We start from the raw sequence: 54978 nt of genomic DNA on the forward strand, positions 1-54978 counted from the left end.
GGCGCCGACTGGCCGAGCGACTCCGCCAGGCTCTCGAAGAGCGGCAGGCCGTCGGTGCCGTCGATCTCCGGATCCACCTGGTTCTCCGGATGCGGCATCAGGCCGAGGACGCGCAGGTTGGGGGAGAGGATGCCGGCGATGTTCCGCGCGCTGCCGTTGCGGTTGGCGGCCTCGGTCACCTCGCCCGCCGGCGTCGCGTAGCGCAGCGCCACCAGCCCCTCGCCTTCGAGTTGGTCGAGCGTGGCGTCGTCGGCGAAGTAGTTGCCGTCGCCATGCGCCATGGTGGCGCGGAAGACCTGGCCGCGCTGGAAGCGGTGGGTATAGGGCGTGTCCGCCCGCTCCACCCGCATGTGGCAGTCCATGGACAGGAAGCGCAGCGTCGCGTTGCGCAGCAGGGCGCCGGGCAGCAGCCCCGCCTCGGTCAGCATCTGGAAGCCGTTGCAGACGCCGAGCACATGCCCGCCCTTGGCAGCGAATTCCTTGATCGCCCGCATGATCGGGCTCTGCGCCGCCATGGCGCCGCAGCGGAGGTAGTCGCCATAGGAGAAGCCGCCCGGCAGCACCACGAGGTCCATGCCCGCGGGCAGCTCCGTGTCGCGGTGCCACAGCATGGCGGGCCGGCGGCCGCTCACCCGCTGCAGGGCCAGCGCCATGTCCCGCTCGCGGTTGGTGCCGGGAAAGAGGACGATACCAGCTCGCATCACACCATCACCCCCGCCCTGTCACCCCTGCAGCACCCGCAGCCAGTGCAGGCCGCCGAGCACCAGCATCGTCACCACCGTCGCCAGCGTCGCCGCCGTCAGCCAGCGGTTCAGTTTGCGCTTCTGCGCCGCCACCCAGCCGCCGCGCAGCAGCGGCGCCGGCTGCGTGGCCGTGATCCGCTCCTCCCGCCAGCGCAGGCCGATGGCGAAGAGCACCGTCAGCCCCGCGAGGATGAGGAGGGAGAGCTTGACCATCCGGTCAGAGGACCTCGACCCGGAAGCTCTCGATGACCGTATTGGCCAGCAGCCGCCGCGCCATCTCCTCGGCCGCCTGCCGCGCCCTGGCCGGGTCCGTCTCGGCGAGCTCGAGCTCGATCACCTTGCCCGCGCGCACCTCGCCCAGGCCGCCGAAGCCGAGGCCGGCGAGCGCATGGCCGATCGCCTTGCCCTGCGGGTCCAGCACGCCAGCCTTCGGCATCACCGTCACCAGCACCTTCATCGCACGTCACCGCCCAGCAGACGCCGCCCGTAGCGGCCATAGAGGTAGCAGCCATAGCTGCCGATCACCGCGAAGAGCAGCGTCCAGGTCTCGGCCGCGAAGAGGCCGATGACCGAGAGCAGGGCGAAGAAGCCGACGACGGCGCAGAGCACCACCACGGCCTCGAGGATCCGACCCAGCATGCCGCGGCCCCCGCTACTGCATGATCTCGGGACCCTTGAGGTCCCGCACGCCCGCCTCCGGCAGGATGCCGAGGCGCCGTGCCACTTCCTGATAGCCTTCCTCGACCTTGCCGAGGTCGCGGCGGAAGCGGTCCTTGTCCATCTTCTCGCCGGTCTTGCTGTCCCAGAGCCGGCAATTGTCCGGGCTGATCTCGTCGGCGAGGACGATGCGCATCTCCTCGTTCTCGTACAGCCGCCCGAACTCGATCTTGAAGTCCACCAGCGTGATGCCGACGCCGAGGAAGAGGCCGGTCAGGAAGTCGTTGATGCGCAGCGTCAGCGCGACGATGTCGTCGAGGTCCTGCGTGCTCGCCCAGCCGAAGGCGGTGATATGCTCCTCGCACACCATCGGGTTGTTGAGCGAGGCGTTCTTGTAATAGTATTCGATGATCGAGCGCGGCAGCCGGGTGCCTTCCTGGATGCCGAGACGTGTCGAGAGGCTGCCGGCCGCGACGTTGCGCACCACGACCTCGAGCGGGATGATCTCCACCTCGCGGATCAATTGCTCGCGCATGTTCAGCCGGCGGATGAAATGCGTGGGGACGCCGATATCCATCAGCCGCATCATCAGGTATTCGCTGATGCGGTTGTTCAGCACGCCCTTGCCGGTGATGGTGCCCTTCTTCTGGCTGTTGAACGCCGTGGCGTCGTCCTTGAAGTACTGCACCAGGGTGCCGGGCTCCGGCCCCTCGAACAGGATCTTGGCCTTGCCCTCATAGAGCTGACGGCGTCGCGCCATGGTCTCGTCAATCCTTCCTCTGGCCGCGCGCGCACTGCCCGGCGCCTGGCGCCCCGGCGGGCCGGGCGCGCCGGCGCGGTTCCTATAGCAAGGGGGCGGCCCCGCCGCCACGGGCGGGGGGCGATGGGCGGCCTGCGCCGGACGCGGGCATGGCCCGGCCCTCCTGCGCTCAACGCGCGAGGGCCCCGGCGAGCAGGCTGGTCACCGTCCTGTCGGCCGTCGCCACCAGCACGATGTCCGGGCCGACCGCGACATAGCGGTAGCCGGGGAAATAGGGGAGGGTGGCGGCCAGCCCGGGCGGCAGCGGCTGCGCCGCGATCCCCGAGGGCAGCGGCCGGCCCGGCGCCGGGCGCCGCCGCTCGCCCGGTGGCAGGCCAGGCGGCGCCCAGTCCGGATTCGCCGCGAGCCAGGCGCTCACCTGCTCCCGATCGACGGGATGCAGCGCCGGAAGATCCTCGCCCGGGTGCCCTCCGGCCGGCGGGTGGCGGCGCGCGGCGGCCCGGTCCGGCTTGCCCGCCGTCGCGGCCTTCGGCCTGGCGCCCCCGGCGCCGCGGTCCTTCTCCTTGCCTCGACCCTTGCCCTGGTCCCTGCCCTGGGCGAGGGCAGCGCCGGGGACGAGCAGCAGCCCCAGCAGCACACGCCGACGCACCGTCATCGCGCTTCTCCGACAGGGCAACCCGGCGCTGGCCCCGCGGCGCCGCCATGCCCCGGACCGGGCGGAGGCCGCCCGGGTGGACCCATGCGGGCGTCATCATCCGCCCGATCGAACGGGGGCCGGATGCTTCGGCGCGCACCGAGGCATCCGGAACGGCGGCGCCACCTCAGGGCGGACCGCGATCCCGGCGGCATGGCGGCCGGCGCCAGGGATGCCGGAGGGACCTCACGCCCCGCCACCCGTCGCCCGGTCGATGGGCACGCGGCGGAAGGGGGCGCTCCCGGCCGGCCGGGGCGCGAAATTCCATTCGACCGTGCCATCCGCGGAGATGCCGAGCAGGCTGGCGCAGACCGTGCCGAATCCGCCGGTCGGCGGCACGCACAGCGTGTCGGCGCGGCTCTCGCCCTCGCTGTCATCGGCGAGCAGCGCCTCCCAGGCCGCCCAGTCCCCGCGGTCCGGGTCGGGCGCCGGGGCGGCGCGGAAGCGCGGCAGGTGGCGGGCGGTGCGGGGGCTCGCCAGGTCGTTCGGGTCATGCGCCGTGACCATGGAGAGGCCCGCGGGCAGGGGCATCGCCTCCGGCCGGCCGCGGCCCTCGCCGCGCAGGAAGATGCCGCCATGGCGGTCGGCGAGGACCATGTTGAAGGGCCGCCATTCCTCCGCCGGCAGTGCCGCGACGAGGCCAGCGGCCTCCTCGGCGCTGTCGGCCGCGAGCGCCAGCAGCGGCAACTCGCCGCGGCTGCGCTTGCCGGCGGCGGGGCCCAGGCTGCCCGGGCGGTTCAGCACGGTGGCGACCACGCCCGCGCGGTTGGCCGCCATCCAGGTGCCGCCGCCGGTCCGGTCCCGGCCGCCCACCACGTCCGGCCGGTCCGGCCACCAGGTCCAGGGCGGGTCCCAGGGGCGGTCCAGCATCTCGTCGCGGTTGGCGGCGATCAGCACCGGCCAGGCATGGCCCGGCCGATGCAGCAGGATCACGGTGCACATGCGCGGGATTCCCGGCGGAAGGGCAGGCACCGCGTCATTGCCGCAACCGGCCAGGATGACCCGCCCCGCGGTCGCACCCCTCCTAGCGCGGGTAGAAGCCGAAACCCGGTGGCGGCGGGGGCGGCGGCGCGTAGTAGCGTGGCGGCGGCGGGAAATAGGCCGGCGGCGGGCCGTAATAGGCCGGCGGCGGTGGCCGGTAGTACACCGGCGGCGGCAGCGGCCGGTAGTAGTAGCGGGGCGGCGGCGGCCGGTAGTAGCCCGGCCCCGGCCCGTACCAGTAGCCATGGGCCTCGGCGGCCGGTGCCGTCGCCAGCCCGGCCAGGCCGGCCGCGGCGGCCAGAAGCAGCATTCGCAGGCGGCGCATCGCACCCAACCTCCACATGAATATCGGATATAGTCTCGCCCTGGGGCGGAAAGGCGGCGGCGCGGCGGCCGGCCGGGGGCAGGGCCATCACGCCGCGGCGAAGACCCGGGCGAAGATGGTGTCCACGTGCCGGAAGTCCCGCTGCGGGTCCATCGCCGCTGCCAGCGCCGCCGCATCCAGCCGGCCGGCGACGGCCGGGTTCTCCAACAGATTCGCGGCGAAGCCCTTCGCGTCCGCCTTGCCCAGCCGCGTCCAGGTCGCCATCGCCGCCTGCTGCACGGCGGCATAGGCCTCCTCGCGTGAGAGGCCGGCCTGGGTCAGCGCCAGCAGCACTTTCTGCGAGTGCACCACGCCGCCGAGGCTCTCCAGGTTCTCGGCCATGCGTTCCGGATAGACCGTCAGCTTCTCCATCATCCCCGTGGTGCGGGCGAGGGCGAAGTCGAGCGCGATGGTCGCATCCGGCGCGATCACCCGCTCGACGCTGGAATGGCTGATGTCCCGCTCGTGCCAGAGGGCGACGTTCTCGAGCGCCGGGACGATATGGCTCCGCACCAGGCGGGCGAGGCCGGTCAGGTTCTCGCTCAGCACCGGGTTCCGCTTGTGCGGCATGGCGGAGGAGCCCTTCTGTCCCGCGTGGAAGAACTCCTCGGCCTCGCGCACCTCGCTGCGCTGGAGGTGCCGGACCTCGGTCGCCAAGCGCTCGATCGAGGACGCCACGATGGCGAGCGCCGAGAAAAAGGCGGCATGCCGGTCGCGCGGGATCACCTGGGTCGAGACCGGCTCCACCGCCAGGCCGAGCCTCTCCGCCACATAGGCCTCCACCCGCGGATCGACGCTCGCGAAGGTGCCGACCGGGCCGCTGATGGCGCAGGTGGCGACCTCGGCCCGCGCCGCGACCAGCCGGGCGCGGTTCCGCCTGAACTCCGCGTAATGTCCCGCCAGCTTCAGGCCGAAGGTCGTCGGCTCGGCATGGATGCCGTGGCTGCGGCCGATGGTCGGCGTGTACTTGTGCTCCTCCGCCCGCGCCTGCAGCGCCGCCAGCAGCGCGTCCACGTCCTGGGTCAGCAGGTCGCAGGCCCGCGTCATCTGCACCGCGAGCGCGGTGTCGAGCACGTCCGAGGAGGTCATGCCCTGGTGCATGAAGCGCGCCTCGGGCCCGATGCCCTCCCCCATCCAGGTGAGGAAGGCGATGACGTCGTGCCGCGTCACCCGCTCGATGGCGTCGATCGCCTCGACCTCGGCCGGGCCGATGGAGGCGGCGCGCGGCGCGCCCTTCTCCCGGATCACCCGCGCCGCCTCGGCCGGGATGGTGCCGAGCCGCGCCATCGCCTCGGCGGCCAGCGCCTCGATCTCGAACCAGATCCGGAAGCGCTCCTCCGGCGACCAGATCGCGGCCATCTGCGGGCGGGTATAGCGGGGGACCATCCGGGCCTCTGGCGTTCGGCGGCCGCGCGGGTGGCGCGGCGGCAAGGCTTCGTCACCTGCGCGGTTAGACCCTGCGGCCCGGCGCTGGCAAGGCCCGGTGCGCCTCAGTCGGGGTTGCGGAAACATTGCAGGATATTTATCTAGCCCCCGCCCGACCGAGGAACCCCGCCATGGACTGGCTTGTCCCGCTCGCCCAGGTGCTCTTCATCGATATCGTCCTCGCGGGCGACAACGCCATCGTCGTCGGCATGGCCGCCGCCGGCCTGCCGCCCGGGCAGCGCCGCCAGGCCATCCTCTGGGGCATCGGCGCTGCGACGCTGATGCGCATCGGCTTCGCCGCCGTGACCGCCCAGTTGCTGGCCGTCGTCGGCATCACCCTCGCGGGCGGGGTGCTGCTGCTCTGGGTCTGCTGGAAGATGTTCCGCGAACTGCGGGCGGGCGGGCATGACGCGCCGCAGGCGGACGCCGCCGCCGAGGCTGCGGCGCCGCGCAAGACCCTGCCCCAGGCCGTCGCGCAGATCCTCGTCGCCGACCTGTCGATGAGCCTCGACAACGTCCTCGCCGTCGCCGGCGCCGCCAAGGACCATGGCTGGGTGCTGGTCGCTGGCCTCGCCATTTCCGTGGTTCTCATGGGCGTGGCGGCGACGCTGATCGCCAACCTGTTGAACCGGCACCGCTGGATCGCCTGGCTCGGCCTACTGGTCATCCTCTACGTCGCGGCCGACATGATCCGGGAGGGCACGCACCAGGTCGCCGACCAGGTGCCGGGCGCCTATGCCTACCTGATGCTGCCGCTCGGCTACCTCGCCCTGCCCGGCGTCTTCCCCGCCTGGCTCTGGGCGGCGGCGACGGCGGCGCAGGTGGTGGTGATCGCCGCGCTCGCCGCCGGGACGGTCGGCCTGGTCCGCCGCCTGGCGGCCGGGGAGGCGGCGCCCGCCCCGCAGGGCCATGCCGCCGTGCCGCGGCCCGGGCCGTCCGGCCCGCTCCGCCCGGGGCTGAGCGCGGCCGAATAGCAGGCAGGCTTTCGCGGTCCGGGCCACGGGTCGCGCGGCCTGCCCGGGCCGTGTTGCAGCACGAACCCCTCAGGGCTTGCTCAGGGGCGGCCCGGCGCCGCCCTGCGGGGGTGGGCGCCTTCACAGCCCCGCGCGGCTCCCCTAGGTTGCCGGCCGCCGGAGTCCCGGCCAATCCCTCCACCTTTCGACCGGCCGGAGACGTCGCCGCAATGGACATGTCCTCGCTGACAGCGAGCTGGGACTGGGTGATCCTCACCCAGATCCTCGGGGTCAATATCGTTCTGTCCGGCGACAACGCCGTCCTCATCGCCCTCGCCGCCGCCGGCCTGCCGGCGGAGCAGCGTTCCCGCGCCATCATGTACGGCATGGTGCTGGCGGTGGTGCTGCGCGTCGTCCTCAGCGTCGCGGCGGTGCAGCTCCTCGCCATCCCCGGCCTGCTGCTGGTCGGCGGCGCGCTGCTGCTCTGGATCGCCTGGGGCTTCTTCAAGGAACTCCGGTCGGAGGACAAGGACGAGGCGGCCGGCGAGCACCACCACGAGACCAAGACCATGGCGACGGCGCTGCGCCAGATCGTCATCGCCGACGTCTCGATGAGCCTCGACAACGTTCTCGCCGTCGCGGGCGCGGCCGGCGGCAACATGCCGATGCTGGTCCTCGGCCTCGTCATCTCCATCCTGCTGATGGGCGTGGCGGCGACGTTGATCTCCAAGCTGCTCGAGCGCTACCGCTGGATCGCCTATCTCGGCGTCGCGCTGATCGTCTGGATCGGCGTGAAGATGATCTACGAGGACGTGCACCGCCTCTGGGGCCTCTATGGCGGCGGGCATGCCGCGCTGCAGCAGCGCCCGGCCCTGGTCGTCGGCGCCACCGCCCCGGCCGGCCTGCCCGGCTGATGCCGTCCCGGGCGGCGGCGGCCGGCCTCCTGGCCGCCGCCCTCGCGCTGGCCGCCTGCGCGGCGCCCGGCCCGGCGCCGGAGCCCGCGCCGGTCCCGCCCGCCGACCTCGCCGCCCGCCTGCCGGAGGACGCCGCCGGCTTCCGCCGCGGCGCCGTCCTGCCGCTGCCGCAGCGGCCCGAGGGACGGGAGGCGGCCTATGCCACCCGTGGCCGGCACGCCGCCGGGGCGCTCGTCGCGCTGGACCGGGCGGAGGGCGGGCCGGTGCCGACCGGTGCCGCCGCGTCGGCCGTGGCGGCGGCGCTCGAGGCGATGCTGGCCGAGGCGCTGCAGGCCCCGGGCCATCGCCAGCAACGCGAGAGCGGGCGGCTCACCCTGCCCGAGGGCGGCGCCCCCGGCCTCGCCTGCGCCGAGACCACCGGCCTCTACGGGCGGGAGCGGGTGCAGGGGCTGCTCTGCGCCGGCGGGGTCGGCGGGGGTCTGCTGCGGCTGCGCGTGACCATGCCGCGGACGGCGCCGCCGCCGGCCGACCCGCGGGCCTTCGCCGCGGCGATCCTGGCCGCGCTGCGCGGGTCCTGACATCCGCCCGGCGCCATACCACGTCAGGCGCGCCGATGACCGAAGGGCCGAGGGGCCCGGTGGTCCGCTTCGCCCCGCCCAACAGACAAGGCGCGCATGACCCAGTCCCCGACCGACCCGATGCGGGTCTTCGACCGCCGCCTGGTGCGGCTCCGCCGCGACCGCGCCGCCGCCACCGTCGGGCAGGTGGCCCCGGTGCTGGAGGCGGCGGCGGACCTCCTGCTCGACCGGCTGGACGACACCACGCGGCGCTTCACCCGGGCGCTCGATATCGGCGGGCGCGGCGTGGTGGCACCCCTCCTGCGGGCGCGCGGCATCCCCTTCGTCGTCTCCATGGACCTCTCGGCCCGGATGGCCGCGCGGGAGCGGGAGCCTGCCGGCGGCCTGGCGGTGGCGGGCGACGAGGAATGGCTGCCCTTCGCGCCGGAGAGCTTCGACCTGGTGGTGGCGAGCCTCTCGCTGCACTGGGTGAACGACCTGCCCGGGGCGCTGGTGCAGATCCGCCGCGTCCTGACGCCGGACGGGCTGTTCCTTGCCTCGCTGCCCGGCCTCGGCACGCTGCAGGAGCTGCGGGAGGCGCTGGCCGGGGCGGAGAGCGAGCTGCGCGGCGGCCTCTCGCCGCGGGTTTCGCCCTTCCCGGAGCTGCGCGACCTGGCCGGGCTGCTGCAGCGCGCCGGCTTCGCCCTGCCGGTCGCCGATGCCGCGCGGCTGCCGGTCGCCTATCGCAACCCGATGGCGCTGTTCCGCGACCTGCGGGCGGCCGGCGAGACCAATGCCGTGCTCGCGCGCGACCCGCGCATCCCGCCGCGGGCGCTGCTGCCGCTGGCGGCGAGCCGGCTGCCGGAGGGGGCGGAGGGCATCCCGGCGAGCCTCCGGCTGCTGGTCATGACCGGCTGGTCGCCGCATGAGAGCCAGTCCCAGCCGGCGCGGCCGGGCAGCGCGACGGTGCGCTTGGCGGAGGCGCTTGGGGTGGAGGAGCAGGGCGCGGGCGAGACGGCCGGGCGCGGGCCGCTGCATTGATGTAGATCGCCGCGGGGCGGAAACGCCCGGCGGCCAGCGTGGGAATGCTCCAGGGCGGGACAGGGGGTGTCGCCTGTCGGCCGCGGGGGATCCGATTGCCGACAGGCTGACCGGAGGCGGCGCCGGTGCGATGCCGCCGATTCCTGCCGAAGCCTGCATCGGCGGAGCCGGACCATGCGGCGCCCGCCACCGGGCGCGCGCCGCGTCAGGACTCAGGCTGCCCGCGGCCCCTCGACCTTGGCGACGCTCGAGAGGAAATCGCCGACCTCCTGGTCGAGGGTCTTGGCCTGCCGCCCGAGTTCCTCGGAGGCGGTGGCGACCTGGCCGGCGGTGGTGCGGGCCTCGCCGGCGGCGCGGCTGACCGCACCGATCGCGCCCGAGACGCTCTGCGTGCCGGCGGCCGCCTGCTGCACGCTGCGGGCGATCTCCGAGGTCGCCGAGCCCTGCTCCTCGACGGCAGCGGCGATGGTGGCGGCGATCTCGCTCACCTCGCCGATGCGTGCCCCGATCGCCTGGATCGCGCCGACCGCGTCGCCGGTCGCCGACTGCATGGCGCCGACCTGCGCCGCGATCTCCTCGGTGGCCTTGGCGGTCTGTGCCGCGAGGTTCTTGACCTCGGAGGCGACCACCGCGAAGCCCTTGCCGGCCTCGCCGGCGCGGGCGGCCTCGATGGTGGCGTTGAGCGCGAGCAGGTTGGTCTGGCCGGCGATGGTGGTGATCAGGCGCATGACCTCGCCGATGCGCTGGGCGCCCTCGGCGAGGCCGCGGACGACCTCGTCGGTGCGCCGCGCCTCGGCGACGGCCTGGCCGGCGACCTTGGAACTCTGGGAGACTTGGCGGGTGATCTCGGCGATGGAGGCGGAGAGTTCCTCGGCGGCGGCGGCCACGGTCTGGACATTGGCGCTGGTCTGCTCGGCGGCGGCGGCGACCGCGCCGGCGCGCTCGAGGGTGCCCTCGGCGCTGCCGGCCATGGCGCGCGCGGTGCCCTGCAACTGCGACACCGCCGTCGAGAGTACCTCCACGGTGCGGCGCACCTTGGCCTCGAAGCCGCGCAGCAGTACGGCCAGCCGGTCGGCTCGCACGGCGCGTGCCGCCTGCTCGGTCGCCTGTGCCGAGGCCAGCCGGTCTGCCTCGCGCAGGCCATCGCGGCAGGCCTCGACCGCCCGGGTCATCTCGCCCACCTCGTCGGCGCTCGCCGCCGGCAGGTCGAAGCCGTAATCGCGCTGGACCAGCCGCCGCATGGCGGCCGAGACGGCGATGATCCGCGCCACGACGTTGCGGTTGAGCCAGGTGGCCGAAGCCATGGACAGGGCGGCCGCGAAGAGCGTGACCAGGCCGATGATCCAGACCGCGGTCTCGAAGGTCCGCTTCGCGGACAGGACCGCATCCTTGCCGGCCGTGATGGAGAAGGCCAGGACCTCCTGCGAGACCTTGCGCAACTGGGCGCTCAGACGCGAGAACTCGCCGTCATACAGGATCGTGGCCGCATCGAGGTCGCCGGCGCGGATCAGGGCACTGAAACGCTCGTCCTGCGCCTGGTAGGCCTGCCAGGCGTCGCGCAGCGACTTCGCCAGGGCAAGCTCCACCCGGTTCGTCGTCAACGCCTGGTATGTTTCGAGGCGGTTGGTGATCAGCGACGCATCGGCAAGCTTGCGTTGCGCGAGATTGGCCTTCCGTTCCGGCGAATGGGCCAGGATTTCCGCAGCCTGGACCTGCCTGTATTCGATGGCGACCTGCACGGTCTCGGCGAGGGCGTTCGCTGCCGAGAGCCTGTGTTCGCCCAGTTCCTGCACGGCGCCCGCGAGATGGGAAAGCTGCTGGATGGCGACGCCGCCCATGCCGGCCAGGACGAGGAAGAGCACGCCGAAGGCGGCCACCACCTTGGCGCGGATGCTGAGCCCTTTGCTCTCGGCGAGCGGCTGCGACGTGGCTGCGGCAAGGGCCGATGAGGCGTCCGCCATGCTGGGGTGTCCGATCGAGGTGCAAAGAACTCACGAAATCGCGATCATCTAAATCGGCGCCGCCCTGGATTGTCCACCGCAATCCCAGGCGGGACGTGCCTGCCACTGCGAGGCCGGCGGGACGGTCAGCGCCGGACGGATGCGGCACCTGGCACCTCGATCGGCACGGCCGGGCATGCCCTGTCCCGGTTGGACCGACGCCCCTCGACACCGCCCATGCCCCGCCGGCCGCGGCGCCGACCTTCCCGCCCCGTGCGCCTGCGCACAGCCCCGCGTGGGGCGCAGGGCCGCGTCGCAACCCGGACCACGGGCCCGGCGCTTGCTTCCCGCGCACCCCGCGCGCATCTTAGCCTATCAAGCGCCCCGCCCAGAGACAGCCAGCACCATGGATCAACAGGGCGGCGATTCCCGCCGCATCACCCTCCACGCCCCCGAGGATTTCGCCGGCATGCGCCGCGCCGGCCAGCTCGCGGCCGCGACGCTCGACATGATCGCCCCGCATGTGCGGCCCGGCGTCACCACCGGCGAGCTCGACCGGCTCTGCCATGATTACATCCTCGCGCATGGCGCGACGCCGGCGCCGCTCGGCTATCGCGGCTACCCCAAGTCGATCTGCACCTCGATCAACCACGTCGTCTGCCACGGCATCCCCGGCGAGCGTGTGCTGGCCGAGGGCGACGTCCTCAACATCGACGTCACCGTCATCCTCGAAGGCTGGCACGGCGATACCAGCCGCATGTACGTGGCGGGCCAGCCCTCGACCAAGGCGCGGCTGCTGCTCGACGTCACCTATGAATCGCTGATGCTCGGCGTCGCGGCGGTGAAGCCGGGCGCGACCCTCGGCGATATCGGGCACGCCATCCAGCGCTTCGTCGAGCGCCACCGCTTCTCCGTGGTGCGCGACTTCTGCGGCCACGGCATCGGCCGCCGCTTCCACGAGCCGCCGAACGTGCTGCATTTCGGCCGACCGGGGGAGGGCCCGGTGCTCAAGCCCGGCATGTTCTTCACCATCGAGCCGATGGTGAATGCCGGCCGGCCCGAGGTGAAGATCCTCGACGATGGCTGGACCGCCGTCACGCGCGACCGCAGCCTCTCCGCCCAGTTCGAGCATATGGTCGGCGTGACCGAGACGGGCTGCGAGGTCTTCACCTACTCGCCCGCCGGGCTGCACCGGCCGCCCTACGCGGCCTGAGCCGCCGTGGCCGCCAGACCGGCCCTGCAGCTTGCCTCCGCCATCGTGACGGCGCATGTGAAGTGAACGCTGCTCACATGCAGCCCCGCCGATGCAGGTCGCACCCTTCCTGGCCGCCCCGCCGCTCGTGCAAATCCACGCGAGCGCGGCGCTCGCCGCCTTCGCGCTCGGTGCCTGACAGCTCGCCGCGCCGAAGGGCGCGCGGCCGCATCGCCGCCTGGGAGATCTGGGTCGGGCTCATGCTCGCCGTCCTGCTGACCTCCTTCGGCATCACCGGCCTTCGCGGTCCCGGCTGCTTCTCCTGAATCCACGGGATTTCGCTGTTCACGCTGGCCATGCTGCCAGTCGCGGTGCTGCATGCCAGGCAGGGGCGCGTCGCCGCCCATCGCTGGGCCATGCCGGGCCTCTTCCTCGGGGCGCTGGTGATCACCGGCGCCTTCACCCTGCTGCCCCAGCGGCTCATGGGCCGGATCGTCTGGTCGTAGACGATTCTGTTGAACGGCAGAGCCTCCGCGGGATATGCCTACCCAAGGTTGGGGGTGGGCATGCGAAAGCTGGATGTCGGGAAGGGCCTGTCGGATGCGGGGCTGCTGCAGCCCTTCACGCTGCGGGATCCCCTGCGGGTTCCACCGCCTGCCGCCCGGCCGCGGCGCCGGGCGCCCGCCGACCCGCGCCTGCCCGGCCTGCTGCCCGAAGCCGGGGCGGAGCCGGAGCCCGGCCATCTCGGCCATCGCGCCCGCATGCGCCGCCGCCTGCTGACCGCGGGCGGGGAGGGGCTGCTGGACCATGAGATGCTGGAGATGGTCCTCTTCCTCGCCCTGCCGCGGCGGGACACCAAGCCGATTGCCCGCGCCCTGCTCGACCGCTTCGGCAGCTATGCCAATGCCATCGCGGCCCCGATCACCGAGCTGCTGGCGGTGGAGGGCCTGGGCGAGGCCGGCGCCGCCGCGCTCAAGACCGTCCACGCCGCCGCCCTGCGTCTGGCGCGGCAGGAGGCGAAGCAGCTCGAGCTGCTCAACAACTGGGACCGGCTGATCGACTACCTCACCGTCCAGCTCGCGCGGGAGCGGGTGGAGCATGTCCGCGTCCTCTACCTCGACACCCGCAACCGCCTGATCGCCGACGAGCTGCAGGGCCGCGGCACGGTGAACCACACGCCGCTCTACCCGCGGGAGGTGGTCAAGCGCGCGCTCGAGCTGCAGGCGACCGCCATGATCCTGGTCCACAACCACCCGAGCGGCGACCCGACCCCGTCCCGCGCCGATATCGAGATGACCGGGGAGGTGAAGGCCGCCGCCCAGGTCTTCGGCATCGTGCTGCACGACCACATCATCATCGGCAACGGCATGCACGTCTCGCTGCGGCGGGAAGGGCTGCTGTGACCCCCGGCATCTGACCGGCGCCACCCCGACAGGCTGTCCCACATGCGCCTGCTCCCGAACCTGTTGCTGGCGGCCGGCCTCGGCCTCGCCGGCGCGGCCTCCGCCCAGGCGCAGGAGGCGCCCTGGCCGACCGTGCAGCGCCCGACGCCGCTGCCCGGCACGCGCGCCGCCCCGATCCTGCCCACCACCAAGCCGCCGCCGCTGCCGCCGGGGACCGGCACCCCCGCGCCGGGCGCGCGGCGCGCGGCCTCCACGGGCACCGGCTTCGTCGTCGCGCCCGGGCGGCTGCTGACCAACTGGCATGTGGCGGAGGGCTGCACCGAGCTCCGCGCCCGCGGCCCGCGCGGCGCGGAGCTGCCGGCGAGCCTCGCGGCGCGCGATGCCGAGCGCGACCTGGCGCTGCTCGCCCTGCCCGCGGAACTCGGCCCGCCGCTCGCCTTCCGCGCGGGGCCGGAGGTGCGGCGCGGGGAGGGGGTGGTGACCTACGGCTTCCCCTTCGCCGGCATGCTGAGCTCCGGCGCCACGCTGACCACGGGCGACATCTCCGCGCTCTCGGGGCTGCGCGACAACCCGCGGCATTTCCAGATCAGCGCACCGGTGCAGGCGGGGAATTCCGGCGGCCCGCTGCTCGACATGGGCGGGCGGGTGATCGGCGTCGTCGTCTCCAAGCTCAATGCCCAGCGCATCGCCCAGGTCACCGGCGACCTGCCGCAGAACGTCAACTTCGCGGTCAAGGGGTCCGAGGCGGTGGACTTCCTGCTGCGCAACGGCATCCGCCCGGCGACCGCCGCCGGCCTCCGGGCGGGCCTGACCCCGGCCGATGTGGGGGAGCTGGCGGAGCCCTCCACCGTGTTGCTCCGCTGCCTCCGGTAGTAGGCTCGGCGCGACACGGGGGAGCCGCCATGCGGAGCATCGACGCGCCGACGCTGAAGGCCTGGATCAACGACGGGCAGGAACTCGCCATCCTCGATGCGCGGGAGGACGGGGAGTTCGGCAAGTCCCACCTGTTCTGGGCCAACCCTTGTGCCCTGTCGCGCGCCGAGCTGCGGGCCCGCGCGATCCTGCCCCGCCGCGGCGTGCGGATCTGCTGCGTGGATGGCGGGGAAGGGGAGCTGGCGGCGCGGCTGGCCGCCTATCTCGAGGGCATCGGCTGCACCGATGTCGCGGTCCTGGCCGGCGGCACCCCGGCCTGGGAGACGGCCGGCTACGTGCTCTTCTCCGGCATGAACGTCCCCTCCAAGGCCTTCGGCGAATGGGTGGAGCACCACTACCACACGCCCTCGGTGGATCCGGGGGAGCTGCGCGCGATGATGGAGGCCGGCCAGGACATGGTGGTGCTGGACAGCCGCCCCATGGACGAGTTCCGCCGCATGTCCATCCCCGGCGCCATCGACGTGCCGGGCGGCGAGCTGGTCTACCGCATCGGCGAGATCGCGCCGCGGCCGGAGACGACCATCGTGGTGAACTGCGCCGGCCGCACCCGCAGCATCATGGGCGCCGAGAGCCTGCGCAGTGCCGGCGTGCCGAACAAGGTCGTCGCGCTGCGCAACGGCACCATGGGCTGGGAGCTGGCCGGCTTCTCCTGCGACCGCGGCAAGGCCGCGAGCTTCCCGCGCGGCACGCCGGCGAGCCTGCCGACGGCGCTCGAGCGCGCCAGGGCCTTCGCGGAGCGCTGGGGCGTCCGGAGCATCGACCGCGCCGGCCTCGCCGCGCTGCAGGCGGACGGGTCGCGGACCACCTACCTGCTCGACGTGCGCGACCCGGAGGAATACCTGGCCGGCCACCTGCCGGGCAGCCGCATGGCGCCGGGCGGGCAGCTCGTGCAGGGGACCGACAATTGGGTCGCGGTGCGCGGCGCGCGCATCGTCCTGGTGGATGATACCGGGGTGCGGGCCCGCATGACCGGCGGCTGGCTGCGCCAGCTCGGAGGCTGGGAGGTCCATGTCCTGGAGGGCGGGCTGGATGGGCCGCTCGAGACCGGCCCCTGGCGGCAGGATTGCCCGGAGGCCGCCGCCCTCTCCCCCACCAGCCTCGCCCCCGCCGAACTGGCCGCGGCGCTCGAGGCCGGGGCGGCGCAGGTGGTGCAGCTCTCCCGCTCGCTCGACTTCCGCGAAGGCGCGCTGCCCGGCGCGCTCTGGGGCGTGCGGACGCGGCTGGCGGCGCTGCGGGGGCGGCTGGCGCCGGGTAAGCGCATCGTGGTCGCGGCGGCGGAGGCGGCGGTGGCGAGGCTCGCCGTGCCGGAGCTGGAGGGCCTCGGCATCGCGCCGGTCGCGGTGCTCGCCGGCGGCGTCGCGGCCTGGAAGGCGGCGGGTCTGCCGCTCTCGGCAGACCGCCGCAACCCGGAGGATGCCGACTGCATCGACGTCTATCTCCGTCCCTATGACCGCAACGACGGGGTCGAGGCGGCGATGCGCGAATACCTCTCCTGGGAGATCGACCTGGTGCACGAGGTCGCCCGCGACGGCGATGCGCGGTTCGGGCAGGTCTAGGCGGCGCCGCCTGCCGCCTGCCGCCGGGGAAGCGCGCCGGGTGCGGGCGCCGTCGCCCCCGCACGCCGCGGGGCGCCGGCTTGGCGGGGCAGGGCGGGGCTGATGCTGCGCCGGCTCGGGCTGCTCGCCCTCGATGCCCTGCTGCCGCCGCATTGCCTGACCTGCGAGGCCGCGGTGGAGGCCCAGGGCAGCCTCTGCGCCGGCTGCTTCGCTAGCCTCTCCTTCGTCACCGCGCCGCATTGCGCCCGCTGCGGCGTGCCCTTCCCGCATGCCGGCGTCGGGCCGCTCTGCCCGGGCTGCGAGGCGCGGCCGCCGGCCTTCGAGGCCGCCCGCGCCGCGCTGCGCTACGATGCCGGGGCGCAGCGGCTGGTGCTGCCCTTCAAGCATGCCGACCGGACGGAGCTTGCCGGCCCGCTGGCGCGGCACATGGCGCGGGCCGGCGCGGCGCTGCTGGCACGGGCCGACCTGGTCGCGCCGGTGCCGCTGCATTGGCGGCGGCTGCTCGCCCGCCGCTACAACCAGGCGGCGCTGCTCGCCGCGCGCCTGGCGCGCCAGGCCGGGCGGCCTTACCTCCCGGACCTGCTGCGCCGGACCCGCCCGACCCCGGCGCTCGGCGACCGCGGCGCGGCGGAGCGGGCGGCGCTGCTGGCCGGCGCCTTCGCCGTCGCACCCCGCGCCCGGCCGCGGCTCCTCGGGCGGCGGGTCCTGCTGGTGGACGACGTCATGACCTCCGGCGCCACGGCCGATGCCTGCGCCCGTGTGCTGCTCGAGGCCGGGGCGGCGGCGGTCGACGTGCTGGCCGCGGCGCGGGTGCCGGACCCGCGGCTGGAGGGCGCGCCGCGCCCCTGATCGCCGGGGCGGCATCGGCCATCCGTGCGATTGCCGCGCCGCGGCAAACCGGGCCGGCCTGGCCGTCCGGACCCCATTGCCGATCTCTCGCGCAGGAGGCGACAATCGCCGTGTCGCGACCGCGCTCATGGCTTGGCAACTTTCGGGTCATTGATGCGTGCGAGCTTTCGGTCGGGTCCGGGGCTGCTAACCCCCACTTCACCGGGCCCGGTCCACCCTGTCTTTCCTTCGACAGGCAGCAGGAGGCCGCATGTCCCCCAGTGCGCATGGTGCCGTTTCCCCCGGCGGCGCCGCTCCGTCCTTCACCCTGCCGGCGCCGCGCCGGCGCATCGGCACCAGCCATGGTGCGGAGGAATCGCCCAGCCGGCTCCTGGTCATGCTGGCGGTCGCCTTCCTCCTCGCCAGCCCCGTCATCACGCTCGTGCTGTCCTTTCCCTGACGGATCCTTGACCCGGCGGGGTGCCGGGCCAAACTGCGGTGCATGACCAAGGTCGAGATCTACACCACGCCCTTCTGCCCCTATTGCGACCGCGCCAAGGCGCTGCTCGCCCGGAAGGGGATCGCCTTCGAGGAGCTGGACGCGCCGCACGGCTCCCAGGCCCGCAAGGATGCCATCGCCCGCTCCGGCGGGCGGACCACCGTGCCGCAGATCTTCATCGACGGGCAGGCGATCGGCGGCTCGGACGACCTGATGGCGTTGGAGCGCGCCGGCAAGCTCGACGCGCTCCTCGCTGCCTAAGACCCTTCTCGTCCTTTCGTCCAGGAAAGGGCTTGGCACTCGCAATCGAGGAGTGCCACGCTATAGGGGACGAGTGGGCGCGGCACGGCCGCGCGCCCGGGGAAAGCAGGGATGATCCACTACGATCTGCGCTGCGGCGCAGGACATGAATTCGACGGCTGGTTCAAGGACAGCGCGGCCTACGAGAAGCAGGCCAAGGCCGGCTTCGTGGAATGCCCGGTCTGCGGCGGGACCGAGGTCTCGAAGCGGCTGATGGCGCCGGCCATCCCGAAGAAGGGCCGCAGCCGGGTGAAGGAGGCGCCGCCGCCGGCGCCGCCCGCACCCGCTCCCGTGCCGCCGCCGGGTGCGACCCAGGCCGCGGCCGGGCCGGTGCCGGCCCAGGTCATCGCGCTGCTGCAGCGCATGCGCTCCGAGATCGAGAAGAACTGCGACTATGTCGGCCGCGACTTCGCCGAGGAGGCGCGGAAGATGCACCGCGGCGAGAGCGACAAGCGCGGCATCTATGGCGAGGCCTCGGATTCGGACGCCGCCGCGCTGCAGGAGGAGGGGATCGAGGTCGCGCGCCTCCCCTGGGTGCCGCGCGCCGACGGGTGAGGGCGGCGCTCCTGCTGCTGACGCTGGCCGCGGGGCCCGCGGCAGCGCAGACCCTGCGGGACTACGACCCCGCGGGCCGGGCGCTCGGCCGGGAGGAGACCCGGGACGGCACCACCCGCTTCTATGACAGCGCCGGCCGCGCGACCGGCCGGGCGGAGACGCGGGACGGGACGACGCGCTTCTACGACAGCGCCGGGCGGGCCCTGGGCCGGGCCGAGACCCGGGACGGCACGACGCGCCTCTATGACAACGCGGGCCGCGCCACCGGCCGGGCGGAGACGCGGGACGGGACCACGCGCTTCTACGACAGCGCCGGCCGCGCGACGGGGCGGGCCGAGACCAGCGGCGACGTGACCCGCTTCTATGACCGGGCCGGCCGCCGCACCGGCGAGGCGCGGCGCTGACGCGCGCCCCTCAGGCCGCCGCCATGACGAGGTAGTTGATCCCGACATCGCGGCTGGTCCCCCAGCGCCCGGTCAGCGGGTCCATCGTCAGCCCGGCGATGTCGGTGACGCGCAGCCCCGCCCGCCGCAGCTCCGCCCCCAGTTCCGCCGGGCGGACGAACATCCGCCAGTCATGCGTGCCGACCGGCAGCAGCCGCAACAGGTATTCCGCGCCGAGCTTGGCGAAGGCGAAGCTGCGCGCCGTCCGGTTCAGGGTGGAGACGAAGACCGGCCCGTCCGGCCGGACCAGGCCAGCGAGGCAGCGGCAGAAGGCCTCCCGGTCCGCCACGTGCTCGATGACCTCGAGGGCGATGACGGCGTCGAAGCCCGCCTCGCCGGCGGCCAGCAGCTCCTCCGGCCGCCCCTCGCGGTAGTCGATCGGTAGCCCTCCGGCCGCGGCATGCGCCCGCGCCGCCGAGAGCGCCGCCCCGGCCGCATCCAGCCCGGTCACCGCCGCCCCCGCCCGGGCCAGCGCCTCGCTGGCCAGGCCCGCGCCGCAGCCGACATCGAGCACCCGGAGCCCTTCCAGCGGCCGCGCCGCCGCCGGGTCCCGCCCTTGCGCCCGCCCCTGGGCCCGGGCGATGCGCGGGACGATCCAGCCCATCCGCGCCGGGTTCATGGCGTGCAGCGGCCGCATCGGGCCCTTCGGGTCCCACCAATCGGCGGCCAGCCGGTCGAATTTGGCGATCTCCGCGCCGAGTGCCGTGCCCTGTCCGGCCGCCGCCATGCCTGCCTTCCCTTTCCTGCCGGCCAGCATGGATGCTGACCGGTATGGCCTTACGGCCGGCGCGCAACCGCCACATCGGGCTCCCATCGCAGCCAAGCTGCGATGGGGACCCGGCAACCCTGCGCGCGATAGCGGCCCGCAGACGTCTGGACGTCTGCGGGCCGCTATCGAATCCCTCGCGAATGTTGCAGCGCGGGGGCCGGGTGGGTATCTGTGCCGGCCTTCGCGCGGGCGCAACCGCGTGATCCGCCTGCGTATGATCCACCACTCCCCGAGAAGCGCCCCGTATGGCCCGCATCGTGATGAAGTTCGGCGGCACCTCCGTCGCCGATCTCGACCGTATCCGCAACGTGGCGAACCGTGTGAAGCGGGAGGTCGATGCGGGCAACGAGGTCGCCGTCGTCGTCTCCGCCATGTCCGGCGTCACCAACCAGCTCGTCAGATGGTGCCAGGAGCTCTCGCCCCTGCACGATGCGCGGGAATACGACACCGTGGTCGCGACCGGCGAGCAGGTGACGATTGGGCTGCTCGCCATCGCGCTGCAGACCATCGGCGTCGATGCCCGGTCCTGGCAGGGCTGGCAGGTGCCGATCGTCACCGACGGCGCGCATGGCAAGGCCCGGGTCGAGCGGATCGAGGGCGCGACCCTGATCGAGCGCATGCGGCAGGGCCAGGTGCCGGTCGTCGCCGGCTTCCAGGGCGTCGAGCCGGTCCGCAACCGCGTCACCACGCTCGGCCGCGGCGGCTCCGACCTCTCGGCGGTGGCGCTGGCGGCGGCGGTGAAGGCCGACCGCTGCGACATCTACACCGATGTGGACGGCATCTATACCACCGACCCGCGCATCGTGCCGCGGGCCCGCAAGCTCGAGAAGATCTCCTACGAGGAGATGCTGGAACTCGCCTCGGTGGGTGCCAAGGTGCTGCAGACCCGCTCGGTCGAGCTCGCCATGAAGCAGCGGGTGCGGGTGCAGGTGCTCTCCAGCTTCGAGGACAAGCCAGGTTCCCTGGTGGTTGATGAGGACGAGATCGTGGAACAGCCCATCGTCAGCGGCATTGCCTATTCGCGGGACGACGCCAAGGTGACGCTGCGCCGCGTCCCGGACCGGCCCGGCATCGCCGCCGGCGTCTTCGGCGCGCTGGCCGCAGCCAATTGCAACGTGGACATGATCGTCCAGAACATCGGCGCCGACGGCACCACGGACATGACCTTCACGGTGGGGAAGGCGGACCTGGCCCGCGCGCAGGACGTGCTGGAGAAGGCCCGCGGCGAGCTCGGCTTCGAGGCGCTGGTGGCCGATCCCGACGTCGCCAAGATCAGCGTGGTCGGCGTCGGCATGCGCAGCCATGCGGGTGTGGCGAACACCATGTTCCGGGCGTTGTCGGAGAAGGGCATCAACATCCAGGTCATCTCGACCAGCGAGATCAAGGTGAGCGTCCTGATCGGCGCCGAGTATACCGAGCTCGCGGTGCGCGCCCTGCACACCGCCTATGGCCTCGACGGGCCGGCGGCCTGACCGCGATGGACGCGCTCGCCCCCCGCGCCCCCGCCGCGCTGGCGCTCGACCGGCTGATGGCGCGCGGCGCCGCCTTCTTCGGCTCCCGCTATGCCATCATGGGCGGGGCGATGAGCTGGGTGAGCGAGCGCAACCTGGTCGCGGCCCTCTCCAATGCCGGCGCCTTCGGCGTCATCGCCTGCGGCGCCATGGAGCCGCCGCGGCTGGCCGAGGAGATCGTCGCCACCCAGGCGCTGACCGACCGGCCCTTCGGCGTGAACCTCATCACCATGCATCCGCGGCTCGATCAGCTCGTCGATGCCTGCCTCGCGGCCCGGGTCGGGCATATCGTCTTCGCCGGCGGCATTCCGCCCACCGCCGCCATCAGGAAGGCCAAGGAGGGCGGCGCCAAGGTGGTCTGCTTCGCCCCGGCGCTGGCGCTGGCGAAGAAGCTGGTCCGCTCCGGCGCCGATGCCCTGGTGATCGAGGGCTCCGAGGCCGGCGGCCATATCGGCCCCGTCTCGCTCAACGTGCTGGCACAGGAGATCCTGCCCGTCATGGCGAAGGAGGTCCCGGTCTTCGTCGCCGGCGGCATCGGCCGCGGCGAGGCGATCCTCTCCTATCTCGAGATGGGAGCGGCCGGCGCCCAGCTCGGCACCCGCTTCGTCTGCGCCGAGGAGAGCATCGCGCATCCGAAGTTCAAGCAGGCCTTTCTCCGCGGCGCGGCGCGCGATGCCATGCCGACGCTGCAGCTCGACGAGCGCTTCCCGGTCATCCCGGTCCGCGCCCTGCAGAACGAGGGCACCAAGCGCTTCATGGAGCACCAGGCCAAGGTCCTGGCGCGCTTCCAGGCCGGCGAGGTCGGCAAGGAGGAGGCGCAGCTCGAGATCGAGCATTTCTGGGCCGGCGCGCTGCGCCGCGCCGTCATCGACGGCGATGTCGAGCAGGGCAGCCTGATGGCCGGCCAGAGCGTCGGCATGGTGACCGCGGTGCAGCCCGCGGCGGCGATCATCGCCGAGCTGATCGGCCAGGCGGAGGCGGCGCTGGCGGCCCGGCGGCCGGACGCCGCCGGATGAGGCCGGCGGCATTGCGGCTCGGGGTCCGGGGCGTGACAGTTCGTCGCGGCTTCGTGAATTCGATTTGCCGCAATGCCGCGAGGACGTTACACCTTCGGGCGTGCCTGACGACATGAAGCGCCTGTCCCCTTCCGAGACCGCCGGTGGCGAGCCGGTGCGGCTCGGCGCGGAATTGCGGGATGCGCGCCTGGCCCTTGGGCTCTCGATCGAGGACCTGGCGCAGTCGCTGCGCATCCGGCGGGTCTACCTGGCGGCGCTGGAGGATGGGCGGGCGCGCGACCTGCCCGCCCCGGCCTATGCCGTGGGCTTCGTCCGGAGCTATGCGCGCGCCCTCGGCCTCGACGAGAACGAGGTGGTGCGCCGCTTCCGCGAGGCGAGCGGCCAGATCACGGCGCGCAAGACCGACCTCATCTTCCCCGAGCCGGTGCCGGATCGCGGGGTGCCCGCCGGCGCGGTGATCCTGGTCGGCGCGGTGCTGGCGATCGGCGCCTATGTCGGCTGGTACCAGTGGTCGGCCAGCGGCCCCCGCACGGTGGATGCCGTCCCGCCGCCGCCGCCCGCCATCGAGCAGGCGCTGCGCGAGGGCAGCCCACCCGAGGCCCCGCCCGAACCGCCGCCCCCCGCCTTCGCCCCGCCGCCGCCGAGCCCGACCTCCGCCAGTGCCGCCCAGCCCGTGCCGGCGCGGCCGCAGGGCGCGGGGCCCGCGGTGGCGCCGGCCCTGGTCCTCGCGCCGCCGGCCGTGGCCCCGCCCGCCTCCCCGCCGGCGCCGAACCCGGCCGAGGGTCGCGTGCTGCTGCGCGCCAGGGCCGAGGCCTGGATTCAGGTGCGCGAGCGCAGCGGGCCGGTCCTGGTCAACCGCGTCCTCCGCCCCGGCGAGGCCTGGCAGGTGCCGGCGAAGGAGGGCCTCCTGCTCTCGACCGGCAATGCCGGCGGGCTGGAGGTGCTGGTGGATGGCCAGCCGACGTCCGGCCTCGGCCCCGGCCAGTCCGTGCGGCGCGACCTGGTGATCGATGCCGAGAGGCTGAAGGCCGGCCAGCCCATTCTGCCGGCGGCCGCCCCCGCGCCGCCGCCCCGGCCGGCCCCGCCGCAATAGGGCGGGGCGGGCCGGAGGCGCCCGGGGTGTTGCCCGCCGGTCCTTGGGGCTTTCCGCCGGCGCTGCCATATTGCCCCTCGAGCCGCGTGGCCGGCCCGGCCGCGCCACGCCCCATCCGCCCCCGCCCGAGCCTGGGACCCTGCACCGCATGAGCTATCGCCCCTACCAGCAGATCACCCGGAGAAAGTCCCGACAGATCCGGGTGGGGAAGGTGCTCGTCGGTGGCGACGCGCCGATCACCGTCCAGACCATGACCAATACGCCGACCGAGGACGCGCAGGCGACGATCGCCCAGATCCGCCGCGCCGAACTCGCCGGCGCCGACATCGTGCGGGTGTCCGTCCCGACGCCGGAGAGCACCGCCGCGCTGCACGAGATCGTGCGCGAGGTGAATGTCCCGATCGTGGCCGACATCCATTTCCACTACCGCCGCGCCATCGAGGCGGCGCAGGCGGGTGCGGCCTGCCTGCGCATCAATCCGGGCAATATCGGCTCCAAGGAGCGGGTGAAGGAGGTCGTGAAGGCCGCCCGCGACCATGGCTGCTCCATCCGCATCGGCGTGAATGCCGGCAGCCTGGAGAAGCACCTGCTGGAGAAGTACGGCGAGCCGAACCCGGAGGCGCTGGTCGAGAGCGCGCTCTGGCACGCCGCCCACCTGCAGGACGAGGATTTCCACGAGTTCAAGATCAGCGTGAAGGCGTCCGACGTCTTCCTCGCCGTCGCCGCCTATCAGCAGCTTGCCGAGGCCTGCGACCACCCGCTGCATATCGGCATCACCGAGGCGGGCGGGAAGCGCACCGGCACGGTCAAGAGCGCCATCGGCCTCGGCAACCTGCTCTGGTCCGGCATCGGCGACACGCTGCGCGTCTCGCTCTCCGCGGAGCCGGAGGAGGAGGTGCATGTCGGCTGGGAGATGCTGAAGTCGCTGGGGCTCCGGCACCGCGGCGTGAAGATCATCTCCTGCCCCTCCTGCGCCCGGCAGGGCTTCGACGTGATCAGGACCGTCGCCACGCTGGAGGACCGCCTCGCGCATATCGAGACGCCGCTGACGCTCTCCATCATCGGCTGCGTGGTGAACGGCCCGGGCGAGGCGCTGATGACCGATATCGGCCTGACCGGCGGCGGCGCCGGCCGGCACATGGTCTATGCCGCGGGGAAGACCGACCACACCATCGACGAGGCGGCGATGGTCGACCACCTGGTCGAGTTGGTGGAGAAGAAGGCCGCCGCCATCGAGGCCGAGGAAGCCGCGAGGAAGGCCGCAGCGGCGACCGCCCAGGCCGCGGAATAGGCCGGCGGCGTGAACGGCTTCGGCTTCTCGGCGTTGCTGGTCGGCAGGCTGGGCCGGCATCCCGTGCCGGGGCTGGACGAGGACTTGGCGCGCCGCGATGCGGCGCTGCTGCGGCTCGGCGTGCTGGCCGGGGTGAACCTGGTGCTGTTCCTCGGGCTGACGCTGCTGGCGCGCTGATCCGGCTTGCCCTGGCTGGCCGGGCTCCTTAGGTAATACCTGTTCGTCCGGAGGTATTACCGCCATGGGCATGCCCGTCACGGTGAAGGGCCAGGTCACCATCCCGAAGGCGATTCGCGATCGGCTGGGCCTCACGCCCGGCAGCCGTGTCGCGTTCGACATCGATCCCGATGGCCAGGTTGTCCTCCGTAAGGCCGAAGAGCCTGCTGTCCCGGCCGACGACCCCCTCGACCGCCTGATCGGCTGCGGCACCGCCCTGAAGGGCATGACTACCGACGAGATCATGCAGCTCCTGCGCGGGGACGACGATTCCGACCTGTGACCTGCGTCGATTCCAATGTCCTCCTCGACGTCATCCAGGCCGATCCCGCCTGGGTGGGCTGGTCCAGGGGACAGGTCGCCTCGGCCAGGGCGCGCGGCCCGCTCCTCGTCAATGACGTCGTCTTCGCCGAGATCGCCGTGGGCTTCGAGGATGCGGCGGCGGTGCAGGCCTTCCTGGACGCCGCCCGCATCCAGGTGCAGCGCACCCCGCCGGAGGCGCTGTTCCTCGCCTCCCGAGACCATCTGGCCTATCGCCGCCAGGGCGGCACCCGCAGCGGCGTCCTGCCCGACTTCTTCATCGGCGCCCATGCCGCCGTGGCCGGCCTGCCGCTGATCACCCGCGACCCGCGCCGCTACCGCGCCTATTTCCCGACCCTCCGCCTCATCGCCCCCTGAACCCTTGCCGCCCGCCCCGGACCGGGGCAAACCGCGACCATGGCCCAAGCCCCGCTCCAGCCCGCCCGTGGCACCCATGACCTGATCGGCGCCGAGTTCCGCCGCCATCACCATGTCATCGAGACGGCGCGCCGGATCGCCACCCTCTACGGCTTCGAGGAATGGGCCACCCCGATCTTCGAGGACACCCGCGTCTTCTCCCGCGGGTTGGGCGACACCTCCGACGTCGTCTCGAAGGAGATGTATTCCTTCGAGGACCGCGGCGGCGAGAGCATCACCCTGCGCCCCGAGAATACGGCGGGGGTGTGCCGGGCCCTGGTCACCAACGGCCTCACCCAGTCGAGCCTGCCCCGCAAGGTCTTCTATGCCGGGCCGATGTTCCGCTACGAGCGGCCGCAGAAGGGCCGCTACCGGCAATTCCACCAGATCGGGATCGAGGTGCTGGGTGCGGCCGAGCCGCTGGCCGATGCGGAAGTCATCGGCTGCGGCTGGCACATCCAGCAGGAACTCGGCATCGACGAGGGCACGGTGCTGGAGATCAACACCCTCGGCGACGCCGCCAGCCGCGACGCCTACCGCGCCGCGCTGATCGCCTATTTCACCGAGCACAAGGACGCCCTCTCCGAGGACAGCCGGGCGCGCCTCGAGAAGAACCCCTTGCGCATCGTCGACAGCAAGGATCCGAAGGACAAGGCGCTGGTCGCCGCGGCACCGACCATCCACGACCACCTCACGAAGGAGGCCGCCGGGTTCTACGCCGCGGTGAAGCGCCATCTGGAGGCCTTCGGGGTGCCCTTCCGGGAGAACCCGCGGATCGTGCGCGGCCTCGACTACTACAGCCACACCGCCTTCGAGTTCGTCACCGACCGCCTCGGCGCCCAGGGCACCGTCATGGGCGGCGGCCGCTACAACGGCCTGGTCGAGGAGATGGGCGGCCCGCCCACCCCCTCGGTCGGCTGGGCCGCGGGCGTCGAGCGCCTCTCCCTGCTGCTGGAGGCGGCCGACCTCACCCCGCCTGCGCCGCGCCCGGTCGCCGTCATCCCGGTCGGCGACAAGGCGGAGGCGGCGGCGATCGGCGTGCTGCAATCCCTGCGCGAGGCGGGCGTGGTCGCCGAGATCGCCTACAAGGGCAATACCAAGCGCCGCATGGAGCGCGCCAACAAGGTCAATGCCGGCGCCGCCGTCATCCTCGGCGAGGAGGAGCTGGCCGAGGGCATGGCCGTGGTGAAGAACCTCGATGCCGGCAGCCAGGAGCGCGTGGAACTGCCCGACCTGCTGCGCGCGCTCGCCGAGACCGGCGTGGTCGAGAGCGCGGCGCATGCCATGCTGAACACCATCCTCGAGGAGGAGCTGGGCGGCGCGCTCGAGGACGAGGACCTCGATATCGACGACGACCTGGACGAGACGGACGGACGGTGAGGCTTTCCGAGAAACTCGACCGTGTCCTGACGCGGGCCGACGAGCTGAAGCACCTGCTCTCGACCGCCGACGGCGCGCAGTTCGGCACCCTGTCGAAGGAACTGTCGGAGCTCGAGCCGCTGGTCGACAAGGTGCAGGCGCTGCGCGCCGCGGAGCGCGCCCGCGACGAGGCGGAGGCCATGCTGGCCGATCCCGAGCTGCGGGAACTCGCTGAGGACGAGTACCTCGCGCAGAAGGAGGCCGTGCCGCGGCTCGAGCGCGAGGTGCGGCTGATGCTGCTGCCGAAGGATGCGGCGGACGAGCGCAGCGCCATCCTCGAGATCCGCCCCGCCGCCGGCGGCGACGAGGCGGCGCTCTTCGCCGCCGAGCTCTTCCGGGCCTACCAGCGCTATGCCGAGGCGCGGCGCTGGCGCTTCGAGGTCATGGACTACGACGAGAGCGACCTCGGCGGCGTGAAGGGCGCGGTGGCCGAGATCCAGGGCAGGGGCGTCTTCGCCCGGCTGAAATACGAGAGCGGCGTGCACCGCGTGCAGCGCGTGCCCGCGACGGAAACCCAGGGGCGCATCCACACCTCGACTGTCACGGTGGCCGTGCTGCCGGAGGCCGAGGAGGTGGATGTGCAGATCAACGAGGGCGACCTCAGGATCGACACCTACCGCGCCTCCGGCGCCGGCGGGCAGCACGTGAACAAGACGGACAGCGCCGTCCGCATCACCCACCTGCCCACCGGCGTCGTGGTGGCGATGCAGGAGGAGAAGTCGCAGCACAAGAACCGCGCCAAGGCGATGAAGATCCTGCGCGCCCGGCTCTACGAGGCCGAGCGGAGCCGCCTCGCCGCGACGCGCGCCGCCGACCGCAAGGGCCAGGTCGGCACCGGCGACCGCAGCGAGCGCATCCGCACCTACAACTTCCCGCAGGGGCGCGTGACCGACCACCGCATCGGCCTGACCCTGCACAAGATCGACCGCGTCATGCTAGGCGAGTTCGACGACATCGTCGACGCGCTGACGGCCGAGGACGAGGCGGCGCGGCTGGCCGCGGAAGGGGAGTGAGCGGCGGGCCCGATCGCGGCAGCGCATGCGCCGACCCCGCCGGCACGGTCGGCTTCTTCCTCTGCCGCGCCGGGCAGCATCTCCGCGCCGCCGCCATCGAGTCGCCCCGCCTCGAAGCCCGCCTGCTGCTCGCCCATGCCATGGGCTGCCGGCAGGAGGACCTGCTGCGCGACCCGCGCGCGCCCGTCCCGCCCGCGGCCGCCGCGGGCTTTGCCGACCTGCTGCGCCGCCGCCTCGACCACGTCCCGGTCGCGCAATTGCTGGGGGTGCAGGAGTTCTGGTCGCTCCCCTTCGCCGTCTCGCCGGCGACCCTGATCCCCCGCGCGGATACCGAGACGCTGGTCGAGGCGGCGCTGGACGCCCTCCCGGACCGTGCCGCGGTCCGCCGCATCCTCGACCTCGGCACCGGCACGGGCTGCCTGCTGCTGGCGGCGCTGACCGAGTTCCCGGCCGCGACCGGCCTCGGCCTCGACCGCGTGCCTGATGCCGCGGCGCTGGCGCGGGACAATGCCCGGCGCCTCGGTCTCGCGGGCCGCGCCGCCTTCGCCGTTGCCGACTGGGCGGCGCCCGTCGCCGGCCGATTCGACCTCGTCCTCTCCAACCCACCCTATATCGAGCGCGCCGCCATCCCCGGCCTGATGCCGGAGGTGGCGCGGCACGAGCCCGCCTCGGCGCTCGACGGGGGCAAGGACGGGCTCGAGGCCTACCGGGCCATCATCGCCGACCTGCCGCGCCTACTCGCCCCGGGCGGGCGGGCCGTGCTGGAACTCGGCCAGGGGCAGCAGCCGGCGGTCGCGGCGATCGCCGCGGCGGGTAGGCTCCGGCCGCTGCTCTGCCGCGCCGACCTCGGCGGGGTCCCCCGCGCCCTGGTGCTGGCGGCGGCCTGAGGGCCGCCCGCATCCTCCCCGTAGCGTGAGGGCAGCATCCTGAAAAAAAGCGTTTGGCGCCCCGGCCCGGTAAGGCTAGCTTGCAACAGGCCCTCGCGGGCGGACGGGCGCGGCCCGCCGCCGAGGCGCGCGGGTTCGTGCAGCGGATGGGCGGTGGACCCCAGGTTGGGGACCTCGCGCCGGCCGCGACGCCAATGGACGACATTTGCCGCCACCGCCTTGCGCGCCCGGGAGTCCGGGGCGGACGGGGACGGCCCACCTGCGAGACGGCAGACGCAATACCGATGAACATGAAACGCATGCGCGGCCGCAACCACCGGCATGGTGGGGGCGGTGGGGGTGGCGGCGGCGGGGGCGGCGGGCAGTTCCGCCAGTCCGGCCACCAGCCGATGAACCGCAACCATGTCTTCGACTCGAACGGTCCGGACATGCGGCTGCGGGGCACCGCCCAGCAGCTCTTCGAGAAGTACCTTCAGCTCGGCCGCGACGCGACCGGCTCCGGCGACCGGGTGATGGCCGAGAGCTACTTCCAGCACGCCGAGCACTATTTCCGCATCCTCAACGCCATGAACCAGGCGCAGCAGCAGCGCGAGGCCGGCCAGCAGGGCCACCAGCGCCGCTTCCAGTCGAATGCCGACCAGGACGCCGGCGGCGAGGCGAATGGCGCCGAGGCCCCCGAGATCAACGGCCAGGTCAATGGCCATGCCTTGGACGGCGAGCCGGAGTATGACGGCCCGCAGCCGGAGACGCGCGAGCCGGTCTGAGCCGCGTCGGGCCTCGCCCTGGACGGCCGCGGTGCCGTCCGACGCAGGGGCCGCACCGCTCCCGCCGGCGGGACGCCCGCGCCCCGTGGATGACCGCGCCGTCGCCCGGCCGCCACGGCGCCCTCCGCCCGCCATTGCGCAGCGTGACGCCACGTTGACAGCCCGGCCGGCGCGCCGCAGGCTCCCGCGCATGTTCCAAGGGGGGCCCCGCATGGGGCTGAGATACGGCTAAGGCGCCGTGACCCTTTGAACCTGATCCGGGTCATGCCGGCGTAGGGAGAGGAACGGCCCGGGCGATGACCCCATGGGGGGAATCGTCCCCCCGCGCAGCAATGGGTTCCCGGATCTCCCGCCTGTGGAGGAGATCCCGATGCCAGACACCATCACCCCCGACATCCCGCAGGTGACGACCGGGCCGCTCCCGGCCTCCCGCAAGGTGCATGTCCCCGGCACGCTGCACCCCGACCTGCGCGTGGCGATGCGCGAGATCGCGGTCGGCGGCGGCGAGCCGCCGCTGCGCGTCTACGACCCCTCCGGCCCCTATACCGATCCCGAGACGCGCACCGATATCCGCGCCGGCCTGCCCGACCTGCGCCGCGCCTGGATCGAAGCGCGCGGCGATGTCGAGGCCTATGACGGCCGCGAGCCGCAGCCGGAGGACGACGGGCTGAAGGCGGGCGAGGCGCGGCGCGTGCCGGTCTTCGACCGCGCCGGCCGCCGCCCGCTGCGGGCGAAGCCGGGCGCCGCGCCGACGCAGATGGCCTATGCCCGGGCGGGCATCGTCACGCCCGAGATGGAATACGTGGCGATCCGCGAGAATCTCGGCCGCGAGAGGCTGTGCGAGGCCGCGGCCCGCGACGGCGAGAGCTTCGGCGCCGCCATCCCCGACTACGTTACGCCCGAGTTCGTCCGCGACGAGATCGCCCGCGGCCGCGCCATCATCCCGAACAACATCAACCACCCGGAATCCGAGCCGATGGCGATCGGCCGGAACTTCCTGGTCAAGATCAACGCCAATATCGGCAATTCGGCGGTCTGGTCCTCGGTCGGCGAGGAGGTGGACAAGCTGGTCTGGGCGATCCGCTGGGGCGCCGACACGGTGATGGACCTCTCTACGGGCCGGAACATCCACACCACGCGGGAATGGATCATCCGCAACAGCCCCGTGCCCATCGGCACCGTGCCGATCTACCAGGCGCTGGAGAAGGTCGGCGGCAAGGCCGAGGAGCTGACCTGGGAGATCTTCCGGGACACGCTGATCGAGCAGGCGGAGCAGGGGGTCGACTACTTCACGATCCATGCCGGTGTCCGGCTGCCCTATATCCCGCTGACCGCCAAGCGCGTCACCGGCATCGTCTCCCGCGGCGGCTCGATCATGGCGAAGTGGTGCCTGGCGCATCACCGCGAGAGCTTCCTCTACGAGCGCTTCGACGAGATCTGCGAGATCATGCGGGCCTATGACGTCGCCTTCTCGCTGGGCGACGGCCTCAGGCCGGGCTCCATCGCCGATGCCAACGACGCGGCGCAGTTCGCCGAGCTCGAGACGCTGGGCGAGCTGACGCAGATCGCCTGGAAGCGTGACGTGCAGGTGATGATCGAGGGCCCCGGCCATGTGCCGATGCACAAGATCAAGGAGAACATGGACAAGCAGCTCCGCGAATGCGGGGAGGCGCCCTTCTACACGCTCGGGCCGCTCACGACCGACATCGCACCGGGCTACGACCACATCACCTCCGGCATCGGCGCGGCGATGATCGGCTGGTTCGGCACGGCGATGCTCTGCTACGTCACGCCGAAGGAGCATCTGGGCCTGCCCGACCGGGACGACGTGAAGACGGGCGTGATCACCTACAAGATCGCGGCGCATGCGGCGGATCTGGCGAAGGGGCACCCGGCGGCGAAGCTCAGGGACGATGCGCTGTCCCGGGCGCGCTTCGAGTTCCGCTGGCGGGACCAGTTCAACCTCTCCCTCGACCCCGAGACGGCGGAGAAATTCCACGACCAGACCCTGCCGGCGGAGGGCGCGAAGCTGGCGCATTTCTGCTCCATGTGCGGGCCCAAGTTCTGCTCGATGAAGATCAGCCAGGACATCCGTGCGGCGGCGGAGAAGGGCATGGAGGAGATGAGCGAGCGCTTCCGCAACGAGGGCGGCGCGATCTACGCGGCGCCGCGTCCGGCGGCGGAATAGCCGCCGGAAGGCCGCGCTGGGGTCTGCCTCCGGCGCGGCGGGCGCGCGTGCGCATGGTGACGACCGGCTGCGGCATGCCCGGCCGCCGCGGCCCGGCGCCGGGCGCGCAGGCCTGGCGCGGCGGCTGCGGGCAGGCTTCCTGCTGGCCGGCTTGACGTGCGCCTCGCCGCCGGGCGCCAGCGGCGCGACGGCAGCGGCCTGTCCAGGCCCGTCGCGGACCAAGCAATCGCGATCAGCGGCCCGGCCCCACATCCTTGTGCCCCCTCCGCCTTGTCCGATAGGTCGGGTGGCCCGGGTCTCGAGGCGCGGGCGGGGAAGCGCCAATCATGCGGATCGGCTTCATCGTCGTCTTCGGCGTGGTCCGGGCCCTCATCCAGGCGCCGTCCCCTTGGACCGTCCTGCTGCCGGCCTGCGGGCGGCGAGCGGACGGGGGCCACGCGCCCTGGGAATGCTGCCGGAGGGACGGCAGGACGCCGTCGGTCCCGGGGCCGAGGGTTCCGGATCGGGCCTGGCTGCGCCCCGGGCATTGCCTGGCGCTCTGCGGTTTTCTCGCCGTCATCGGCGCCGGCCCGGGCGGCGGGCGCGAGGCAGCGGGGCAGGGCGCTGTCGGGTGGGCGATCCTCCGCTTGGCCGCGCTGGTGGCTCCGGCTGCCCAGGCCGCGGAACCTGCGTCGCCGGCGCCCGCCGCCGGCACCAATTCCGCCCCGCCGCCCCCGGCGGAAGCGGCCGGACGGGGGCCGGAGACCCGGCTTCTCGACAGGTACACGGACGAGGTCCGCGCCATGTTCGGCCAGCCCCCGATCCCGAGGGAGCAGCCCACCCCGAGGCAGGCGCCCCGGCCGGCCGCCGCCGAGGACCGCGTCGTTCCACGCATCGCGGCCAATATCCGCAGCGGCCCGAGCGACACCGGGACGATCCTGCGGACCGCCCAGCCGGGCGTGGAATTGCGGGTCCATGGCCGGCAGGGCGGTTGGGTGCAGGTCGGGGACGACGCGCCCTGGGGATGGATCCATTCCAGCCTGCTGCGGCCCGCGTCGCGCTGAGCGGTCCCTCTCCGGGACCGGACAGCCATGTCCTTGACGTCCGGCCGGCCGGCAGTTTAAGAAGATATTCCTATGATCTTTGACAGCCGCATCCGTCCCGGCTTCTCGCTGGCCTCTGCGCGCAGCGGCATGCCCCTGCCTTGCCGGCGCCACAATTCACCCGGGGGCTTTGTCCGAATCCCGCACGCCGCACCCCGTAAAATCCCAAAACTCCCGGGGTCCAGGGGCCTTAAGCCCCTGGCGGGGAGTGCAGAGGGGCGGAGCCCCTCTGCCATAGGGCAGCGCCCCCGCCGCTACGGCTGCATATGGCTCCCGCCGCTGACCGTCATGTTCTCGCCGGTGATGTAGACGGCGCCGTTCGAGAGCAGGAAGCAGATCAGCGGCGCCACCTCCTGCGGCTCGGCGTAGCGGGCCAGCGGGATGCGGGCCATGGTCTGCTCGGCGAATTTCTCGCTGCGGATCACCTCCGTCATCGGCGTCACGACAGTGCCGAAGCCCACCGAGTTGCAGCGGATGCCGTAGCGCGCCCATTCCCGCGCGCCGGTCATGGTCATCCCGAAGAGGCCCGCCTTGGCCGCGGAGTAGTTCACCTGCCCGATGGAGCCGCGCTTGCCGGCGGTCGAGCTGATGTTGACGATGGCGCCCGTGGTGCCGGCGGGCTGCGGCATGTCGGCCTTGGCGCGGTCGATCATGTGCCGCCCGACCGCCTGCATCATCAGGTAGCAGCCGGTCAGGTTCACGTCGATCACCGCCTGCCACTGCTGCATGGTCATCTTGGCGAACATGGCCGGGCGGGTGATGCCGGCATTGTTGACCAGGCCATGCACCGCGCCGAACTTCGCCACCGCCTGGGCGACGCAGGACTCGCCGAAGCCCTCCTCGGCGACATTGCCCTGCACGGCCAGCGTCCGCGCCGGGTCCATGCCGCCGGCGGCCGCGGCCAGCGTCTCCGGGTTGCGCTCCACCAGCACCACATTGCCGTCGAGGCCCAGCACCAGCTCGCTGATGGCCTTGCCGATGCCCTGGCCGGCGCCGGTGACGATGATGGTGCGGCCCGTCAGGGCCATCGGGTTCTGCATCCTGTTTCCTCCCGCCTCGTTGGGTCGAAGGGCGCCAGTCTGCCCGCCTCGCGGCGGCAGGGCCAGACGCGGCGGCGCCTTGCCGCTGCCCCCGTTCCGCCCGAAACCGCGCCGACACTCGTCCCGTGGAGACCCCGATGCCCGCCCCGAAAGCCGCCGTCTTCGATGCCTATGGCACGCTGCTGGACGTGCATGCCGCGGTCGGCCGCCATGCCGCGCGTCTCGGGGAGAAGGCGCAGCCCGTCTCCGCCCTGTGGCGCGCCAAGCAGATCGAGTGGAGCTGGATCCTCTCCGCGACCGGCGCCTACGAGCCCTTCTGGGCGCTGACGGAGAAGGCGCTCGACCATGCGCTGGCGGTGCATGGCGCGGCCGAGCCGGCGTTGCGGGCGGACCTGCTCGCGGCCTACCGCGAGCTGGACGCCTACCCGGAGGCCGCGCCGATGCTCTCGGCGCTCGGGGCCCGGGGGATCCGGACCGCGATCCTCTCCAACGGCTCGCCGGAGATGCTGGCGAGCTCCGTCGCGGCTGGCGGGCTCGGGCCGTTGCTCGACGACGTGCTCTCGGTCCATCCGCTGCGCTGCTTCAAGCCTGACCCGCGGGTCTATGCCCTGGTGCCGGCGCGCTTCGCCTGCCAGCCGCACGAGGTGGCCTTCGTCTCCTCCAATCCCTGGGACGCCTATGGCGCGCAGCGCTTCGGCTTCCGGGTCTTCTGGGTGAACCGCTCGGGCGGGCCGGCGGAATACTGGCTCGACCAGACCGCGACGATCCTGCCGGACCTTGCCGGCCTGCCGGAGCGCCTGGCGTGACGCCTGCCGCCCGCCTCGCCGCCGCGATCGACCTGCTGGCGGCGCTGGAGGCGCAGCCCCGGCGGCCGGCGGATGCCATCGCCAACGACTTCTTCCGCGCCCGCCGCTACATCGGCGGCGGCGACCGCCGTGCCATCTCCGACCGCGCCTGGGGCGTGGTGCGGCAGCGGCAGCGGCTGGACTGGTGGCTGGCCCAGGTGCAGTGCCGCCCGACCCCGCGCATGCTGGTCGTGGCCGAGCTGCTGCTGGCCGAAGGGATGGACCTCCCCGCCGTGCTGCAGGCCTTCCCCGGCGGGCAATACGCGCCGGAGCCGCTGAGCGTGCCGGAGGAGAAGCTGCTCCGCGCCCTGGCCAAGGCACGCGGCCAGGCGCAGGGGGTGGAGGGCCTGGTCCATCCGGCCATGCCGGAGGGGGTGCGGCTGAACCTGCCGGACTGGGTTATCCCCGGCTTCCGCGCCCGCTTCGGCGACCGCCTGGCCGAGGAAGCCGCGGCCATGGAGCAGCCCGCGCCGCTCGACCTCCGCGCCAACCTGCTCAAGACCTCGCGCGAGGCCGCCGCTGCGGCGCTGGCCGCCGAGGGCTTCGAGACCGAGCCGACCCGCTGGTCGCCCTGGGGGCTCCGCCTGCCCGGCCGCAAGCCGGTGACCGCCACCGCCGCCTTCACCGAGGGGCTGATCGAGGTGCAGGACGAGGGCAGCCAGCTCATCGCCCTGCTGACCGATGCCCGGCCGGGCCTGCGCGTCGCCGATCTCTGCGCCGGCGCCGGCGGCAAGACGCTGGCTCTCGCGGCCGCCATGCGGAACAAGGGGCGGCTCACCGCCTGCGACGTCTCCGCGCCGCGGCTGGAGGGCGCGGTGCGGCGCCTGCGCCGCGCCGGGGTGGACAATGCCGAGCGGCACCTCCTCATCCCCGGCGACCGCTGGGCCAAGCGGCGCGCCGGGCAGTTCGACCGGGTGCTGGTGGATGCCCCCTGCACGGGCACCGGCACCTGGCGGCGCAACCCGGACGCACGGCTGCGCACCGGTTGCGCCGACCTGCGCGAATTGGCTGCCAAGCAACGTGAAATTCTGGATATCGCCGCGGAACTGGTGCGCTCCGGCGGAGGTCTGGTCTACGCTACCTGCTCCTTGCTGCCCGAGGAGGATGAGGACCAGGTCTCGGCCTTCCTCGGCCGCCACCCGGATTTCGCCCCGCTCCCGCTGGCCGAGGCGTGGAGCGCGGCGGGACTGCCCGGGGAACCGCCGGCCGAGGGGCCGTACCTGGTCACCAGCCCCGCGCGGCACGGCACGGACGGCTTCTTCGCCGCCATTCTGCAACGACGGTCCGGGGGATAGCGGGCCGAAAAGGGAAGGGAAGCGTGCAGCATGATCTGCATCCGCCGTGCCCGCCCGGCCGATGCCGCCGCGATCGGCGCCGTGCATGTGGCGACCTGGCGCTCGGCCTATGCCGGCGTGCTGCCCGAGCGCTACCTCAGCGACCTGTCCCCGATCCGGCACGCCATCGGCTATGAGCAGGCGATCGTCGACCGCCGCCACGGCCATGCCGTCTTCGTCGCCGTCGCCTCCGGCCCCGATGCGCCGCCGGACCGCCCGCCGCAGGAAGGCGGGGTGGTGGTCGGCTTCGTCTCGGGCGGCCGCGCCCGGCGGGATTGGCTGGCCCAGGGGGAGGTGGAGACGCTCTACCTGCTGGACGACTACCGCGACCGCGGCGTCGGCCGGCGGCTCATGCGGGCGATGGCGGCGCATCTGGCCGCGGTCGGCTGCCGCTCGGCCATGCTCTGGGTGCTCAGCGACAACCCGACCCGCTGGTTCTACCAGCGCCTCGGCGGCAGGCCCGCGGCGCGGGAGGTGATCCGCTTCGCCGGCCAGATGATGGAGCAGATGGCCTTCGTCTGGGACCCGATCGAGACGCTGCTGGCCGCGACGGCGCCGGCGCCGGAAGGCTAGCGGGCGACCGCGGCGCGCCTGCTGTGCGTTCCGGCATAACCGACTCCACCGCTCGGGACTAGACTCCCTCCCGGAACAACCCGGGGAGGACGGTGGTGCCCGCCGAAAGCCTGAAACCGGCCCTGCGTGCCGCCCTGCGCGCGCATGAGATCGGGAAGCAGAGCCCCTATCGCCTGTTCTTCGCCGCCAAGGGGAAGAGCGGCGCGAGCTTCGGCTTCATGCAGGGCGACCTCGCGGCCGGCCAGGCGCGCGCGCAGGCGACCTTCCGGCAGGCGATGGCCAGGGCCGGCCTCCCCTCGGCGGTCATCGACAGCCTCGTCCGGCGGCTTTCGGTCCCGCTGATCACCAATCCGCTCGACAAGGCGGAGACCGAGATGGTGAACGCGGCCCTGCTCGCCGGCCGCGACCTCGTCGATGCCATGGACGAGGACATCCTGCAGGAGGTCTACGACCGGCTGGACACCTGCCTCTCCAAGGCCCGGGCGGCCGGCCGCAGCATCGACCCGGAGGCGCAGGTCTACATCGCCCTCTGGATCAACATGACAGGCACGCCGACCAAGCTCCTGGCCTGGCTGGCGGGGCAGGATCCCGGCCTGATGACGCCGGTGCCGCAGCCGGGGACGGTCGTCGATCGCGACGCCATCCGCGCCTATCTCAAGGCGACCAACTACTTCAGCGAGAATCCGAAGAACTTCGCCCATATGGAGGAGAGCGTGGCGGCCGGCACCGCGCTGCTCGGCGGCGACTCGCTGGCGCCCGCGGCGGCGGTCGTGGCCCCCTTCGCCGCCGCGGCGGCGGCGGGCGCCTGCTACACCTATGAGCAGGCGACCGGCCGCCTCCTCCTGACCGAAGGCGGGCAGAACGACCTGATCGCCACGGGCTATTCCGGCTCGGAGGAGCATGGCGGCAAGAACAACCCGAAGGCGCAATGCCTGCAGGATGTCGGGCCGCTGCCGCGCGGCAGCTACACCATCGGCGCGCCCCGCCCGGGACCGAGCCCCTTCAGCCTGCCGCTGACGCCGGACCCGGCCAACGACATGTGCGGCCGCAGCGCCTTCCTGATCCATGGCGATTCGATCGCCCGGCCGGGCACCGCCTCGCATGGCTGCATCATCCTGGACCGCGCGGCGCGCGAGCGGATCGCCGCCAGCGGGATCGACCGGCTGGTGGTGGTGGATCGCCTGGCCTGATCCCGCATGGCGGGCCCGCGGGCGCGACGCTTGCGGCCCGCCACCGGCTATGCTGCAAGGCGCCATGAACGCGCCCGCCACCGACACGCCCGCGGCCGCCCCGACCCCGGCCGGCCATGACCGCATCCTGATCCTCGACTTCGGCAGCCAGGTCACGCAGCTCATTGCGCGCCGGCTGCGGGAGAGCGGGGTCTATTGCGAGGTCTGGCCCTTCACCGCGACCGAGGACCGCATCCGCGCCTTCGCGCCCAGGGGCATCATCCTCTCGGGCGGCCCGGCCAGCGTGACCGAGGGCGCCTCGCCCCGCGCGCCGGACTATGTCTTCGCCTCCGGCCTGCCCGTGCTTGGCATCTGCTACGGCCAGCAGACCCTGGCGACGCAGCTTGGCGGCACGGTGGAGGGTGGCCATCCCGCCGAGTTCGGCCGCGCCCATGTGGAGGTGACCGGCGAATGCGCCATCACCCAGGGCATCTGGGCCAAGGGCGCGCGCGAGCAGGTCTGGATGTCGCATGGCGACCGCATCACCCGGCTGCCGGCCGGCTTCCGGGTGGTGGCGAGCAGCGAGGGCGCGCCCTTCGCGCTCATCGCCGACGATGCGCGGCACTACTACGGCACCATGTTCCATCCCGAGGTGGTGCACACCCCGCATGGCGGCGCGCTGCTGAAGAACTTCACCCACCTCGTCTGCGGCTGCCGCGGCGACTGGACCATGGGCGCCTTCCGCGCCGAGGCCATCGCCCGCATCCGCGCCCAGGTCGGCACGGGCCGCGTGGTCTGCGGCCTCTCGGGCGGCGTCGATTCCAGCGTGGCGGCAGTCCTGATCCATGAGGCGATCGGCGACCAGCTCACCTGCATCTATGTCGACCACGGGCTGATGCGGGCGAACGAGTCGGAGCAGGTGGTCGGCACCTTCCGCGACCGCTTCAACATCCGGCTGATCCATCGCGACGCCTCCGACCTCTTCCTCGGCCAGCTCTCGGGCGTCTCCGACCCGGAGGTGAAGCGCAAGACCATCGGCCGGCTCTTCATCGAGGTCTTCGAGGAGGAGCAGGTCAGGCTCGGCGGCGCCGACTTCCTGGCGCAGGGCACGCTCTACCCGGACGTGATCGAGAGCGTCTCGGCGACCGGCGGTCCCTCCGTCACGATCAAGAGCCACCACAATGTCGGCGGCCTGCCGAGCCACATGCGCATGAAGCTGGTCGAGCCGCTGCGCGACCTCTTCAAGGACGAGGTGCGCGAACTCGGCCGCGAGCTCGGCATCCCCGAGGCGATCGTCGGCCGGCATCCCTTCCCGGGGCCGGGCCTCGCCATCCGCATCCCCGGCGAGGTGACGCGGGAGAAGGCCGACCTGCTGCGCAAGGTCGATACCATCTTCCTCGAGGAGATCCGCGCCGCCGGGCTCTACGACGCGATCTGGCAGGCCTTCGCCGTGCTGCTGCCGGTGCGCACCGTGGGCGTCATGGGCGATGGCCGGACCTATGACCAGGCCTGCGCGCTGCGCGCGGTGACGAGCACCGATGGCATGACTGCCGATGTCTATCCCTTCGACATGGGCTTCCTCACCCGCGTCGCCGGCCGCATCGTCAACGAGGTGCGCGGCATCAACCGCGTCACTTACGACATTACCAGCAAGCCGCCTGGCACCATCGAGTGGGAGTGAGGGCGCGTGGCCGTCACCATCCACGGCATCAAGGCCTGCGACACCATGAAGAAGGCGCGCGCCTGGCTGGACGTCGCCGGCATCGACTACGCCTTCCACGACTACAAGGCGCAGGGCATCGAGGAGGCGGTGCTCCGCCGCTGGGCCGCGCAGGTCGGCTGGGAGGCGCTGCTGAACCGCGCCGGCACCACCTTCCGCAAGCTGCCCGAATCGGCGTGCGAGGGGCTGGACGAGGCGAGGGCGATCGCCCTGATGCTGGCGCAGCCCTCCATGATCAAGCGGCCGGTGCTGGAGGTGGACGGCGCCTTGCTGGTCGGCTTCCGGCCGGAGATCTACGCTGAGCGCTTCGGCCGCTGATCAGGCGTCGATCGCGCCCCAGCCGAATTTCAGCAGCGGCAGCGCATCGACGGCGAACTCGGCGATGACCTCGGGCAGGTCGGCGCGTACCACCGCAGCCTCCGGCAGCGCGCGCCGCACCGTGAGCGATCGGCAGCGCAGGGCCTCCCGCAGCACCGGCTCCTCCACCGCCTCGTAGCCGCGTGGCGGGCGCTTCAGCGCCTCCTCGTCCGGCGAGAGCGCCAGGCCCTTCGCCGCCAATGCCGCCAGCATGCGCCTGAATGCCGCGGGCCTGTCCGCGATCGCGTGGCGGATGGCGTCCAGCGCCCTGGGCTCCGGCCGCCAGAAGCCGGCCGCGGTGAAGCAGCCCAGCGGGTCGATATGGATGTAGAGCAGGCCGGGGCTCAGCCGGCCGCCGTCGCGCGTCAGCGTCGCGCCGCAATGCGTCTTGTAGGGCTGCTTGTCCCTCGAGAAGCGGACGTCGCGGTGGATGCGGAAGATGGCCCGTTGCGGGTCGCCGCGCAGCGGGATGCGCCGGCGCGCCAGCGCCTCCGCCACCGCGGCCACCAGCGAGGCCATGGGCTCGCGCACCTCCGCCTCGTGGATGTCCCGGTTCGCCTGGAACCACTCGCGCGTCTGCTCCCGCGCCAGGTCGCGCAGGAAGGCAAAGGCGGCCGGCGCGAATCCTGCGAAGGGGGGTGGGGGAGGGACCATCTCCGCTGCCGCGCCGCGCATGCGCCAGGCCTCCCGATGGTGAAGCGGGCGCAACAATTAGCGCGTGCTGCGGCCGGCTGTCCAGGACCGCCGGCCGGGGTGCGGCAGGAGCCGCCGCACCCCGGACCCGGCCGAGGCATCACGCCCAGACGGCATCCGTACCGTGCCACGACCAGGCGCCGTGCCTGCCCTGCCACGACCAGGACGGCGCGGACCAATTGCTTGCGTCGGCATCGATGCTGTCGTTGATCGTGTCCTGCGGGGCAGCCGTGTCCTCGCCGGACGCGGGTGCGACGGTCGCGGTCTCCGCGCCATCCGCACTCGTCTGGTCCGCCGCGGCCGGAGTCTCCGCGTCGAGGCTGAAGCGCGTCGCATCCTCCGTGCCGGTTGGCGGCTCGGAACGGTCCAGGCTGGCGGCCTCGGTCCCGGCGCTGCCCTGCTCGACCGTCTCGGCTGCCACGCCGGCGCCGCCTGAGGCGTGGTAGGAAACCTCGTAGACCGTGATCGCGGTGTTCGGGTTGGTGTTCATGATGCTGATGGTCATGTTCACGCCGCCATGGTCGTAGTCGCGGGCGACGTGGTCGGTGAAGCTGCCCCAGCTCCGGCCATCGACATAGAAGGTGACGCTGCCCGGCTCCCAATCGAGCGAATAGGTATGCACCCGGGATTCGTCGATGCCGTCGTAGTATTGGGATGCATAGGCATCGCGGCCGTTCCCGCCCTGCCAGTGCAGGGTGCCGTAGGGAATGCCACCGACGATCTCGATGAGGTCCATCTCCGGGCCCGGCCAGACATCGTCGCCCGGCCAGAGCAGGCCCGCGGATCCCTGCACATTGCCGTCGAGCTTGGCGACGATCGTGTAGGTGCCATAGCCATGCCCGGCCGCGGCGCCCCAGGGCCTCTCCATGATGCCGCTGACGCCGCTGACCGTGACCTGCCCCGGGATGCTGGTATCGATGCCGCTGCCCCAACGGTTGGTCAGCGCGCCTATGCCGGAATCGAAGCTTTCGAAGAAATCGCTGCTCATGGAACGGTCTCCTGTTGTGGGCAGCCCGGAACGAGGGCGTCGCGACCGATCCCGTGCCCTTGCACGCAAGCGCCCACGTCCCGGGGGCCATGCGGCCCCGGTCCCCCGATCCTGCCCAGGCGCGCCAGCGAAAGCGCCAGCGGCCATCCCCGTTACCAATTCGGTGTCGAACCGCGCAAGGATTGAATAAAATATACATTTCTGTTCCAAAAATGTGAGGATGGTACGACATGGGAGCCGCGTGCCGGAATTCCGTGGCACGGCCGGTGCAGGGCTTCCGCCCGTGTCGTACCGGCCGCAGCCGCGACGGCACCTGCAGGGAAGAGGGAGAAGAACGTGATGCAGCATCTGGCCGGACGCGCCGCCCTGGCGCTCCTCGGACTGGCGGCCTCCGCCATGGCGGCGCTGGCGCAGCCCGCACCCGATACCATCGGCGCCATCCGCGCCCGCGGGCAGCTCGTCTGCGGCGTCTCGATCAATGCGGTCGGCTTCGCGCTGCCGGACGCGCGCGGCAACTATACCGGGCTCGACGTCGATACCTGCCGCGCGGTCGCCGCCGCGATCCTCGGCGATGCGGGCAAGGTGAAATTCGTCCCCACCACCTCCCAGGTGCGCTTCACCGCGCTGCAATCGGGCGAGGTAGACATGCTGGCCCGCAACACGACCTGGACCCTGGGACGGGAGGCGCAGCTCGGCCTCGCCTTCGCCTCGGTCAATTTCTACGACGGCCAGGGCTTCATGGTGAAGCAGTCGCTCGGCGTGAAGAGCGCGAAGGAGCTGGACGGCGCCACGGTCTGCGTGCAGCCCGGCACGACGACGGAGCTGAACCTCGCGGATTTCTTCCGCGCCAACCGGATGCGCCTGACGCCTGTCGTGATCGAGCAGCCCGAGGAGATCCGCCAGGCCTTCCGCAGCGGCCGCTGCGACGCCTATACCAACGATGCCTCCTCGCTCGCCTCCTTCCGCGCGGCCGAGGGCCGGGAGGGCGAGCAGTATCTCCTGCTGCCCGAGATCATCTCGAAGGAACCGCTCGGCGCGGTGGTGCGCAAGGGCGACTGGCGCTTCTTCGACGTGGTGCGCTGGAGCCACTTCGCCATGGTGACGGCGGAGGAGCACGGCATCACCAGCCGCAACATCGACGGCTTCATGGCCAGCACCAATCCGGACATCCAGCGCCTGCTCGGCAAATCCGGCGATTTCGGCAAGGCGATGGGGCTCGAGAACGACTGGGCGGTGAAGATCATCCGCCAGGTCGGCAATTTCGGCGAGATCTGGGAGCGGAACATCACGCCCATGGGCGTGCCGCGCGGCATCAACGAGCTCTGGACCAGGGGCGGCCTGCAATACGCCCCGCCGATCCGCTGAGCGCCTGCCGGCGCCCATCGGGCCGGCGCGCGGCAGGCGGCGGTCGCCATCGCCGGGCTTGAGGGTGCATGCTGTGCCCCGACCTGCCGGCAAGGCCGGGCCGCCTGCCCGGCCTTGCCGCAGGCACGCAACCGGGCCGCCGTTCCGGCGCGAGGGGCGCATCATGCACTGGTCCTTTCCCATCCTCGTGGTGCGCGGCACGGTCGTCCGCATCCACCTGACCTTCCTGCTCTTCCTCCTCTGGATCGGCTGGGCGAATTACCGCCAGGGCGGGCCGCAGGCCGCGACGGAGAGCGTGGTCTTCCTGCTGCTGCTCTTCCTCTGCGTGCTGCTGCACGAGTTCGGCCATGTCTTCGCCGCCCGGCGCTACGGCGTGCAGACGCCCGACATCACCCTGCTGCCGATCGGCGGCGTGGCGCGGCTGGAACGCATCCCGGAGAAACCCTCGGAGGAGCTGGTCGTGGCGCTCGCCGGGCCGGCGGTGAACGTGGTGATCGCGGCGCTGCTCTTCCTGGCGATCGGCGGCCTGCCTTCGGAGGCGGCGACGGAGCTGCAGGACCCTCGCACCGGCATCCTGGAGCGGCTGGCGACGGTCAATGTCTTCCTGGTGCTGTTCAACCTGATCCCCGCCTTCCCGATGGATGGCGGGCGGGTGCTGCGGGCGCTGCTGGCCTGGCGCATGGGCTATGCCCGGGCGACGGCGACCGCGGCGGCGGTGGGACAGGCGGTCGCCTTCGGGCTCGGCATCCTCGGCCTCTTCGGCAGCCCGATGCTGCTCTTCATCGCCGTCTTCGTCTGGCTCGGCGCCGCCGGCGAGAGCCAGGCGGTGCAGCAGCGGGAGGGCATGCGCGGCCTCTCGGTCGCCGAGGCCATGGTGACGCGCTTCGACCGGCTCCCGCCGGGGAGTGTCGTGCAGGACGCGGTGCGCGGCCTGATCCGCACCACGCAGCACGAGTTCCCGGTGGTGGCGGAGGACGGCAGGCTGCTCGGCGTGCTGACGCGCGACTGCCTGCTGCGCGCCCTGCACGACCATGGCGGCGATTGGCCGGTGACGGAGGCCATGCGCACCGACATCCCCGTGGTGCCGCAGCGCCAGCCGCTGGAGGAGGCGATGCGCGAGATGCAGGCGCGCGGCCTGCCGGTGCTGGGCGTGGCGGACGAGCTGGGCCGGCTGGTCGGGCTGCTGACGCCCGAGAACATCGGCGAGATGATGCTGGTCCGCGCCGCCCAGCCCGCGGGCGCCGAGGCCTGGCCCGAGGGCGGCCGCCGCAATCCCTGGGGCACGCGGCCGGTGGCTTGACGCCGGCGGCAGGGCGGGCAGCCTTGGCGCCTTCTGCGGAGTTCCCCGTGATGCCCGATGCCGCGCTGCTCGCCCGCCTGTCCGAGGCGGTGGAGGCCAATTTCGAGACCGAGGTCGCCTTCCTCGCCGACCTCGTCCGCTTCCCCTCCACCCGCGGCAACGAGGCGCCGCTGCAGGACTGGATGGCGCGCCAGCTCGCGGCGCGGGGCTATGGCGTCGACCGCTATACGCTGGCCGATGTGCCGCTCGCCCAGCACCCGAAGGCGAGCCCGATGGTCGAGGCCGACCCGGCGAAGTCGGTGCAGGTGGTAGCGACCCACCGCGCCGCGAATCCCACGGGCCGCAGCCTGATCCTGCAGGGCCATATCGACGTGGTGCCGGAAGGGCCGGTGGAGATGTGGACCCATCCGCCCTATGGCGCTGTCATCCGCGACGGCTGGATGTATGGCCGCGGCGCGCATGACATGAAGTCGGGCGTCGCCGCCATGGTCTTCGCCATGGACGCGCTGCGGAAAGCCGGCCTCGCGCCCGCGGCCGACGTGCATATCCAGACCGTGACGGAGGAGGAGAGCACCGGCAACGGCGCGCTCTCGACTCTCGTGCGCGGCTACCGTGCCGATGCCGCGCTGGTGCCGGAGCCGACGGGCGGCACCATCACCCGCGCGCATACCGGCACGCTCTGGTTCCGCATCGCCGTCCGCGGCGTGCCGGTGCATGTCGCCTATGCCCAGACCGGCACCAACGCGATCCTCTCCGCCTACCACCTGATCCAGGCGCTGCAGGGGCACACGCAGCGGATCAACGAGGAGGCGCGGAAGCATCCCTGGTACAAGGACATCGAATCGCCGCTGAAGTTCAACCCGGGCATCATCCGCGGCGGCGACTGGGCGAGCAGCACGCCCGCCTGGTGCGAGGTGGATTGCCGCATCGGCCTGCTGCCCGGCACCGACGTGGCGGAGGCGCAGGCGGCCGTCGAGCGCTGCATCGCCGAAGCGGCGAAGGGCGACAATTTCCTCGCCAACAACCCGCCCTCCGTCACCTGGCACGGCTTCCTGGCCGATGGCTACGTGCTGGAGCCGGGGACGGAGGCCGAGGCGGTGCTGGCCGCGGCGCATGCCCAGGTCTACGGCGAGGACATGCCGGCGCGCATCACCACGGCGGTGAACGACACGCGCTTCTACGGCCTCTATTTCGGCATCCCCGGCCTCTGCTACGGCCCGAAGGGGGAGGGGGCGCATGCCTTCGACGAGCGGACCGAACTGGCGCATTTGAAGAAGACGACGCTGGCCATCGCCGCCTTCATCGCGGACTGGTGCGGCACGCGACCGATCGGCTGAGGGCCTTGCCCCGACCCCGGCCGGGATGACAAGGAGGCGGCCCCGATGAGGAGTGACCGCATGACCGCGTCCCGCGCAGCGGCCGCCGCGCTGGCCGCCCTGCTGCTGACCGCCCCCGGCATGGCGGCGGCGCAGCCGTCGCAGCCGCAGGGCCAGCCCGCGCCGCGGGCCGGCGCCACCGCCCGGCCGAATGCCGGGCTCGCCGGGCCGGGCCTGGCGCCGCTGCAGACCGAACCCGGCGATGTCTGGGCGGAGGTGCGGAGCTGGACGGAGAAGCGCGGCCGGCCGGCCGCGGCGGCCCCGTCCGCGCCGGCCCCGAAGGCGCGCCGGGCGGAAGCCTGCCCGGCCGGCACCCCGGCGGACGACCCTGCCTGCGCGCCGCGCCCGGCCCGCCGGCGGCCCTCGGGTCAGACGCCGGGATAGGACGGGGCCGCGGCGGCCCGCAGGGCCGGCCTGTCCGGCCCGGATCCGGTCGCCGCCGCGCGATTCGGCCGCGGCCGGCCGCACCGCATTGCGCGGACTCGCGCGACATCAACGAGTCCGCAAGACCGATCTGTGACAGCCCTCGGGGACGGTCCGGCCGCCGCGCCGTGCCGGTCCCTGGCCGCGTCCGGAACCATCTTGACGCATGGCGCCCCCGCATCGCCTAATGCAAGAACACAACACGAACATCGACGGATTGCCGGCCTTTCCGCCCGCGGGCGATTTTCTGCAACCGGACACTTGATGTGGTGTTAAGCTGGCTCTCTCGCTCCAACATCTTGTGTGGGAACACTCCGATATGCATGCTCCGGTCCGCGGGATTGAGGGGGATGTGACCGTGTTCGATGCGGTGCAGTTGGAGGGTCACCACCAGGTGCAGGTGGATCGGTCGCGCGATGCGCTGCTGACCGATTTCGGCAAGGCGACGCTGGATGACCGCTACCTGCTGCCGGGCGAGAGCTACCAGGACCTCTTCGCGCGCGTCGCCAGCGCCTTCGGCGACGATGCCGCGCATGCGCAGCGCATCTACGACTACATCTCGAAGCTCTGGTTCATGCCGGCGACGCCGGTGCTGTCCAATGGCGGCACCACCCGCGGCCTGCCGATCTCCTGCTTCCTGAACGAGGCCTCCGACAGCCTCGAGGGCATCGTCGGCCTGTGGAACGAGAATGTCTGGCTCGCGGCCAAGGGCGGCGGCATCGGCTCCTACTGGGGGAATCTCCGTGGCATCGGCGAGAAGGTCGGGCGCAACGGCAAGACCTCGGGCGTCGTGCCCTTCATCCGGGTCATGGATTCGCTGACGCTGGCGATCAGCCAGGGCTCGCTCCGGCGCGGCTCGGCCGCCTGCTACCTGCCGATCAGCCATCCCGAGGTCGAGGAGTTCATCGAGATCCGCCGCCCGACCGGCGGCGACCCGAACCGCAAGGCGCTGAACCTGCACCACGGCATCCTGGTGCCGGACGCCTTCATGCGCGCCGTCGAGAATGACGAGCCCTGGGCGCTGACCAGCCCGAAGGACGGCGCCATCGTCAAGACGATCTCGGCCCGCGCGCTCTGGATCCGCATCCTGACGGCGCGGATCGAGACCGGCGAGCCCTACCTCGTCTTCTCCGACCAGGTGAACCGGGCGCGGCCGGAGCACCACAAGCTCGCGGGGCTCGAGGTCAAGACCTCCAACCTCTGCTCCGAGATCACCCTGCCGACCGGCCGCGACCAGCACGGGCGCGACCGCACCGCGGTCTGCTGCCTCTCCTCCCTCAACCTCGAGACCTGGCTCGAGTGGAAGGATTCCCCGGATTTCATCCCGGACGTGATGCGCTTCCTCGACAACGTCCTGCAGGAGTTCATCGACACCGCCCCCGACTCGATGGCCAAGGCCAAGTACGCCGCGATGCGGGAGCGCTCGGTCGGCCTCGGCGTCATGGGCTTCCACAGCTTCCTGCAGTCGCTGAACGTGCCCTTCGAGAGCGCCGTCGCCAAGGTCTGGAACAAGCGGATGTTCAGGCACATCCGCGAGCAGGCCGATGTCGCCAGCCGCATCCTGGCGGAGGAGCGCGGGCCCTGCCCGGATGCCGCCGAATACGGCTTCATGGAGCGCTTCTCGAACAAGATGGCGATCGCGCCGACGGCTTCGATCTCCATCATCTGCGGCGGCGCCTCCCCAGGCATCGAGCCGATCGCGGCCAATGTCTACAACCACAAGACGCTGTCCGGCAGCTACATCGTCCGCAACCCCTACCTGAAGAAGGTGCTGGCGAAGCACGGCCGCGACGACGAGGAGACCTGGACCAGCATCACGGTCTCCAAGGGCAGCGTGCAGCACCTCGACTTCCTAACGGAGCACGAGAAGGCGACCTTCAAGACCGCCTTCGAACTCGACCAGCGCTGGGTGGTGGAGCATGCGGCCGACCGCACGCCCCATATCTGCCAGAGCCAGTCGGTGAACCTCTTCCTGCCGGCGAATGTCCACAAGAAGGACCTGCACCAGATCCACTGGATGGCGTGGAAGCGGGGCGTGAAGTCGCTCTACTACTGCCGCAGCCTGTCGATCCAGCGGGCGGACACGATCAGCGAGAAGGTGGTGCCGAACCTGCTGAGCGTCGCGGCCGTCAACGACGTGGCGGCGGTTCAGGTGCCGCTGCCGGCAAAGACCGAGAGCCGGGACTACGAGGAATGCCTGGCCTGCCAGTGATCTGACCCTAGCGCAAATCGGAAACACAACAAGCCGAGCAGGGGCTTAAGCCCCTGCTCGGCTTGTCTTTTTTAATTTTCCTTGTCGGATACCGCACCGACAAGCATGATCGTGCTTATTGAGACGGTCTGAAAAGCGGAAACATGCTGCCGTTTGAGGTTCGTAGATTCCCCTCCCGATCGGGCCTGGAACTAGCGGTGTTGCTTGACCGTGAAAGGGGACATGGCGTTCCGGCATTTTGGCCAAACGTGTACGCCACAATCGAGTATCGAAAAACATCCCGCTCACCGAATACCGTCGTGAAGGTCCTACGTACGCTTGGGATGGCTAGGATGTGGGCAGCGGCGCTCGGACGGAGTCTGGACGACGACCTGCGCCGAGGCGGTTTTCTTTCTCTCGTAGACGTAGAGAGCCTTGCAGACTTTCTCTGCCTCACGGCGGCGAGCCAAGTCGAATGGGCTGCGCGCGCAGAACCAGCGTCCATGAGCCCACGAAAGCGGCCAACGGTAGTTCGACTCGAGGATGCAAGGCCGGATCTCCGTCGATTGGAAGTGTCTGAATACCAGGCCGCAGACCCGGCTGAGACCGCAACGCGTATTCGTTGGGTGGCATCATACATTGAGTGGCATCTGGGTTTGCGCTTGGGCTCGCTTGAGCGCCGTCAGCGCGAGTCTGAAAACCTGCAAGAGTTAGGCAAGGCTGTCGTGACCCGATTGCGGCAACGAGCTCCAAGGGTCAGCCGTGAGGGTGAGGATGAACCCACGCTCGAAGGGGTCGATCGTGAAATTCTGCAACGCATTGAGCAAGCAATGCTGCCTGGAGCCGAGCAAAATCCTTTCACACCGGGTTTCGTGCAACTCCGCAATTATCTGCTCTGGCGCTTGCTGCTGGACACAGGTGCTCGACGCGCAGAAGTCAGAGAGGCGAAAGCCGACCACATAAAATATAGCATTCGGCGATTTGAGATACACACGTCAAAAACCTTTTCGCGTACGGTTCCGATTAATCTCAAAACCGCCGACGCCTTCGACACATTCATCGAAGAGTATTGGGCCCATCTATCACGTGAAGCACGGCGTCGAGGCTTTCTGTTTACTGACGAGAAGGGACGGCACCTTTCCCTTCGCGCGATCAACCGGGTTTTCGAGCGCGTTCGGGTGAAAATTCCTGGCGTTCCAAACTTTCTGGCGCCTCACACTGTGCGGCGCTCTTGGAACGACCAATTCAGCGCGACGATCGATAGCCTGCCTCCCGACAAACGCCCGTCAGTGGCGGAAGAGGTGAGAATGCGAAACCGACTCCAGGGGTGGGCCGGCGACTCAACGATGGGCGGCCGTTACGCTAAGCGTCACACGCGGCGCAAGGCAGACAATATTGCTGAAACTCTGGCGGCTAATCTCATGCTCGACGCTGGAAAGAAAGACTGATGACACAATCCGCCCTGAGCGTTGTGTCAAACCGTCACGCAAATGTGGTTCTGGCGGATGGACGCACCGTGAGAATCGATTTATCGGGAAACACGTCCATTTCGAATGATCAGCGCCGGCATTATTTCGATTTTACGTGGCGAGATGAAAAGGTAGCTTGGCAGAATTCTCTTGCTTTGGTTTTGGTCTCTTTAATAAAAACACATTCGCTTAGCTATGCGAGCAGCTGCACGTACGTTACCAGCCAGTTTGTTCGAGCATTGCAACAGGATAGAAATCTGAAGCAGGAGCTTGAGGCCGAAGACTTGGCGATTTGGCCAGAAAAGGTGCCTATGATCTACTGGGGATTCTTCCGAGCTGTTTTGAACCGCTGGATCGATTCTAGCCATCAAGGAATCGGAGAAAGCATTCGAAGATTCCTGGATCAACCAGAGCAGTTTGAGGAGCAAGGTAAAGGTTGGTATTTTGCTCTCGTTGCCAATGATCCCGAACGAGGCGCTCTTACCGAACAAGAATTACGCAGCATTCGTGACGGGGTGAACCAGGCCTTCGAGGTGGGGCGGATCTCGCTGTCCGACTGGACTCTGGTTTGGTTCCTCATCGGCACCGGCGTGCGCGCCGTCCAGATCGCCCGGACGAAAATTTCAGACGTCGAAATAACTGCTGGACCTGAAGGCAATGAAATTACATTAGGTATCCCACTGGCCAAAGGCGAGAACGTCGTCGTCCATGCGCGGTGGAAGCGTAAATCGCCATCTGTCCTAACTGAGGTACTGCTCCGGTATCTCGAATCCCCTGATGTCCGGGACCTTCCCACTAGTTCTCCGCTCTTCGAAGACCAATCGCAGAAAATCCAAAGACGTATCGCGGACATATTCCGGAAGGTACAATGTCACTCGGAGCGCCTCAACGGGCCAATCCCTATCTTTCCATACAGGTTCCGCTACACCTTAGGTACTCGTGCCATTGCTTTAGGCGCTTCAGACCATGAGGTGGCACGGCTTTTAACGCATCGCACCACTCACTGTATTCGATATTATCGTGCCGCAATGCCAACTCTCCAAGCGCCGATTAAGCAAGCCTTGGGTCAAGAGATGACGTTTCTTGCAAATGCTTTTCAAGGGCACTTGATTCCCTCTCTTGAACAGGCAACCCGGCGCGGCGAGCCTGGAGCCGTTATCCGCGACTTTGCCCACTTGATGGGGCAGTCTTTGGGCGCCTGCGGCACCCGTGCTGAGTGTCACTTAAACGCTCCTAGGGCTTGCCTGGTGTGCAGAAAATTCGAACCGCTCCGTGACGCTCCGTGGGAGCAATTCTTGGACTCTTTATTGGAGGATCTTGCCGAAGAAACCGAGGACCGTATCCGCCTCATCACACAGGAGCAAATAGAGGCAGTGCGTGAAATCATGGCAGAACGTGACGGGAAGGCTCTGGAGACCGCCACATGACCGCTGCCATCCTCCCGTTCGTCGGCACTGCGCAGGCTAGTGCGAAGCAAAACCTCGCCGCGCTGATTCGGCACGCGCAACGCCAACGCCTGTTCACCGAGCCCAACGCGATTAAATGGGCAGATAATTCTTGGGATCTACGGCCCTTCGCCTTCACAAGGGGGCAGAACCCACCCGGTTACATGATTCACTTCACAACATACGAAACCGCCGGAGTGGGAGTGATGGCGGGGCGTGGTGATGACTTCTCGCCACCATTCCTCGATGCGGCCAAGGCGATCTTGGTGGAGTTTTTCCTGACTAACGGAATGCCAAACCCATCCAGGTTCCTCATAACAATCCGCATTATTGAGAAAGCATTTCGGAGTCTAGGCATAACGCCGGATATCTGCGCCCTGCAGCCAAAAATTCTCGATAGAGCGGCGGAGATTGTCTCAGAAAATTATAAGGACGCATGGACATTTGGAAGATACCTTGAGAGGTTGGCTTTGGGGCTTATAAATCCGGCGCGTCTATCTGCAGCTCACCTGGTTTGGAAGAACCCAATCACATACCAAGGAGCGCGACGAGCCGATCGGGTAAATACTCAAGCAGGGTTTCCAGAAGGCTCAGAGCGGTTGCCACAACTTAAATGCATACTCGATCTAGCTGGAATTTTTCACAACCATCGCTCAAACCCGGATATTGTCGTCACTGCGTGGTTCGCTCTGGCCATGTTTTCTCCTACCCGGGTAAACGAAATTCTGACACTGCCTCTGGACTGCGAAACAGAGATGGGCGGTGTCTATGGTCTTTCGTGGCGGCCACTTAAGGGTGGCGATGCGATGACGAAGTACGCGACAACCGAAGAGTGGGCCATTGTCGCCCAAAGTGCCATTGCTCGTCTCCGCGAGCTCGGCGCGCCGGCGAGGAAAGCGGCGGCTTGGTACGCCCAGCGCCCCAACCAACTTTATCTTCCTCAGGAGTTTGATCATCTCCGCGGTGAACCACTAACACGCTGGGAAATACGTCGAATCCTCGGCTTGCGCGGACCAATTACTTTACATAGCAAGCTGGACCAATCCCTACGATGGTCCGGTCTCATAACCAACGACCGCTCGCGCACCGGTAATTTTGCTAGCGGTGAGGAGAGGGACCGGGGATCCCCGACACGACTATACACATTCGAGTCAGTGGAGCGTTACGTCTCTACGGTGCTGCCCGCCGGGTTTCCAATCGCAGATAAGCGGCACAATCTGTTAGCGTCTGACGCCCTGTTTTGTTTGCCGCGGCATGTCATGCACGCCGAAAGTGGCATACAATTGAACGTGCCTGATCTCATTAGCTATAGCCAGATCTATCATGATTTGGGAGGCAAGCCGACCGGTTCTACGATTTTCCGTCGACACGGTCTTCTGGACCCAGAGACCGGTAGGCCTTGGCAGCTGACCACTCACCAACCCCGTCATCTGCTGAACACGCTAGCGCAATCCAAGCATCTTTCAGAAGCCCTCATCGCTTTCTGGTCAGGGCGTAAGCGTGTGAGCCAAAACGCTTGGTATGACCACATTCCGCAAGAGGCCTTTATTGAGGCTTTTGTAGCACTTGGTGAACATGCGCCCAAGCAGATCCGGGTAATCGGGCCATTGGAGGACAAAGTTGTGGAGCGCGCTCATCGTGAGATGGTATCCCACGATGACGCTCTTCGGCTCGAACTTGGCTCCATAATAGCAACGCGTTACGGTCTTTGTCGCCATAACTATGCCCTGACCCCGTGTCCCAAGGACAAAGACTGCATTAGCTGCGGCGAGAATACGTTCGTCAAAGGTGATCCAAAGCAACTTGCCGAAGCCCACAAGCAACATGCCATTAGTTTGCGTGCCGCTGAAAATTGTCGCCGAATGTCCACCGACGGTGAAATTGATGTCGAGAAATGGCTGCGCAAACATGAGGAGGCAGCGGGAAGGTGGGCGCTAGCCATCAAACAATTGATCGACCCTACGATTCCGGATGGCACCCTGATCACACTTCCGCCGCCGCAGGTCACACAGACTAGGACCGGCCTCTCAGCTGCGATTCGGTCTGTCGAAATAAAAGACGCTACTGATTACGTCACCAACACCGATGAAGTAGGCGATGCTCTATCGCTTGGTGGAGGCATCTGATGAGCGTACCGAGGCTGCGAGACGTGGATATCGAGACAGCCGTCCGCTTGCTAGACGGTTGGACAGGGAAGCTCACATGGGACCGCTATCTCGCCATACTATCGACCGAGCTGGGGCACTTATACACCAAACCCGGCCTCAGAAAGCATGCTCGCATTCTCAATGCCTGGAACATGGCCCAGCGGCGGCTGAAGGAGGACATCAGCAAGATTGGAGCTAAGGAGCACGGAGACGCTGCGGTCGCCCAATCTCACCGGAAAATAGCTGTCCTCCGAGCCGAGAACGCCAGGCTAATTCAAGAGAATCGCGATCTGCTTGAGCGTTTCCTGCGGTGGTCCCACAATGCCACTGTCGCGGGTTTGTCGCCTGAAAGGTTGGATGAGCCGATCCTTGCAATCGGCAATCGATTTTCCTCTCGGGGAGCCCCGAAGTGAGAGGGGCAGTTAAGGGTGAGCAGAATGTCCGGCGCTTGCGTAGCTACCTCGATGCCTTGAGAGCTGAAGGCCGAGGCTTGCCTGGCCGAGACGGCAAGCCGAACCTCTCGGTCATTGCAGAAGCCTGCGAGTTCGACCGCGGTGTGTTCTATGCAAACCAAATGGCCAAGATGCTGTTGGACGAGGCCACGGGCCAACTTGGGCTAGATGACGGGCGGGCGAGGCCGGCCACTGGATTCGAAGAAGCTCGCCTCCGCGAGGAGGCGAAAGCTCGGTTAGACGGCTACACGAAAGCGCTTGAGGAGGAGGTGCTGCGGCTGCGGGCAGAAAATGCCCGTTTGAAAGCAGAGAACGAGAGCCTGCGCGCCATTCGCACCTTGATGTCCGAGACAGGTCGCATGCCATGACCCGGGCGACCGCCCTAGTACAGGTCACATCCTTTCACGCGGGTACGTTCGGAGGCGGTATTCTGATCGGCCGCGACGCGGAGCAGGCCGGAACTACGCTGCTGCGGTCACGTATCCCCGTAGCCGTCCTTCCAAGAGCACCCGTCGAAGGTGAAGTCTGGCGTGTGACCGGCATCGTGGAACGGCACCCGATCCGCAACCCGAGAACAGGTGAGACGGAGCTGGCGGATCATTTGGTCGCGGAGTGGGCAGCGCCGGTCGCGCCCCAGGGCGCTGCTATTCGGCGTTGGATCTCCCGGCACCCAGGCATCAAGGGAGTTGGAGACGGGTACGCGGAGCGGCTCTGGGACGCCTACGGCTGCGGGCTGTACGACCTTCTTCGCAAGCGCGACGTCCTCGCTCTCGCAGCTGTACTCGACATCTCCAAAGCGTCCGCCATCGTGCAAGCATTCGGCCTCCTGGTGGACGAAGTCGGCGCTCTGGAGGACCTCGACGGTCTCGGCATGGACGGTAGGACGGCGAACGCTGCCCTCAGGCTGTTCGGCGCCGACGCCGGTCGTCGGTTCCGCGAAGACCCGTATCTGCTGACCCTCCTGGAGCCTTGGCCCAAGGTGGACACCGCGGCGCTGGCCAGCGGGTTGCTGCCGAGCGACACTAGACGTCTGTTGGCCGCCGTTGATGTGGCGGCCGCTAGGACGTTTCGAACGACCGAGAGCAACCTTGGGGGCCACACCGTGGTCCTGCGCGGCCCGCTGCGGGGGCGCGTGCGGGAAATGCTCGGCCGGATAGCGGGCGGGCAGGCGGACGCAGCTATCGATATGGCGCTGGCGAAGGGTCTGCTCGTGGAGGTCGGGCCGGAGCGGTACCAGGCCCGGGCCCCGGCGCACATGGAGCGCGAGATCGAGCGGGCGGTCGCCGAGCGCCTCGCCCGGCCGCGGCTGCCAGTCGACCGGGCGATGATCGCTGCCGTCGTCGCCGAGGTCGAGCGCGAGGACGGCATCCGGCTCGCCACTGAGCAG

General features: G+C 70.6%; 57 protein-coding genes, 1 pseudogene and 1 riboswitch (2 of these 59 running past the window's edge). Of the genes and pseudogenes, 43 read left to right on the plus strand and 15 right to left on the minus strand.

Annotated features, from left to right (window positions below; genetic code table 11):
• The 9 genes from purQ to purB all read right to left on the minus strand — a co-directional run.
• Nucleotides 1-701, minus strand: the 5' portion of a protein-coding gene (gene purQ / locus Q7A36_RS20285) for a phosphoribosylformylglycinamidine synthase subunit PurQ (protein ID WP_305105561.1). It extends 7 nt beyond the left edge of the window; only the first 701 of its 708 coding nucleotides appear in the window; the start codon lies at nt 699-701; its stop codon lies off the left edge, out of view.
• 21 nt (nt 702-722) lie between these two features.
• Nucleotides 723-956, minus strand: coding sequence for a hypothetical protein (locus Q7A36_RS20290; protein ID WP_305105562.1), 234 nt, complete (start codon nt 954-956; stop codon nt 723-725).
• Nucleotides 957-960: 4 nt separating this feature from the next.
• Nucleotides 961-1200: a phosphoribosylformylglycinamidine synthase subunit PurS gene (gene purS, locus Q7A36_RS20295; RefSeq protein WP_305105563.1), complete on the minus strand. Its 240-nt coding sequence runs from the start codon at nt 1198-1200 to the stop codon at nt 961-963.
• The gene (locus tag Q7A36_RS20300) at nt 1197-1382 is read right to left on the minus strand and encodes a hypothetical protein (protein ID WP_305105564.1); all 186 of its coding nucleotides are present in this window, start codon (nt 1380-1382) and stop codon (nt 1197-1199) included. The genes purS and Q7A36_RS20300 overlap by 4 nt, the downstream gene beginning before the upstream one ends.
• 13 nt (nt 1383-1395) lie before the next feature.
• Nucleotides 1396-2160: a phosphoribosylaminoimidazolesuccinocarboxamide synthase gene (gene purC, locus Q7A36_RS20305; RefSeq protein WP_305105565.1), complete on the minus strand. Its 765-nt coding sequence runs from the start codon at nt 2158-2160 to the stop codon at nt 1396-1398.
• Nucleotides 2161-2329: 169 nt separating this feature from the next.
• A complete protein-coding gene (locus Q7A36_RS20310) occupies nt 2330-2815 on the minus strand; it encodes a hypothetical protein (RefSeq protein ID WP_305105566.1) in 486 nt (161 codons plus the stop codon).
• A 225-nt stretch (nt 2816-3040) separates the two neighbouring features.
• Nucleotides 3041-3796, minus strand: coding sequence for an NRDE family protein (locus tag Q7A36_RS20315; protein ID WP_305105567.1), 756 nt, complete (start codon nt 3794-3796; stop codon nt 3041-3043).
• Nucleotides 3797-3878: 82 nt separating this feature from the next.
• Nucleotides 3879-4160, minus strand: coding sequence for a hypothetical protein (locus tag Q7A36_RS20320; protein WP_305105568.1), 282 nt, complete (start codon nt 4158-4160; stop codon nt 3879-3881).
• Nucleotides 4161-4247: 87 nt separating this feature from the next.
• Nucleotides 4248-5585 (minus strand): adenylosuccinate lyase, encoded by a 1338-nt coding sequence (gene purB / locus Q7A36_RS20325; protein ID WP_305105569.1) that lies wholly within the window; start codon nt 5583-5585, stop codon nt 4248-4250.
• A 170-nt stretch (nt 5586-5755) separates the two neighbouring features.
• Between purB and Q7A36_RS20330 the strand changes: the two are divergent.
• The 4 genes and pseudogenes from Q7A36_RS20330 to Q7A36_RS20345 form a co-directional block, all read left to right on the plus strand.
• Nucleotides 5756-6355, plus strand: a pseudogene (locus Q7A36_RS20330) (TerC family protein); the annotation flags it as partial.
• Nucleotides 6356-6807: 452 nt separating this feature from the next.
• Complete coding sequence (locus Q7A36_RS20335) at nt 6808-7491, plus strand: YjbE family putative metal transport protein (RefSeq protein WP_305105570.1); 684 nt, start codon at nt 6808-6810, stop codon at nt 7489-7491.
• Nucleotides 7491-8069: a hypothetical protein gene (locus Q7A36_RS20340; protein ID WP_305105571.1), complete on the plus strand. Its 579-nt coding sequence runs from the start codon at nt 7491-7493 to the stop codon at nt 8067-8069. The genes Q7A36_RS20335 and Q7A36_RS20340 overlap by 1 nt, the downstream gene beginning before the upstream one ends.
• Before the next feature lie 96 nt (nt 8070-8165).
• Entirely contained in the window at nt 8166-9089 is a 924-nt protein-coding gene (locus Q7A36_RS20345; RefSeq protein WP_305105572.1) for a methyltransferase domain-containing protein, read from the plus strand.
• Between the two features lie 212 nt (nt 9090-9301).
• On the opposite strand, the gene Q7A36_RS20350 is transcribed toward Q7A36_RS20345, so the two are convergent.
• Nucleotides 9302-11050: a methyl-accepting chemotaxis protein gene (locus tag Q7A36_RS20350; protein WP_305105573.1), complete on the minus strand. Its 1749-nt coding sequence runs from the start codon at nt 11048-11050 to the stop codon at nt 9302-9304.
• Nucleotides 11051-11435: 385 nt separating this feature from the next.
• Between Q7A36_RS20350 and map the strand changes: the two genes are divergently transcribed.
• A complete protein-coding gene (map, locus tag Q7A36_RS20355; RefSeq protein WP_305105574.1) occupies nt 11436-12242 on the plus strand; it encodes a type I methionyl aminopeptidase in 807 nt (268 codons plus the stop codon).
• Between the two features lie 73 nt (nt 12243-12315).
• Here map and Q7A36_RS20360 read toward each other — a convergent pair whose 3' ends face one another.
• Nucleotides 12316-12579: a hypothetical protein gene (locus Q7A36_RS20360; RefSeq protein ID WP_305105575.1), complete on the minus strand. Its 264-nt coding sequence runs from the start codon at nt 12577-12579 to the stop codon at nt 12316-12318.
• Between Q7A36_RS20360 and Q7A36_RS20365 the strand changes: the two genes are divergently transcribed.
• From Q7A36_RS20365 to Q7A36_RS20405, 9 genes are all read left to right on the plus strand, one after another.
• Nucleotides 12578-12727, plus strand: coding sequence for a DUF2306 domain-containing protein (locus Q7A36_RS20365; protein ID WP_305105576.1), 150 nt, complete (start codon nt 12578-12580; stop codon nt 12725-12727). The two genes, Q7A36_RS20360 and Q7A36_RS20365, sit on opposite strands and share 2 nt — an antisense overlap.
• 60 nt (nt 12728-12787) lie before the next feature.
• Nucleotides 12788-13624, plus strand: a complete 837-nt coding sequence (gene radC / locus Q7A36_RS20370) for a RadC family protein (protein ID WP_305105577.1) — start codon at nt 12788-12790, stop codon at nt 13622-13624.
• 42 nt (nt 13625-13666) lie between these two features.
• On the plus strand, nt 13667-14497 hold the full coding sequence (locus Q7A36_RS20375; protein ID WP_305105578.1) for a S1 family peptidase: 831 nt from the start codon (nt 13667-13669) through the stop codon (nt 14495-14497).
• Between the two features lie 29 nt (nt 14498-14526).
• Nucleotides 14527-16113 (plus strand): rhodanese-like domain-containing protein, encoded by a 1587-nt coding sequence (locus tag Q7A36_RS20380; RefSeq protein ID WP_305105579.1) that lies wholly within the window; start codon nt 14527-14529, stop codon nt 16111-16113.
• Nucleotides 16114-16215: 102 nt separating this feature from the next.
• Complete coding sequence (locus tag Q7A36_RS20385) at nt 16216-16962, plus strand: ComF family protein (protein WP_305105580.1); 747 nt, start codon at nt 16216-16218, stop codon at nt 16960-16962.
• Between the two features lie 250 nt (nt 16963-17212).
• Nucleotides 17213-17401, plus strand: coding sequence for a hypothetical protein (locus tag Q7A36_RS20390; RefSeq protein WP_305105581.1), 189 nt, complete (start codon nt 17213-17215; stop codon nt 17399-17401).
• A 42-nt stretch (nt 17402-17443) separates the two neighbouring features.
• Nucleotides 17444-17701, plus strand: coding sequence for a glutaredoxin 3 (gene grxC / locus Q7A36_RS20395; protein WP_305105582.1), 258 nt, complete (start codon nt 17444-17446; stop codon nt 17699-17701).
• Nucleotides 17702-17812: 111 nt separating this feature from the next.
• Nucleotides 17813-18295 (plus strand): DUF1178 family protein, encoded by a 483-nt coding sequence (locus Q7A36_RS20400; RefSeq protein ID WP_305105583.1) that lies wholly within the window; start codon nt 17813-17815, stop codon nt 18293-18295.
• The gene (locus Q7A36_RS20405) at nt 18292-18699 is read left to right on the plus strand and encodes a type IV secretion protein Rhs (protein ID WP_305105584.1); all 408 of its coding nucleotides are present in this window, start codon (nt 18292-18294) and stop codon (nt 18697-18699) included. The genes Q7A36_RS20400 and Q7A36_RS20405 overlap by 4 nt, the downstream gene beginning before the upstream one ends.
• A gap of 10 nt (nt 18700-18709) precedes the next feature.
• On the opposite strand, the gene ubiG is transcribed toward Q7A36_RS20405, so the two are convergent.
• On the minus strand, nt 18710-19465 hold the full coding sequence (gene ubiG, locus Q7A36_RS20410) for a bifunctional 2-polyprenyl-6-hydroxyphenol methylase/3-demethylubiquinol 3-O-methyltransferase UbiG (RefSeq protein WP_305105585.1): 756 nt from the start codon (nt 19463-19465) through the stop codon (nt 18710-18712).
• 287 nt (nt 19466-19752) lie between these two features.
• Between ubiG and Q7A36_RS20415 the strand changes: the two genes are divergently transcribed.
• The 13 genes from Q7A36_RS20415 (at nt 19753) to Q7A36_RS20475 (ending at nt 32665) form a co-directional block, all read left to right on the plus strand.
• On the plus strand, nt 19753-20979 hold the full coding sequence (locus Q7A36_RS20415) for an aspartate kinase (protein WP_305105586.1): 1227 nt from the start codon (nt 19753-19755) through the stop codon (nt 20977-20979).
• A 5-nt stretch (nt 20980-20984) separates the two neighbouring features.
• Entirely contained in the window at nt 20985-22034 is a 1050-nt protein-coding gene (locus Q7A36_RS20420) for an NAD(P)H-dependent flavin oxidoreductase (protein WP_305105587.1), read from the plus strand.
• 112 nt (nt 22035-22146) lie between these two features.
• Nucleotides 22147-23127 (plus strand): helix-turn-helix domain-containing protein, encoded by a 981-nt coding sequence (locus Q7A36_RS20425; protein ID WP_305105588.1) that lies wholly within the window; start codon nt 22147-22149, stop codon nt 23125-23127.
• A gap of 148 nt (nt 23128-23275) precedes the next feature.
• Nucleotides 23276-24418 carry a flavodoxin-dependent (E)-4-hydroxy-3-methylbut-2-enyl-diphosphate synthase gene (gene ispG / locus Q7A36_RS20430; protein ID WP_305105589.1) on the plus strand — a complete coding sequence of 381 codons (1143 nt, stop codon included), beginning with the start codon at nt 23276-23278 and terminating at the stop codon, nt 24416-24418.
• A 9-nt stretch (nt 24419-24427) separates the two neighbouring features.
• Complete coding sequence (locus tag Q7A36_RS20435; protein ID WP_305105590.1) at nt 24428-24595, plus strand: hypothetical protein; 168 nt, start codon at nt 24428-24430, stop codon at nt 24593-24595.
• A 64-nt stretch (nt 24596-24659) separates the two neighbouring features.
• On the plus strand, nt 24660-24917 hold the full coding sequence (locus Q7A36_RS20440) for an AbrB/MazE/SpoVT family DNA-binding domain-containing protein (protein WP_305105591.1): 258 nt from the start codon (nt 24660-24662) through the stop codon (nt 24915-24917).
• Complete coding sequence (locus Q7A36_RS20445) at nt 24914-25312, plus strand: type II toxin-antitoxin system VapC family toxin (RefSeq protein ID WP_305105592.1); 399 nt, start codon at nt 24914-24916, stop codon at nt 25310-25312. The genes Q7A36_RS20440 and Q7A36_RS20445 overlap by 4 nt, the downstream gene beginning before the upstream one ends.
• Before the next feature lie 39 nt (nt 25313-25351).
• Nucleotides 25352-26731, plus strand: a complete 1380-nt coding sequence (gene hisS, locus Q7A36_RS20450) for a histidine--tRNA ligase (RefSeq protein ID WP_305105593.1) — start codon at nt 25352-25354, stop codon at nt 26729-26731.
• A complete protein-coding gene (prfA, locus tag Q7A36_RS20455) occupies nt 26728-27783 on the plus strand; it encodes a peptide chain release factor 1 (protein WP_305105594.1) in 1056 nt (351 codons plus the stop codon). Before hisS ends, prfA begins: the two co-directional genes overlap by 4 nt.
• Nucleotides 27780-28670 (plus strand): peptide chain release factor N(5)-glutamine methyltransferase, encoded by an 891-nt coding sequence (prmC, locus tag Q7A36_RS20460; protein WP_305105595.1) that lies wholly within the window; start codon nt 27780-27782, stop codon nt 28668-28670. The genes prfA and prmC overlap by 4 nt, the downstream gene beginning before the upstream one ends.
• A 284-nt stretch (nt 28671-28954) precedes the next feature.
• Nucleotides 28955-29434 carry a DUF4167 domain-containing protein gene (locus Q7A36_RS20465; protein WP_305105596.1) on the plus strand — a complete coding sequence of 160 codons (480 nt, stop codon included), beginning with the start codon at nt 28955-28957 and terminating at the stop codon, nt 29432-29434.
• 188 nt (nt 29435-29622) lie between these two features.
• Nucleotides 29623-29731: riboswitch (TPP riboswitch) on the plus strand.
• A 73-nt stretch (nt 29732-29804) separates the two neighbouring features.
• Entirely contained in the window at nt 29805-31622 is a 1818-nt protein-coding gene (gene thiC / locus Q7A36_RS20470) for a phosphomethylpyrimidine synthase ThiC (protein WP_305105597.1), read from the plus strand.
• 326 nt (nt 31623-31948) lie between these two features.
• Nucleotides 31949-32665 (plus strand): SH3 domain-containing protein, encoded by a 717-nt coding sequence (locus Q7A36_RS20475; protein WP_305105598.1) that lies wholly within the window; start codon nt 31949-31951, stop codon nt 32663-32665.
• 293 nt (nt 32666-32958) lie between these two features.
• On the opposite strand, the gene Q7A36_RS20480 is transcribed toward Q7A36_RS20475, so the two are convergent.
• The gene (locus Q7A36_RS20480; protein ID WP_305105599.1) at nt 32959-33744 is read right to left on the minus strand and encodes an SDR family NAD(P)-dependent oxidoreductase; all 786 of its coding nucleotides are present in this window, start codon (nt 33742-33744) and stop codon (nt 32959-32961) included.
• A gap of 137 nt (nt 33745-33881) precedes the next feature.
• On the opposite strand from Q7A36_RS20480, the gene Q7A36_RS20485 reads away from it, so the two are divergent.
• From Q7A36_RS20485 to Q7A36_RS20510, 6 genes are all read left to right on the plus strand, one after another.
• Complete coding sequence (locus Q7A36_RS20485) at nt 33882-34550, plus strand: haloacid dehalogenase type II (RefSeq protein WP_305105600.1); 669 nt, start codon at nt 33882-33884, stop codon at nt 34548-34550.
• Complete coding sequence (locus Q7A36_RS20490; protein ID WP_305105601.1) at nt 34547-35884, plus strand: RsmB/NOP family class I SAM-dependent RNA methyltransferase; 1338 nt, start codon at nt 34547-34549, stop codon at nt 35882-35884. Before Q7A36_RS20485 ends, Q7A36_RS20490 begins: the two co-directional genes overlap by 4 nt.
• A gap of 30 nt (nt 35885-35914) precedes the next feature.
• The gene (locus Q7A36_RS20495) at nt 35915-36496 is read left to right on the plus strand and encodes a GNAT family N-acetyltransferase (RefSeq protein WP_305105602.1); all 582 of its coding nucleotides are present in this window, start codon (nt 35915-35917) and stop codon (nt 36494-36496) included.
• Nucleotides 36497-36591: 95 nt separating this feature from the next.
• Nucleotides 36592-37686, plus strand: coding sequence for a tlde1 domain-containing protein (locus Q7A36_RS20500; protein WP_305105603.1), 1095 nt, complete (start codon nt 36592-36594; stop codon nt 37684-37686).
• Between the two features lie 64 nt (nt 37687-37750).
• Nucleotides 37751-39346, plus strand: coding sequence for a glutamine-hydrolyzing GMP synthase (gene guaA / locus Q7A36_RS20505; protein ID WP_305105604.1), 1596 nt, complete (start codon nt 37751-37753; stop codon nt 39344-39346).
• A gap of 6 nt (nt 39347-39352) precedes the next feature.
• Nucleotides 39353-39703: an ArsC family reductase gene (locus Q7A36_RS20510; RefSeq protein ID WP_305105605.1), complete on the plus strand. Its 351-nt coding sequence runs from the start codon at nt 39353-39355 to the stop codon at nt 39701-39703.
• Here Q7A36_RS20510 and Q7A36_RS20515 read toward each other — a convergent pair whose 3' ends face one another.
• Nucleotides 39704-40417 carry a DUF2461 domain-containing protein gene (locus Q7A36_RS20515; RefSeq protein WP_305105606.1) on the minus strand — a complete coding sequence of 238 codons (714 nt, stop codon included), beginning with the start codon at nt 40415-40417 and terminating at the stop codon, nt 39704-39706.
• Nucleotides 40418-40535: 118 nt separating this feature from the next.
• Nucleotides 40536-41423, minus strand: coding sequence for a family 16 glycosylhydrolase (locus Q7A36_RS20520; protein ID WP_305105607.1), 888 nt, complete (start codon nt 41421-41423; stop codon nt 40536-40538).
• Nucleotides 41424-41762: 339 nt separating this feature from the next.
• Between Q7A36_RS20520 and Q7A36_RS20525 the strand changes: the two genes are divergently transcribed.
• From Q7A36_RS20525 to Q7A36_RS20570, 10 genes are all read left to right on the plus strand, one after another.
• Complete coding sequence (locus tag Q7A36_RS20525) at nt 41763-42788, plus strand: amino acid ABC transporter substrate-binding protein (RefSeq protein ID WP_305105608.1); 1026 nt, start codon at nt 41763-41765, stop codon at nt 42786-42788.
• Between the two features lie 163 nt (nt 42789-42951).
• Nucleotides 42952-44088, plus strand: a complete 1137-nt coding sequence (locus Q7A36_RS20530; RefSeq protein ID WP_305105609.1) for a site-2 protease family protein — start codon at nt 42952-42954, stop codon at nt 44086-44088.
• 50 nt (nt 44089-44138) lie between these two features.
• Nucleotides 44139-45425 (plus strand): ArgE/DapE family deacylase, encoded by a 1287-nt coding sequence (locus tag Q7A36_RS20535; RefSeq protein ID WP_305105610.1) that lies wholly within the window; start codon nt 44139-44141, stop codon nt 45423-45425.
• 60 nt (nt 45426-45485) lie between these two features.
• Nucleotides 45486-45848 (plus strand): hypothetical protein, encoded by a 363-nt coding sequence (locus Q7A36_RS20540; RefSeq protein ID WP_305105611.1) that lies wholly within the window; start codon nt 45486-45488, stop codon nt 45846-45848.
• 358 nt (nt 45849-46206) lie between these two features.
• The gene (locus Q7A36_RS20545) at nt 46207-48099 is read left to right on the plus strand and encodes a ribonucleoside-diphosphate reductase subunit alpha (RefSeq protein WP_370655688.1); all 1893 of its coding nucleotides are present in this window, start codon (nt 46207-46209) and stop codon (nt 48097-48099) included.
• Nucleotides 48100-48650: 551 nt separating this feature from the next.
• Complete coding sequence (locus Q7A36_RS20550) at nt 48651-49526, plus strand: tyrosine-type recombinase/integrase (protein WP_305105612.1); 876 nt, start codon at nt 48651-48653, stop codon at nt 49524-49526.
• Nucleotides 49526-50974 (plus strand): site-specific integrase, encoded by a 1449-nt coding sequence (locus Q7A36_RS20555; RefSeq protein ID WP_305105613.1) that lies wholly within the window; start codon nt 49526-49528, stop codon nt 50972-50974. Before Q7A36_RS20550 ends, Q7A36_RS20555 begins: the two co-directional genes overlap by 1 nt.
• On the plus strand, nt 50971-53118 hold the full coding sequence (locus tag Q7A36_RS20560) for a hypothetical protein (RefSeq protein ID WP_305105614.1): 2148 nt from the start codon (nt 50971-50973) through the stop codon (nt 53116-53118). The genes Q7A36_RS20555 and Q7A36_RS20560 overlap by 4 nt, the downstream gene beginning before the upstream one ends.
• A gap of 469 nt (nt 53119-53587) precedes the next feature.
• Nucleotides 53588-53959, plus strand: coding sequence for a DUF6262 family protein (locus Q7A36_RS20565; RefSeq protein WP_305105615.1), 372 nt, complete (start codon nt 53588-53590; stop codon nt 53957-53959).
• A 164-nt stretch (nt 53960-54123) separates the two neighbouring features.
• Nucleotides 54124-54978, plus strand: partial view of an ATP-dependent DNA helicase gene (locus Q7A36_RS20570; protein WP_305105616.1) — the start only. Its footprint extends 1233 nt past the window's final position; 855 of the gene's 2088 nt are visible here — the first part of the coding sequence; its start codon is at nt 54124-54126; the stop codon falls past the right edge of the window.

The organism is Paracraurococcus lichenis (assembly GCF_030657435.1).
GTDB lineage: Bacteria > Pseudomonadota > Alphaproteobacteria > Acetobacterales > Acetobacteraceae > Paracraurococcus > Paracraurococcus lichenis.

What these genes read in the sequence shown, in the direction of transcription:
- Q7A36_RS20375 (WP_305105578.1), top strand. Translation starts at nt 13,667, where the DNA reads ATGCGCCTGCTCCCGAACCTGTTGCTGGCGGCCGGCCTCGGCCTCGCC.
- Q7A36_RS20315 (WP_305105567.1), bottom strand. Translation starts at nt 3,796, where the DNA reads ATGTGCACCGTGATCCTGCTGCATCGGCCGGGCCATGCCTGGCCGGTG.
- Q7A36_RS20515 (WP_305105606.1), bottom strand. Translation starts at nt 40,417, where the DNA reads ATGCGCGGCGCGGCAGCGGAGATGGTCCCTCCCCCACCCCCCTTCGCA.
- radC (WP_305105577.1), top strand. Translation starts at nt 12,788, where the DNA reads ATGCGAAAGCTGGATGTCGGGAAGGGCCTGTCGGATGCGGGGCTGCTG.
- purS (WP_305105563.1), bottom strand. Translation starts at nt 1,200, where the DNA reads ATGAAGGTGCTGGTGACGGTGATGCCGAAGGCTGGCGTGCTGGACCCG.
- guaA (WP_305105604.1), top strand. Translation starts at nt 37,751, where the DNA reads ATGAACGCGCCCGCCACCGACACGCCCGCGGCCGCCCCGACCCCGGCC.
- Q7A36_RS20520 (WP_305105607.1), bottom strand. Translation starts at nt 41,423, where the DNA reads ATGAGCAGCGATTTCTTCGAAAGCTTCGATTCCGGCATAGGCGCGCTG.
- Q7A36_RS20345 (WP_305105572.1), top strand. Translation starts at nt 8,166, where the DNA reads ATGACCCAGTCCCCGACCGACCCGATGCGGGTCTTCGACCGCCGCCTG.
- grxC (WP_305105582.1), top strand. Translation starts at nt 17,444, where the DNA reads ATGACCAAGGTCGAGATCTACACCACGCCCTTCTGCCCCTATTGCGAC.
- Q7A36_RS20555 (WP_305105613.1), top strand. Translation starts at nt 49,526, where the DNA reads ATGACACAATCCGCCCTGAGCGTTGTGTCAAACCGTCACGCAAATGTG.
- Q7A36_RS20365 (WP_305105576.1), top strand. Translation starts at nt 12,578, where the DNA reads ATGCTGCCAGTCGCGGTGCTGCATGCCAGGCAGGGGCGCGTCGCCGCC.
- Q7A36_RS20360 (WP_305105575.1), bottom strand. Translation starts at nt 12,579, where the DNA reads ATGGCCAGCGTGAACAGCGAAATCCCGTGGATTCAGGAGAAGCAGCCG.
- Q7A36_RS20320 (WP_305105568.1), bottom strand. Translation starts at nt 4,160, where the DNA reads ATGCGCCGCCTGCGAATGCTGCTTCTGGCCGCCGCGGCCGGCCTGGCC.
- Q7A36_RS20350 (WP_305105573.1), bottom strand. Translation starts at nt 11,050, where the DNA reads ATGGCGGACGCCTCATCGGCCCTTGCCGCAGCCACGTCGCAGCCGCTC.
- Q7A36_RS20540 (WP_305105611.1), top strand. Translation starts at nt 45,486, where the DNA reads ATGACCGCGTCCCGCGCAGCGGCCGCCGCGCTGGCCGCCCTGCTGCTG.
- Q7A36_RS20310 (WP_305105566.1), bottom strand. Translation starts at nt 2,815, where the DNA reads ATGACGGTGCGTCGGCGTGTGCTGCTGGGGCTGCTGCTCGTCCCCGGC.
- purB (WP_305105569.1), bottom strand. Translation starts at nt 5,585, where the DNA reads ATGGTCCCCCGCTATACCCGCCCGCAGATGGCCGCGATCTGGTCGCCG.
- Q7A36_RS20545 (WP_370655688.1), top strand. Translation starts at nt 46,207, where the DNA reads ATGCATGCTCCGGTCCGCGGGATTGAGGGGGATGTGACCGTGTTCGAT.
- Q7A36_RS20440 (WP_305105591.1), top strand. Translation starts at nt 24,660, where the DNA reads ATGGGCATGCCCGTCACGGTGAAGGGCCAGGTCACCATCCCGAAGGCG.
- Q7A36_RS20475 (WP_305105598.1), top strand. Translation starts at nt 31,949, where the DNA reads ATGCGGATCGGCTTCATCGTCGTCTTCGGCGTGGTCCGGGCCCTCATC.
- Q7A36_RS20420 (WP_305105587.1), top strand. Translation starts at nt 20,985, where the DNA reads ATGGACGCGCTCGCCCCCCGCGCCCCCGCCGCGCTGGCGCTCGACCGG.
- Q7A36_RS20480 (WP_305105599.1), bottom strand. Translation starts at nt 33,744, where the DNA reads ATGCAGAACCCGATGGCCCTGACGGGCCGCACCATCATCGTCACCGGC.
- Q7A36_RS20335 (WP_305105570.1), top strand. Translation starts at nt 6,808, where the DNA reads ATGGACATGTCCTCGCTGACAGCGAGCTGGGACTGGGTGATCCTCACC.
- Q7A36_RS20400 (WP_305105583.1), top strand. Translation starts at nt 17,813, where the DNA reads ATGATCCACTACGATCTGCGCTGCGGCGCAGGACATGAATTCGACGGC.
- thiC (WP_305105597.1), top strand. Translation starts at nt 29,805, where the DNA reads ATGCCAGACACCATCACCCCCGACATCCCGCAGGTGACGACCGGGCCG.
- Q7A36_RS20380 (WP_305105579.1), top strand. Translation starts at nt 14,527, where the DNA reads ATGCGGAGCATCGACGCGCCGACGCTGAAGGCCTGGATCAACGACGGG.
- map (WP_305105574.1), top strand. Translation starts at nt 11,436, where the DNA reads ATGGATCAACAGGGCGGCGATTCCCGCCGCATCACCCTCCACGCCCCC.
- Q7A36_RS20525 (WP_305105608.1), top strand. Translation starts at nt 41,763, where the DNA reads ATGCAGCATCTGGCCGGACGCGCCGCCCTGGCGCTCCTCGGACTGGCG.
- ispG (WP_305105589.1), top strand. Translation starts at nt 23,276, where the DNA reads ATGAGCTATCGCCCCTACCAGCAGATCACCCGGAGAAAGTCCCGACAG.
- Q7A36_RS20290 (WP_305105562.1), bottom strand. Translation starts at nt 956, where the DNA reads ATGGTCAAGCTCTCCCTCCTCATCCTCGCGGGGCTGACGGTGCTCTTC.
- Q7A36_RS20495 (WP_305105602.1), top strand. Translation starts at nt 35,915, where the DNA reads ATGATCTGCATCCGCCGTGCCCGCCCGGCCGATGCCGCCGCGATCGGC.
- Q7A36_RS20385 (WP_305105580.1), top strand. Translation starts at nt 16,216, where the DNA reads ATGCTGCGCCGGCTCGGGCTGCTCGCCCTCGATGCCCTGCTGCCGCCG.
- purC (WP_305105565.1), bottom strand. Translation starts at nt 2,160, where the DNA reads ATGGCGCGACGCCGTCAGCTCTATGAGGGCAAGGCCAAGATCCTGTTC.
- Q7A36_RS20485 (WP_305105600.1), top strand. Translation starts at nt 33,882, where the DNA reads ATGCCCGCCCCGAAAGCCGCCGTCTTCGATGCCTATGGCACGCTGCTG.
- Q7A36_RS20530 (WP_305105609.1), top strand. Translation starts at nt 42,952, where the DNA reads ATGCACTGGTCCTTTCCCATCCTCGTGGTGCGCGGCACGGTCGTCCGC.
- ubiG (WP_305105585.1), bottom strand. Translation starts at nt 19,465, where the DNA reads ATGGCGGCGGCCGGACAGGGCACGGCACTCGGCGCGGAGATCGCCAAA.
- Q7A36_RS20560 (WP_305105614.1), top strand. Translation starts at nt 50,971, where the DNA reads ATGACCGCTGCCATCCTCCCGTTCGTCGGCACTGCGCAGGCTAGTGCG.
- Q7A36_RS20415 (WP_305105586.1), top strand. Translation starts at nt 19,753, where the DNA reads ATGGCCCGCATCGTGATGAAGTTCGGCGGCACCTCCGTCGCCGATCTC.
- Q7A36_RS20300 (WP_305105564.1), bottom strand. Translation starts at nt 1,382, where the DNA reads ATGCTGGGTCGGATCCTCGAGGCCGTGGTGGTGCTCTGCGCCGTCGTC.
- Q7A36_RS20465 (WP_305105596.1), top strand. Translation starts at nt 28,955, where the DNA reads ATGAACATGAAACGCATGCGCGGCCGCAACCACCGGCATGGTGGGGGC.
- Q7A36_RS20340 (WP_305105571.1), top strand. Translation starts at nt 7,491, where the DNA reads ATGCCGTCCCGGGCGGCGGCGGCCGGCCTCCTGGCCGCCGCCCTCGCG.
- Q7A36_RS20425 (WP_305105588.1), top strand. Translation starts at nt 22,147, where the DNA reads ATGAAGCGCCTGTCCCCTTCCGAGACCGCCGGTGGCGAGCCGGTGCGG.
- Q7A36_RS20390 (WP_305105581.1), top strand. Translation starts at nt 17,213, where the DNA reads ATGTCCCCCAGTGCGCATGGTGCCGTTTCCCCCGGCGGCGCCGCTCCG.
- hisS (WP_305105593.1), top strand. Translation starts at nt 25,352, where the DNA reads ATGGCCCAAGCCCCGCTCCAGCCCGCCCGTGGCACCCATGACCTGATC.
- Q7A36_RS20535 (WP_305105610.1), top strand. Translation starts at nt 44,139, where the DNA reads ATGCCCGATGCCGCGCTGCTCGCCCGCCTGTCCGAGGCGGTGGAGGCC.